Below are 52,217 nucleotides of genomic sequence, written 5' to 3'. Positions count from 1 at the left end.
GCCCGCGGCGTCTGTCGGCCGGTGCGGTGCGCGGTCTTGCCGAGCGAGAGCAGGCCGCGGACGGGGGCGAACGTGTCGTTGCCGACCCGGCCGTCCCACACCAGGCCCCACAGCGCGGCCAGCACCGCGGGGCCGCGGGCCAGGTCGGCCGGGTCGCGGTGCGGGTCGGGGCCGACCGCCCGGCCTGCGCCACCCGCGTCGCCGCCCGCCGCCTGCACCGCCCGCACCCGCTCCACGAGCTGGGGGAAGAACCAGGCCCCGCCGCCGGCGAGCACCTCGAGCACGGCCGCGCGCAGGGCGGCGTCGGCCGGCGTCTCCTCCGCGGGCTCGGGCAGGCGCAGCGTGAGGTCCACGGCGTCGGCGGGGTGCAGGGCCACCCAGCCGTCGTTGCCGGTGGCCTCCCCGACGCCCGACCACACGTACTCGCCCGTGGCCAGCAGCTCGTCGAGCAGGGCGGGGGCGTAGTCCCGCACGCGGGCGGGCAGCACGAGGGATTCCCACGCGCTCGCGGGCAGGGGCGTGCCGGCCAGCTGGTCCAGGACGGTGGCCACCCCGTCCACGCCCTCGAGCGTGGCCGGCGGCCGCCAGGCCCCGTCGCGCCCCGTCCGCGGCCGCAGGTGCTGCCAGTCGGCGAGGAACCGGGCGTAGGCGGCCTGGTCCACCGGCTCGACCTCGGCGCGCAGCGCGGCGAGGGAGCGCATGCGGATCCGCCGCAGCACCTCGGCGTCGCACCACTCGGCGTCCAGGCCGGTGGCTCCGGGGGTGCCCTCCGGCCGGAACGCGCCCGTGCTCACGCGGCGCTCGGTGGCCAGGCGCTGCAGCACCGAGAGCACGACGGCGCCCCCCAGCCCCAGCGCAGCCCCCGCCTCGGCGGCGGTGAAGGGGCCGTGGGTGCGGGCGTAGCGGCCCACGAGGTCCCCGAGCGGGTCGTCGACCGGGTCGAGGAATGCGGTGGGCACTCCGTGCGGGATCGGCGTGCCGAGCGCGTCCCGCAGGCGGGCGGCGTCCTCGACGGCGGCGAACCGCTCGACCCCGTCCTGGCGCAGGCGGAACGCGCGGCCGGCGCGCTCGAGCTCCGCCAGCATCCCGGCGACGGCGTCCTCGTCCGCGGCCTCCTCCGCCTCCCCCTCGGCCCGTGTGCGCCGCGCGGCCTCGGCGACGGACAGCGGTCCCAGCAGGCGCAGCAGGTCCGCCACGCCCTCGACCCCGCGGGCGCGCCGGTCGGGCGCGAGCCGCTGCAGCTGGGCCTCGACCTCCGCGATGACCTCGGCGTCGAGCAGCTCGCGCAGCTCCTCCGTGCCCAGCAGCTCGGACAGCAGCGCGGGGTCGAGGGAGAGCGCGGCGGCGCGGCGCTCGGCCAGCGGGGAGTCGCCCTCGTAGATGAACTGGGCGATGTAGCCGAACAGGATGGACTGGCTGAACGGCGAGGGTGCCGTCGTCGTGACCTCCACGAGCCGGACGGCCCGTGAGGACACCCGCCCCGCGAGCTCCTTGAGCGCCGAGAGGTCGTAGACGTCCTGGAGCACCTCGCGCACGGTCTCCAGGATCACGGGGAACCGCGGGTGCTTCCGTGCCACGTCCAGCAGCTGCGCGGACCGCTGCCGCTGCTGCCACAGGGGGGTCCGCCGCCCGGGGTCACGGCGCGGCAGCAGCAGGGACCGGGCCGCGTTCTCCCGGAACCGGGCGGCGAACAGCGCGGACCCGCCGACCTCCGCCGTGACGATCTCGTCCAGCTCCTCGGCCGTGAACTCGAACAGCTCCGCGCCCGGCGGCTCCGCGTCCATCAGGGGGATGCGCAGCACGATCCCGTCGTCGGCCGCCATCGCCGCGCCCGAGCCGGTATCCAGCCCGTACCGCTGCGCCAGCCGCGCCCCCACCGCGAGCGCCCACGGGGCGTGCACCGCCATGCCGTAGGGGGAGTGCAGCACCACGCGCCAGTCGCCGAGCTCGTCCGTGAACCGCTCCACCACGAGCGTCTGCTCGGTGGGCAGCACCCCGGTGGCCTCGCGCTGGTCCTTCAGGTAGGCCAGGAGGTTGTCCTGCGCCCACGGGTCCAGGCCTGCGGCGGCCAGGCGGGTGCGGCCGGCCTCGGGGTCCGCGTCCAGCTCGCGGCGGAAGCGCCCGACGGCGTCGCCCAGCTCCGCCGGCCGGCCCGCGGCGTCGCCCCGCCAGAACGGGAGCTTGCCGGGCTGCCCGTAGGCGGGCAGCACCAGGACGCGGTCCGCGGTGATGTCCACGATGCGCCAGCTCGTGGCGCCCAGCAGGATGACGTCCCCCACGCGGGACTCGTAGACCATCTCCTCGTCGAGCTCGCCGACCCGGCGCCCGCCGGAGCGGGCCGAGCCCGCGGACGCGGTGCCCGCCGACTCGGCCGTGTCCCCGGCCGCCGCGCCGCCGGGGGTGCCGTCCGCGCCGCCGTCGGAGGCCAGGAACACCCCGAACAGGCCGCGGTCCGGGATGGTGCCGCCCGAGGTGACCGCCAGGCGCTGGGCGCCGGGGCGGGCGGCGAGCGTGCCGTTCTCCCGGTCCCACAGGATGCGCGGGCGCAGCTCGGCGAACTCGTCCGAGGGGTAGCGGCCGGCCAGCAGGTCGAGCACGGACTCGTAGGCGGAGAACGGCAGCGTGGCGAACGGCGCGGACCGGCGCACGAGGTCGAACCACCCCTGTGCGTCCAGGTCCGCGACGGCGACGGCGGCCACGGTCTGCTGGGCGAGGATGTCCAGCGGGTTGGCGGGGATCCGCAGCGACTCGATGCGCCCGGCCGTCATGCGCTCGGCCACGACGGCGGTGTCCACGAGGTCGCCCCGGTGCTTGGGGAAGAACACGCCCCGGGAGACCTCGCCCACCTGGTGGCCGGCACGGCCCACGCGCTGCAGACCGGAGGCCACCGAGGGCGGCGACTCCACCTGGATCACCTGGTCCACCGCGCCCATGTCGATGCCCAGCTCGAGCGAGCTCGTGGCCACGACGCAGCGGATCTGGCCGGTCTTCAGCGCCTCCTCGACGATGGCGCGCTGCTCCTTGGACACGGAGCCGTGGTGGGCGCGGGCGAAGTCGGAGACGGTGCCCGATCCGGTGCCGGTCTGCCCGGCCACCTGGGCGGGGCCGTGGAAGCCGGTCGGGTCCGGTGTGCGGAAGCCGGGGACGGCGTCCGGGTGCTCGGCCGCGGCGGCCGCCTCGGCGCGGGCCTCCCAGATCTCGTTGAGCCGACCGGTGAGGCGCTCGGCCAGGCGCCGGGAGTTGGCGAACACGAGCGTGGAACGCCGCTCGGCCACCAGGTCCACGATCCGCTCCTCGACGTGCGGCCAGATGGACCCGCCCGTCACCGCGCCCTCGTCGCCGAGCCCGCCCGTCGAGGAGCCGGGCCCCAGGTCGTGGGCTGCGGCGGGGGAGGAGAGGTCCGTCAGGTCCGGCACCGGCACCGTGACCGTCAGGTCCCAGCGCTTGGCCGAGGCGGGCCGCACCACCGTCACCGGCTGCGTGCCGCCGAGGAACCGGGCCACCTCGGCGGCCGGCTCGACCGTGGCGGACAGGCCGATCCGCTGCACCGGCGTGTCCAGCAGGGCGTCCAGGCGCTCGAGGGAGACGGCCAGGTGGGCGCCGCGCTTGGTCCCGGCCACGGCGTGCACCTCGTCCACGATCACCGTGCGGACCCCGGCCAGCGCCGCTCGGGCCTGCGAGGTGAGCATGAGGTACAGCGACTCGGGCGTGGTGATGAGGATGTCCGGCGGATCCTGCTGCAGGCGCCGCCGCTCGGCCGCCGGGGTGTCCCCGGAGCGCACACCCACCCGCACGCGCGGCACGGGCCTGCCCTGGTGCGCGGCGGTCTGCGTGATGCCCACCAGCGGGGCCCGCAGGTTCCGCTCCACATCCACGCCGAGCGCCTTCAGCGGCGAGACGTAGAGGACGCGGGTGGCCGCCGTCCCCTCGGTGGCGGGCTCGCGCACGAACGAGTCGAGCGCCCAGAGGAAGGAGGAGAGGGTCTTGCCCGAGCCGGTCGGCGCGATCACCAGCGCGTGCCGCCCCGAGGAGATCGCGTCCCACGCGCCGAGCTGGGCCGGCGTCGGGGCCTCGAACGCGCCCGTGAACCAGGCGCGCGTGGGCTCGGTGAACCGGCCCAGGACGACGTCGGCCGCGGGCGTGGCCGAGCCCGCTGCGGTCTCCGCGGGCCCGCTCATGCGTGGTGGTACGGTCGGCCGGCGGAGATCTCCTGGGCTCGGTAGACCTGCTCCGCCAGGATCAGCCGCACGAGCTGGTGCGGGAAGACGAGCGGGGACAGGGACCAGACGCGGTCCGCGCGGGCGTGGACCCGGGCGTCCACCCCGTACGCGCCTCCGATCACCATCGTCACCGGGGCGCCGACGTCGAACCGGCTCTGCAGGTGCCGCGCCAGACCCGGCGAGTCGAACGCCGTCCCCCGCTCGTCCAGCAGGATCAGGTGCTCGTCCGCGCCGACCGCGCCCAGGATCCGGTCCGACTCCTCCGTGCGCGCCGCCTCCTCCTGCCGCGCGGAGTGCGGCAGCAGACGCCACGAGAGGTCGTAGGGCTTCTTGAGGCGCCGCTCGTAGCGGTCGATCCCGTCGACGACCCACGCCTCATGCTTCTTGCCGATGGCCAGCACCCGAACAGACATGGCCCCATGATCGCACCGGCCGCGGACACGGTACGGGGGTCGGCCCCCGCCGCTCGGTTACGCTCGCCGGGGCGGGGTGCCTGGCTCCGCACCGGAAGGGGGCCCATGACGTCGACCGCACGGTCCCCGCGGGTGTCCCGCCGCGCCGCGCTCGGCCTCGGGGTCGGCGCCCTCGCGGTGGGCGGGGTGGCCGTCGTCACCGACCTGGCCGGCGCGACCGCCGGGCCGCTGGGCGCCAACGCGCCGGCCCTATACGGCATGCGCAGCTCCACCGGGCACACGTACGCGGCCCTGCCCGGGCGCGCCGGACGCATCGACGTGCACCGGCCGCCGGGCCAGGGCCCGTTCCCGGTCCTCGTGTGGAACGCGGGCTCCGGCTGGCGCAGCGATCGCGGCTACAGCGACGGTGTCGACGTCGCCCGCGGCCTGGTCCCGCACGGCTACGCCGTCGCCGCGTTCTCGGTGCGCAGCTCCAAACAGGGCACGTTCCCCGCCCAGGTGGAGGACGCGACGGCGGCGGTCCGCTGGGTGCGGCGCAACGCCCCGGGCCTGCAGCTGGACGCGGGGCGGGTGGCCGTGGCCGGCTCGTCGTCGGGCGGCTGGAACGCCCTCATGGCCGGCCTCACGGGCGGACAGGACCTGGACCGCGAGCAGGTGCCGCTGCCCGGCCGGGAGGTGCCCGACGGCGGCCACGCGATCCCGGAGGAGGACCGCGTCCACGCGATCGTGGACTTCTTCGGCCCCACGGACTTCCTGACGATGAACCGCCAGATGCTCCCGGGCGCGTGCGCGGACTACAACCGCGCGAACCGGCTGAAGCACTGCCACCTCGACGACCGCAGCACCAAGTCGGACATGCTGGGGGTGCCGGTCCTGGCCTCGGGCGGCCTGACCCGGCTGGCCTCCCCGATCGCGCACCTGCGCCCGGACTCGCCGCCCCTGCTGGTCGTCCACGGGCGCAAGGACGTCACGGTGCCGTGGGGGCAGAGCCTCGAGCTGTACCGGGCCGCCGAGGCCGCCGGACTGCGCACCGCGTTCTACTCGGTGGCCGAGGGTGGCCACGACCTGGGCATGATGACCGCGAAGACCCGCAGCGCGGAGGTGCTCCGCAACGGTGTGCCGGCCAGCGCCGTGCACGCCTCCATCTCGTGGTCCGCGGTGGCCTCGTTCCTGGACGCCGTCCTGCCGCGCTGAGGCGGCGGCCGGACCCGCCCCGGCATGGCGAAAGCCCGGGAGCGCAGGGCTCCCGGGCTTCACATCTGGCGGTGACGGTGGGATTTGAACCCACGGTACGGGGTTACCGTACACAGCATTTCGAGTGCTGCACCTTCGGCCGCTCGGACACGTCACCAGACCAGAACACCCTACCCGAGCCGTGGCGGCGCGCCCAAACCGGCCGCCCGCCGTCGTCGGGCACGGGCGCGTTCAGTCGCGCTGGGCGGCGAAGAACCCCCGCAGCAGCGCCGCGCTCTCCTCGGAACGGACGCCGGCGCGGACCTGCACCTGGTGGTTGAAGCGGGGGTCGCGGACCACGTCCAGCACCGAGCCGCACGCGCCCGCCTTCGGGTCCCACGCCCCGAATACGACGCGCGGGATGCGGGCCAGCAGCAGCGCACCGGCGCACATGGGGCAGGGCTCGAGGGTCACCACGAGGGTGCAGTCCGTCAGGCGCCAGCCGTCGCCCGCCCCGGCGGCGGCCCGCAGCTCCGCCCCGCGGCGCAGAGCGAGGACCTCGGCGTGGGCGGTGGGGTCGTGGTGCTGCTCGCGCTCGTTCCCGACGACGGCCAGGACGGTCCCGTCGCCGGCCACGAGGGCGGCACCGATCGGCACGTCGCCGGCCGCTCCGGCCGCGCGGGCGGCCCGGAGGGCCAGGCCCATCCACACGTGCTCCTGCTCGGCCGTGGGCGCGGGGGAGGGGACGGGGGCGGACACGCGGCCAGCCTAGCGGCGGTGTCGGCGCCCCCGCGGGCACGGGGACGGGCGGAGGGGCACGCGTGGGCGGTACCGTGGGCGCCATGCGCGTCCACATCGTCGACCACCCGCTCGTGGCCCACAAGCTCAGCGTCCTGCGGGACAAGAAGACCCCGTCCATGATCTTCCGGCAGCTCACGGAGGAGCTCGTGATGCTGCTCGCCTACGAGGCGACGCGCGACGTGGCCATGGAGGAGGTGCGGATCGAGACCCCGGTGACCGCGACCACCGGCTTCCGCCTGGCCCGCCCGCGTCCGCTGGTCGTGCCGATCCTGCGCGCGGGACTCGGGATGCTGGAGGGGATGACCAAGATGGCGCCGTCCGCCGAGGTCGGGTTCCTCGGCATGGCCCGCAACGAGGAGACGCTGGACATCGTCACCTACGCGGAGCGGCTGCCGGCCGACCTGTCCGGGCGTCACGTGTTCGTCCTGGACCCCATGCTGGCCACGGGAGGCACGCTGATCGAGGCCATCCGCTTCCTCTACCAGCGCGGCGCGGCGCGGGTCACCTGCCTCTGCCTGCTCGGAGCGCCCGAGGGCATCGAGCGGTTGGAGGCCTCGCTGGGCGACGTCGAGGTGGACCTGTACCTGGCCGCCGTCGACGAGCGCCTGGACGAGCGGTCCTACATCGTCCCCGGCCTCGGTGACGCCGGCGACCGGCTCTACGGCCTGGCGGAATGACCTGATCGGACCTCCGCGTCCGCCGCGAGACGACCACGGTCCCCGCCCCCACCGGGCGGGGACCGTGGTCGTCTCACGGGAGCGTCTCCGGCGGGGACGTCAAGCGGAGCCGCGAATGTGTCGTCCATTTAGTGGACGTCATGGCCCGCTGTGACCCGTCATCATCGCGTCATATGGAATGCCTGGAAGTCGCCTGCATAAATATTCCGCATAATCACTCGTCCTGTGGCGCGTCCTGCCGTGTTGAACAATGAAAGAGTCACGCGGGCGAGCCGACCGTCCTCGCGACGCTATTCCGATCCGCGAATAGTGATGTTGAGCACATTCAGGACTCTTCTTCTCAAATAATGAGACAAAAGTGCGAACGTTACTTGCCAGTCCCCTCGGTGAAGTCACATTCTTGTCATGTGACGCCTCGTCCGCCGCACCGACCGAGCGGTGGAGGGGCCATGAGCCGAAAGAGGAGTGGTGGCCATGGGTCAGTCCGCCGGATACGTGCACATCTCCGTCCGCAACGCGCAGCGCCGGGCCGACGGCATGTCCCGCCGAGGCCAGGCCCGCGCAGGCCTGCGCCTGGCCGGTGGCACCGACGCCCCCGACTCCCAGACGGCGCCGACGCCGGTCCTGGCGCCGAACGGCATCCCGGGTCCCCAGGCGGTGGCCCGGGAGAACGAGGCCCGTGGGTTCGTCATCTACGTGGGCATGGACGAGCTGGCCGCCTCGGCCGCCGGCACCTCCCTCACGCGGCTGGCCAATGAGCTGCGCCACTACGTGGAGTCCCTCGTCCCCGGGGCGGAGTCGCACGCCGCCGTCGCCCTGGCCCCCGCCGGCGCGGAGGGCCGCGACATCGAGGTCGTGCGCCAGGTGCTCGGCGACCCGACCGTGCAGGGCGGCACCCGTCCCGACCTGGCGCAGGCGCCGGCCCCCGTGTCCACGCGCCAGCCCGGTGTGCTGATCGACCTGTCCCGGCGCGAGGTGCAGCTGGACGGTGAGTCGCTGAACCTCACCTTCAAGGAGTTCGAGCTCCTGAACTACCTCGTGGAGAACGGCGAGCGCACCGTCGGCCGCGAGGAGCTGCTCGACGCCCTGTGGCGCAACGCCGACGAGGTGCCCAACGAGCGCACCATCGACGTGCACATCCGCCGCCTGCGCGCCAAGCTCGGCCGCCTCGCGAACACCGTGCGCACCGTGCGCGGCCAGGGCTACCGCTTCTACCGCCACCCCGAGGTGGTCGTGTGGGCGGCGCCGGAGTACAGCATCTGACCCGCGCCCGCCCGTGTCCGACGACGGCCCCCGCTCACCCGAGCGGGGGCCGTCGCCGTAGCCTGGCCGCATGAGCACCGCCGACGCGAAGACCCTGATCGTCCTCCGGCACGCCAAGGCCGGCTGGCCCGACGCGGCCGACGACCATGCCCGCCCGCTCGCCGAGCGAGGCCACGCCCAGGCGCCCGCCGCCGGCGACTGGCTCCGCGAGCACGACCTCGTCCCGGACGCCGTCGTGTGCTCCGATGCGCTGCGCACCCGTCAGACGTGCGTGTGGGTGTGCGAGCGCCTGGGCGAGCTGGCACCCACGCCCTACCTGGACCCGCGGCTCTACGGCGCCGACGCGGCGCGGGCCCTGGCCGTCGTCAACGAGACGGAGGAGACCACGCGACGGCTGCTGGTGGTGGGCCACATGCCGTGGGTGCAGGAGCTGGGCATGCGGCTGATGAGCCTGGACTCGGACCAGGACGCGGCGCTGCGCATGAGCGAGCACTACCCGACGCTCGGGATGCAGGTGTTCCGGGTGGAGAAGCCGTGGGCCGAGCTCGACGGCCGCGACGCCGCCCTGACGCACTTCGTGGTTCCGGGGCGCTGACCTCCGCGGCGGCGCGCGTGGCAGAGGCGCGCCGACATGACGAAGGCCCCGCTCCAGCAGGAGCGGGGCCTTCCGATCGTGCGCCCAAAGGGATTCGAACCCCTGACCTTCTGTTCCGTAGACAGACGCTCTATCCAGCTGAGCTATGGGCGCATCATCCGATCCGCCGGAGCGGCTCGAACTCGTAGAACACTACAGGACCTCTCCGGCGAAGTGCAAATCGACGGTCTGCGGTGGTCTGAGTCGGGGGTGTGGCGGGGGCGCGGCCATGATAGCCGGGCTCGGGTACCATGGCAGGACCGTGCGGCCACAACGATGTGGTGCGCGCTTCGGCGGTGCACGCATCGGAGTGGACGGGACGGAACGGCCCCGGACCCCAATGGGAGGACTCTCCACCATGGCTGACAACGCCACCACCTCGTTCGCGGATCGCGCCCTGGCGGACGCGCCCACGGACTACGCCCAGCTGCGCGAGTGGGTCGCTCAGATCGCAGAGCTGACGCAGCCGGACTCCGTCCAGTGGGTCGACGGCTCCGAGGAGGAGCGCGACCGTCTCGCGGACGAGCTCGTGGCGGCGGGCACCCTGACCCGCCTGGCCGAGGACAAGTTCCCCCACTCCTTCGCCGCGTTCTCCGATCCCGCCGACGTCGCCCGTGTGGAGGACCGCACCTTCATCTGCTCCGAGAAGGAGGAGGACGCCGGCTTCACCAACAACTGGATGGACCCGGCGAAGATGCACGGGATCCTCGACGACGCGTTCACCGGCGCCATGCGCGGCCGCACCATGTACGTGATCCCGTTCGTGATGGGCCACCTCGACGCCGAGGACCCGAAGTACGGCGTGGAGATCACCGACTCCGCCTACGTGGTCCTGTCGATGCGCATCATGGCCCGCATCGGCCAGGACGTGCTGGACAAGATGTCCCGCGAGCAGGCCTTCTACGTGCCGGCCGTGCACTCCGTGGGCGCCCCGCTGGAGCCGGGCGAGCAGGACGTGCCGTGGCCGTGCAACGAGACCAAGTGGATCGTGCACTTCCCCGAGGAGCGCTCCATCTGGTCCTTCGGCTCCGGCTACGGCGGCAACGCCCTGCTCGGCAAGAAGTGCTACGCGCTGCGCATCGCCTCCGTGATGGCCCGGGACGAGGCCTGGCTCGCCGAGCACATGCTGATCCTCAAGCTGACCAACCCCGAGGGCCGGTCCTACCACATCACCGGCGCCTTCCCCTCGGCCTGCGGCAAGACCAACCTCGCCCTCATCGACCCCACGATCGAGGGCTGGAAGGCCGAGACCCTGGGCGACGACATCACCTGGATCCGCGCCGGCAAGGACGGCGAGTTCCGCGTGATCAACCCGGAGACCGGCTACTTCGGCGTCGCCCCCGGCACCGGCTGGTCCACCAACCCGAACGCCATGCGCGCGATCTCCAAGGGCAACTCCATCTTCACCAACGTCGCCCTCACCGACGACGGCGGCGTGTGGTGGGAGGGCATGACGGACGAGGTCCCCGAGCACCTCACCGACTGGCGCGGCAACGACTGGACGCCCGAGTCCGGCACCCCGGCCGCCCACCCGAACTCCCGGTTCTGCACGCCCATCGAGCAGACGGACATGCTGGCCGACGAGTACCGCGACCCGCGGGGCGTGAAGCTGGACGCCATCCTGTTCGGCGGCCGCCGCAAGACCACCGTGCCGCTGGTGACCGAGGCCTTCGACTGGGAGGACGGCATCCTCAAGGGCGCCACCCTCTCCTCGGAGACCACCGCGGCCGCCGCCGGTGCCGTGGGCGTCGTGCGCCGCGACCCGATGGCCATGCTGCCGTTCCTCGGCTACGACGCCGGTGACTACCTGGCCCACTGGGTCAGGGAGTCCGGCAAGGCCGACCCGGAGAAGCTGCCGCGCATCTACCTGGTCAACTGGTTCCGCCGCAACCGCGACGGCGGCTTCGCCTGGCCCGGCTTCGGCGAGAACTCCCGCGTCCTGAAGTGGGTCGTGGAGCGCCTCGAGGGCAAGGCCGAGGCCGAGGAGACCCCGATCGGCCTCGTGCCGGCCGCGGGCTCGCTCGACCTGTCCGGCATCGAGGTGTCGGCCGAGGACCTCGAGGACGCCCTCAAGGTCGACGCCGCGGAATGGGCCGAGGAGAACGAGCTCATCGAGCAGTGGCTCGGCCGGTTCGGCGAGTCCCTGCCGCAGGCCATCCGCGACCGCTTCGAGGCGCAGAAGCAGCGCTTCGCGCAGGCCTGAGCCCCGCCGGAACGCGGAACGGCCCGCACCCCGTGAGGGGTGCGGGCCGTTCCGCGTTCCGGGGCCGGATCAGGCGGCGAGCCAGAGGTCCGGGCCGAAGATCTCGTAGCGGATGGACGTCGCGGGCACGCCGGCGTCGATCAGCTTCGAGCGGGTGGACTGCATGAACGCGAGCGGGCCGCACAGGATGTAGTGCCCGTCGCGGGGCAGTTCGACGTCGTCGAAGTGCATCACACCCTCGACGGTCGTGACGCCCTCGGGGTCCTGCTCGGGTCGCACCCCGAGGAAGAGGCGGGCGTCGCCGTGCGGCAGCGCCGCCAGGGACTCCGTCACCTGTTCGCGCAGGGCCACCGCCTCCCAGGACGCGTCGCCGTGGAAGAAGAGGACCTGGCGGTCCGAGCCCTGCTGGGCGAGCGCGTCCAGGATCGCGGCGGCCGGGGTGATGCCGATGCCGGCGGTCGCCAGGACCAGGGGAGCGGAGGAGTCCTCGTCCTCGAGGGTGATGTCGCCGTAGGGGTTGGACAGCTCGATGACGTCGCCGACCTCCACGTTCTGGATGAGCATGGGCGAGACCTCGCCGCCCTCGTCCAGCTTCACGGTGATGACACGTTCGGTGGTGGACTCGGCCTTCTCGGAGAGGGAGTACTGGCGGCACTGGCGCATGCCGTCCTCGACCTTCAGGCGCACGGACACGTAGCCACCGGCCCTGCCGCGGGACTGCGGGGTGTCGTCGGCCGGCTCGAAGCGGAAGGTGACGGCCGCGTTGCCGGTGGGCTCCTTCGCGACGACCCTCCAGTCCGTCCACATCCTGTCGTTGGCCTGCTGGGAGTAGAGGCCCTTCTCGATCTTGATGAGGGCGTCGGCCATGAGCCAGTAGACCTCGGTCCAGGCGTCGGCCACCGCGGGCGTGACGGCGTCGCCGAGCACCTCGCCGATGGCCCAGAAGAGGTTCTCGTAGACGATCGGGTACTGCTCCTCGACGATGCCGAGGGCGGTGTGCTTGTGGGCGATGCGGGACAGGACGGCCTCGGGCAGGGTGCCCGGGTTCTCGAGCAGGTGCACCGCGAACTTCACGATCGAGCCGGCGAGGGCCTGGGCCTGCTCGCCGTTGCGCTGGTTGGCGCGGGAGAAGACGCCGTCGAGGAGCTCGGGGTGGGCCTCGAACATGTGGGCGTAGAACAGGGGCGTGATCTCCGGCATGTGCTCGGCGACGACGGCGGCGGTGGCCTCGATGACGGGGCGGGACTTCTCGGACAGCACGGGGGTCTCCGTCTCCTCGGTGGGGAATCTTGCGCTGATTTTGCCAGATTACACCCGGCCGTCGCCGTCGGGAACTCGCCCCCCGGCCCGTTCCGTCAGTGCGCCACGGGGATCTCCGGCAGGCCCAGCAGCACGGGCCCGCCGACAGGCCCAGCGCTCACCAGATCCCGGATCCGCACGGTGTCGAGCTCGGCGAGGAAGGCCTCGCGTGCGCGGTGCAGGGCGCCGCGCAGGCGGCAGTCGCCGGCGTAGGGGCACGCCACCCCGGAGTCGCGCCCGGCGCAGTCGATCACCTCGTCGCGGCTGCTCAGCGAGCGCACGAGCTCGCCCACACGCTGGTCCAGACCGGCCGCGGCGATCATGGCCCCGCCGTGCCGACCGCGCAGCACCTCGATGGTCCCGCGGCGACGCAGCTCGGCGACCGCCTTGATCACGTGGTTGTAGGGCACCTGGATCCGGTCCGCGATCTGCTGGCTGGTGAGCCGTTCCCCCTCGGCCGCCGCGAGCGTCATCAGCACGCGCAGGCAGACGTCGGTGTAGGTGCTCAGCTTCATTCCTCCATCATCCCACCGGTGCACGGCGCCGCCGCGCCTGCGGTGTCCGGGCCGGTTGGCATACTGACGCCATGGACGCCACCTCGCACCCCGACGCCGCCCCCCGCCTCCCCGAGACCTCCGCGCCGGGGGGCGACGCCGCGCTGCACGAGGAGGCCCTGGCCGTCCTGCGTCGGCTCGTGGACCGGCCGGACGCGCGATTCAAGGACGGGCAGTTCGAGGCGATCGAGGCGCTCGTGGCCCACCGCCGCCGCGCCCTGGTGGTGCAGCGCACCGGCTGGGGCAAGTCCGCCGTGTACTTCGTGGCCTCCCTCCTGCTGCGCGCCCGCGGCGCAGGGCCCACGCTGATCGTCTCCCCGCTGCTCGCGCTCATGCGGGACCAGGTCGCAGCCGCCGCCCGGGCGGGCGTGCGCGCGGTGTCCGTGAGCTCGGCGAACGCCACGGAGTGGGACGAGGTCCGGGCCCGGCTCGCGGCGGACGAGGTGGACGTGCTGCTGATCTCGCCCGAGCGCCTCACGAACCCCCGGTTCCGGGACGAGCAGCTGCCGGACCTCGTGGCGCGCATGGGCCTGCTCGTGGTGGACGAGGCCCACTGCATCTCCGACTGGGGCCACGACTTCCGGCCGGACTACCGCCGCATCCGGGACCTGATCGGGCTGCTTCCCGCCGAGGGGAGGCGCGCGGTGCCCGTGCTGGCCACCACCGCCACGGCCAACGCCCGTGTGGTGGCGGATGTGGTGGAGCAGCTCGGCGTCGCCTCCGAGCGGGACGTGTTCGTTCTCCGCGGCCCCCTGGCCCGCGCCTCGCTGCGCCTGGGCGTGCTGCGCATGCCCAGCCCGGCCGCGCGCCTGGCCTGGCTCATCGACCACCTCGGGGACCTGCCGGGCTCCGGGATCGTCTACGCCCTCACCGTCTCCGCCGCCGAGGACACGGCGCGCGCCCTGCGCGAGGCGGGGCACGAGGTGGTCGCCTACACGGGCCGCACGGACCCGGAGCGGCGCGCCGAGATCGAGGAGGACCTCAAGGCCAACCGGGTGAAGGCCGTCGTGGCCACCTCGGCGCTCGGCATGGGCTTCGACAAGCCGGACCTGACGTTCGTGGTGCACTTCGGTGCGCCGGGCTCGCCCGTGGCGTACTACCAGCAGGTCGGCCGCGCCGGCCGCGGGACGGACCACGCGGACGTGCTCCTGCTGCCCGGGCCCGAGGACCGTCGCATCTGGGAGTACTTCGCCACCGCCTCCATGCCGGACGAGGAGCAGGCGCGCGCCGTGCTGGGGGCGCTCGCGGACCACGGCGGGGCCCTCTCCGTGGCGGCGCTCGAGCCGGCCGTGCGGATCAAGCGCACCACCCTGGAGCTGCTGCTCAAGGTCCTCGCCGTGGACGGGGCGGTCGAGCGGGTGGGCGGCGGCTGGCGCGCCACCGGGCGGGAATGGACGTACGACGCCGAGCGGTACGCCCGCGTGGCCGAGGCCCGCCGGGCCGAGGAGCGGCTCATGCTCGACTACCAGACCACGGACCGGTGCCGCATGGAGTTCCTGGCCCGCACCCTGGACGACCCCACCGCCGCGCCGTGCGGCCGCTGCGACGTCTGTGCCGGCCCCTGGTACCCGACGGGATCGGACGGGGCGGCGCGGGAGCGCGCGGAGGCCGCCCTGCGCCGCACCGGCGTGCCGATCGAGCCCCGTCGCATGTGGCCCTCGGGCATGGACCGGCTGGGCGTGCCCGTGAAGGGGCGCATCGCGCCCGAGTCACAGGCCGAGGAGGGTCGCGCGCTCGCCCGCCTGACGGACCTCGGGTGGGGCACCGTCCTGCGGGACCTGCTGGACCGGGAGGACGCCCCGGTGCCGGAGGATGTCCTGCGGGGCGCCGTCGACGTCCTGGCCGGCTGGGGGTGGCGGACGCGGCCGATCGCCGTCGTCGCGATGCCCTCGCGCACCCGCCCGCAGCTGGTGGGGTCGTTCGCCGAGGGGATCGCCCGGATCGGCCGGCTGCCGTTCCTCGGCTCGCTCGAGCACGCGCGCGGCGGCCCCACGGCCGGGCCGGGCGGCAACAGCGCCTACCGGCTCGGGTCCGTGTACGGCCGGTTCGCCGTCCCCGAGGCGATGGCGCAGATGCTGCGCACCGCCCCGGACGCCGGCCGCCACGGCCCCGTGCTGCTGGTCGACGACCTCGTCGACTCGCGGTGGTCGCTCGCCGAGGCTGCGCGGGTGCTGCGCGAGGCCGGCGCCCAGGGGGTGCTGCCGCTCGTCCTGGCCCAGGCCGGATGAGCCGCCGAGGTCAGCGCTCCGCGCGGACGATCGCCAGCACGGCGTCTCGGAGCGCCTCCATGGTGGCGGCCGTGCGGGCCTCGCCGTTGTAGCGCAGGAACGGCTCCGTGTTGGACGGGCGGAGGTTGAACCACCACGTGCCGTCCTGGGCGGCGACCGTGGTGCCGTCCATGCGGGTCACCGTGGTGGCCACCCCGGCGAAGTCCTCGTGCACGGCCTGGCCCTCGCCGACGCCCTCGCCCACGGCGGGGGCGAACTGCGCCACCACCGCGGCCACGGCGGCGTCCTTGTCCGCGACCTGCGAGTTGATCTCTCCGGAGGCCACGTACGGCTCGTACTCCTCGGCCAGCTCGGACAGCGGCTGCTCCTGGCCGCCCAGGGCCGCCAGCACGTGCATGGCCGCGAGCATGCCGGTGTCCGCGTTGAAGAAGTCGCGGAAGTAGTAGTGCGCGGAGTGTTCGCCGCCGAAGACGGCGGACTCGGCGGCCATGACCGCCTTGATGAAGGAGTGGCCCACGCGGGTCTCCACGGCCCGGCCCCCGTCGGCCGCCACGAGCTCGGGGACGGCGCGGGAGGTGATCAGGTTGTGGATGACCACGGGGGTCTGCTCGCCGTCGGCCTTCGCGCGGGCGATCTCGCGGCGGGCCACCAGGGCGGTGACCGCGGAGGGGGAGACCGGGGCGCCCTGCTCGTCGATCACGAAGCAGCGGTCGGCGTCGCCGTCGAAGGCCAGGCCGATGTCCGCGCCGTGCTCCACGACGGCGGCCTGCAGGTCCCGCAGGTTCTCCGGTTCCAGCGGGTTGGCCGGGTGGTTCGGGAAGGTGCCGTCCAGCTCGAAGTAGAGCGGCTCGATCTCCAGCGGCAGGGCGGCCAGCTCGGCGTCGCCGAGGACGGCCGGGGTGGTCTTGCCCGCCATGCCGTTGCCCGCGTCCACCACGACCTTCAGGCGGCGCACCCCCGTCAGGTCCACGAGCGAGCGCAGGTATGCGGCGTAGCCGGGGAGGATGTCCTCCTCCGTCACGGTGCCGGCGGTCTCGGCGGCGGGGATCTCACCGGCGTCGAGGTAGGCCTGGGCCGCGTCGCGGATCTCGAACAGCCCGGTGTCCGAGGAGACCGGCACGGCGCCGGCCTGGGCCATCTTCATGCCGTTGTACTCGGCCGGGTTGTGCGAGGCGGTGAACACCACGCCCGCGGCCTGCTTCACGCCCGCCGCGTAGTAGAGCATGTCCGTGGAGATCAGCCCCAGGGTGACGACGTCGGCGCCGCGGCGCGTGGCACCCTCGGCGAAGGCCGTCATGAACGCGGGCGAGGAGGGGCGCATGTCCCCGCCGACCAGCACGGTGTGACCGGCCAGGCCCAGCACGTCCACGAAGGCCGCGCCCACCGCGCGGACGCTCTCCGCCGTGATGGACTCGCCCACGATGCCGCGGACGTCGTACGCCTTGAAGGAGTCGTGCAGGTCGAGGGAGGGGGTCGAGGTAGTCACCCGACCGATCGTAGTGGACAGCCTGGATACAGTGAGGGCGTGCCCCCGACCACTCCGCCCCCGAGCGCGGGGCCCCCGGCCGTCCCGCCGTCGGGACCCGCGCCGGCCGCTCCCGGGGAGCCCGCGTACCGCAGGCTGCTGATCGGGCTGTTCCTGGCGGGGGTGGCCACGTTCGCCCAGCTCTACTCCCCGCAGGGCCTGCTGCCGCTGGTCAGCGACGACCTGGGCGTCCCCGCGGACCGTGCCGCCCTGCTCGTCTCCGCCAGCACACTCGGCCTCGCCCTGTCGGTGGTGCCGTGGTCCGTGGCCGGGGACCGGTGGGGCCGCCGACGCGCCATGGTGGTCTCGATGGTCTCCGCCAGTGCGTGCGCGCTCACGGGCGTCCTCGCACCCACGTTCGAGGCCATGCTGGGCCTGCGCCTGCTCGAGGGCATGGCGCACGGGGGCGTCGCGGGACTCGCCGTGGCGCTGCTGGCGGAGGAGGTGGTCCCGCACGCGGTCGCGGCTGCCGCCGGCACCTACATCGCCGGCACCACCCTCGGCGGGCTCTCCGGCCGGCTCCTCGCCCTGCCCGTCGCGGAGGCGTCCTCGTGGCGCGGCGGGATGCTGGCCGTCACCGTGGTCGGGGTGCTGTGCACCGTTGGGTTCCTGGCGATCACGCCGCGCGCCCGACGTTTCACGCCGTCGCCCACCTCCCCGGCGACGCTCGTGCGCATCGTGCGCGGCCACCTGCGCTCGCCGGAGCTCGTCGCCGTCTACCTGCAGGGGGCGCTGCTGATGGGTGGGTTCGTGGCGCTGTACAACTTCGTGGGGTACCGCCTGCTCGACCCGCCGTTCTCCTGGACGCCGACGGCGGCCGGCCTCGTCTTCCTCGCCTATCTCGCGGGCACGTGGTCGTCGCCGCGCGCGGGTCGGCTGGCCGCGCGGGTGGGCCGGCTGCCCGTCCTGGCCGGTGCGACGGCGGCCATGGCGGCAGGCGTCGCCCTCACGTCGGTCCCGCATCCGGCGGTGCTGGTGCCCGCCCTCGTGCTCGTGACGGGCGCGTTCTTCGCCGCCCACGCCGTGGCCTCCGCGTGGTCTGGGACGGCCGCCCCCACGGGCCGCGCCCAGTCGACCTCCCTGTACAACTTCGCGTACTACGCCGGCTCGAGTCTCTTCGGCTGGCTGGGCGGCGTGTTCCACGAGTCCCACGGGTGGCCGGGGACGGTGCTGATGGTCCTGGCCCTGGTGCTGACCGCCCTGGCGAGCGCCGTCGTCGTGCTGCGCGGGCGCGGGACGGCCCCGGCGCGCTGAGCCGGGGCCGTCGTGGGGGCGGGTGTCAGCGGGCCGACCCGCGGGTCACCAGCCGAGGGCCTCGGCATCCGTGCCGGTGGCGGACCGGGCCTGGTCGCGCCAGGCGGCGAGGACCTCCGGGTCCTGCAGCTCGAGCCACGCGATCATCTGCTGGTAGGTCACGCAGTAGGTGTCCTCCTCGACGCAGACCTCGCGCATGACCTTCTCCACAGCCGGGTTGAACGCGTTGAGACCCCAGTCGTTGAAGTGGTTGCCGAAGACCAGCGGGGCGCGGTTGCCCGCGAACGCCGAGTCGTACATGTAGCGGTAGGTGCGGTACTGGAAGTCGGTGAGTCGGGCGACGTCCTCCGGGATGTCCTTGCCGCCGTTGCCGGAGATCCAGAAGTTGTAGTCCATCGCCATCACGAACGGGCTGGCCGCGTCCTTCTCGGCGAGCACGGGGGACCAGGTCATCGGCATCTCGAACTCCCAGATCCCGTCCTCCTGGTAGGGCCAGGCGACGCCGGAGGCGGCCGCGGCACGCGACGTGTCGTACTCGAGTCCGTTGTCCTTCCACATCGGGACGAGCTGGTCCCACTCCCCGTCGAGGCAGGGCAGACGTCCTCCCTTGACGTCCTCGGGGGTGACCTCCAGCGCCGGCAGGGAGCTGCCCGGGTTGTAGGTGCCGGGGTCGGAGAGGATGTCCGTGAACGAGCCGTACTCCTGCTCCCATTCGGCCGTGGACCACTGGTCTGCGCCGTACCTCGTGGGCGCGCACAGGTGGCCCGCGTAGTGGGTGCCGATCTCGTGGCCGGCGGCGTGGGCCGTGTTGATGTTCTCGATGCGCTGCGCCACCTCGGCCTCGTCGCCGCCGAACTCCGTGCCCACGTAGCCGGGCTCGTTGCCGGGCGCCGTGTAGTTCTCCCGATTGGCGGTCTCGATGAGGTTGATCGCGGACTGGAACACCGTGAACTTCGCGTCGGAGTCCGCGGCCGCGTCCAGGAAGGTCTTCCAGCGCGCGTCCTGACGGCCGCCGTCGAAGGAGAAGAGGACGAACTGCGGCGGGCGTTCCTCCGCCGTGAAGGCCCGCATCGGCACGCCCTCATGGGAGCGGGCGGACGGGCGGGGGAAGGACATGCGGTCTCCTGGCTCGGTCGAGTGGCGGGCGGAGTGTCTCCTCCATGGCCGCCGTGTCCAGACACGGAGGACTCCGCATTCCACCGTAGGCGAGGCCCTCGGTGGCTCTGGGGCCCTGGCAGAACTGTGACTAGGTTGTGATGTGGCGCCGCGGCCGTCGGCATGGCCCTCGCGGGCCACACCTAGACTGGAGGCATGGAATATCTCGTCCCTGTCCTCGCGGTGGTCGTCATCGGCGCCCTCGCGTTCGCCGCCGCCCGGTGGATGTCGGCCGGTCGAGCGCGTCAGGCGGCGGATCAGCGCACGCCGTCCGGTCGCGGGCTGGACATCGGACCGGAGCGGGCGCGTGTGGCGGCGGGGCTGCTGGACGAGGACGCCCATCGGCGCGTGTACGGGCACATCGCCCAGAGCCGCGTGATGGAGGCCGTGCGCGACTACCGCGCCCACACGGGACGCGGCCTGAAGGACGCCGTCATGGACGTGCAGTCCCTCGCCGTGCATCCGCAGGTCTACTCCGAGCCGGTGCAGGAACCGGACGCCACGTCCGCCGGAGTCGCGGGGCCCGTTCCCGACGACCATGGAGAGCCCCACCGGGACGACGCGGTCCCGGCCGAGACCCCCGGGCCGAAGCGGCCCGGACAGGATTTGAGCGGGCGGAGGGAGCCGGACGCCCAGACGACCGAACGCGAGACCTCTGACGCTGTGGCCGAGGACGACGCCCAGCAGGACACCGACCACGCCTCAGCTGCGCCGCGTCCGACGGCGACGCCCGCCGATGAGCTGACCACCCTGACCGTCCCGGCCGAGTGGACCGCCGCCCCCGCCGAGGAGGAGCTCCCCTTCGAGGTCGAGGTGATGCGGGGGACGGACTCCGTCCGCCTCTCCTCGCAGGACCTGCCGCCGTGGCTGCGCGACCAGCTCTCCGCCATGGTGCGGGACGGCAACCTCGAGTCCGCCGCCGTCCAGCTGTCCAGCCACTCGGAGCTCTCCGTCCCGGAGGCGTACGAGCTGCTGCGCCGCATGCGGGAGCGCCGCGGGGAGGGCTAGTCACCGGCCGGTCGGCATGTCAGGTCGCCGCGCGCAGACGCGAAGAGGGCCGGAATCGCGTGGATTCCGGCCCTCTCTCGCGGAGACGGGGGGATTTGAACCCCCGGCCCAACTTTCGTCGAGCCCTTCATTAGCAGTGAAGTCCATTCGGCCGCTCTGGCACGTCTCCTCCATCCGGCGCGCCTCGCACGGGGCGACGCGCGGTCAGACCGGTTCAGTTTAGCGCGCCAGGCCAGGGCAGGGCAAAGGAGCGGCGTGCTCACGGACGGATCACCATCGCGCACGAGCGGGGCCCCGGATCCATGGATCCGGGGCCCCGCGTGATCTGTCAGCCGTCCGGCCTGAGGCCGACGCGTCCGTTCAGATCAGATGCGATCCTTGCGGTCGTTGCGGCCGTCGAGGTCGCGATCGGTGGCGTCGCCGTCGACCTTGACGTCCTCGTGGCGGACCTCCTCGGTCACCGTCTCGGTGTCCTGCACCTGGCGCTTGCCCAGGGAGACCTTCTCGGCGTCCACGGTCTTGTTGACGACCGGGGTCTCCTCGTAGGTGGTGACCTCGACGTCGCCGTCGCGGCCGGCGGTGCGGGCCTCGGCGGAGTTCGGGTCGACGGACTCGCGCTCCACCACGACCTCCTCGCGGGTGACGGGCACCTCGACGGTCTCGGTGGTGGTGTAGGCCTGCTTGCGCAGACGGACGCGGCCGGAGGCGCGGCGCTCGGTGCCGACGTTCAGGTGCTCGTCCTTGACGACGACGGAGTCGGCGTCGGTCACCTCGCGGCGGTCACGATCGGCCACGTCGCGGCGGTCGCCGTCCACGACGGCCTCGTCGCGGCGGTCGGCCACGCCGGCCACACCCGCGGTGCCGGCCACGCCGGCGGCGCCGGCGTCGGTGCGCACGTCGTCACGACGCACGTCGCCGTCGTGATCCGCGGCGGAGTACTCCATGGAGTAGTACTCGTAGATGCGCTGCTCCTCCTCGGGGGTCAGCGAGCCGTCCGCGTCCACGTTCGGGGCGTCCTTCACGAAGGACTTCTCGAAGGGCACCGTGATGCCGTCGGTGGTGGTCTGGGCCTGCTGCAGCGGCACGAAGGTCTCGCGGGCGCCGAACAGGCCGGTCTTCACCGTGACGAAGGTGGGCTCGTTGGTGACGTCGTCGAGGTAGACCTGACCGACGGAGCCGATCTTGTCGCCGTCGGTGGCGAAGACGGTGGAGTTCTGCAGCTGGTCGAGAGCGTTGCGGTCCATGAGGAATTCTCCTTCTGAATTGGTGTTTTGTTGCCTTACGCTCATTCACAATTCCCCATGGGCCCGAGTGGCGTCAACCATCGGCCCCCCAGATTCCCAATTCCCAGACTTCTCCCAGAATCTCGGTGTGATCCGCATGATTCCGCGGATTCTTCGTCCGGGCCTGCTGTGGATCCTGGGGGATCGGTGGGAGTGTGGCGCATGCGGTCCGCGACCCTTGACGGCCACCGATATTGTGTGGAATACGCGCGCCGCAGGCGTGAAAACGATCCCGAGGAGAGTGGAGGCCCCATGTCCGAGCCCCTGGTGGCCGAGCGCCGCCTCGCAGTGGTGGGAGCCGGCCCCCGCGGCGTCATGCTGCTGGAGCGGATCCTCGCCCGACTCGAGGGCGCGGCCCCGGACGCACACCCCCGGCGGCTGCGCATCGACGTCGTGGACCCCTATCCGCCCGGGCCAGGGCGGGTGTGGCGCACGGACCAGTCCGAGCTGTACCTCATGAACACCCCCGCGTTCTTCCCGACCGCGTGCGCCGCCGACAACCCCGGTCTGCGCCCCTCCACCGCCGCCCAGACCTTCGACCAGTGGCGTCGCGTGCACCCGGAGGCCAGCCTCGGCGTGCGCCGCCACCAGTACCCGGCCCGAGCGGTCTACGGGCGCTACCTCCGGCACCTGTACAAGGACGTCGTCGCGGGGCTGCGCGCCCGCCCCGAGGTCGTCGAGGTCGTCGAGCACCGCGCGGAGGCCACCGCCCTGCACCCCCGGCCCGACGGCGGCGCCCGCCTGGAGCTGCGGGACGCCGACGGTGCGGTCTCCGCGCTCGACGCGGACGCCGTCGTGCTCTGCCTGGGCCATCAGCCGGCGGAGCTCAGCCCCGGCCAGAACCGGATGGCCGCCGCCGCGCGGGGCAGGGACGAGCTGCACTACCAGGGCCCGCAGATCCCCTCGGACGTGGACTGGGAGACCGTGGAGGCCGGGGCGGACGTCCTCGTGCGGGGCATGGGCCTGAACGCGTTCGACCTGCTGGCCCAGCTCACCCAGGGCCGGGGCGGGGTGTACCGCCGCACCGGCGACGGACCCGGCCGGGCCCTGCGGTACGAGCCGTCGGGGGACGAGCCGCGCCTGCACCTGATGTCCCGCCGCGGCATCCCGTACCTGCCCAAGGCCGAGGTGGACGCCTTCGTGCCCCGCGGCGTCACCCTCAGCTACCTCTCCGACGCCGCCGTGGACGCCCTCGCCGCCCGGCACGGGGCCCTGGACCTCGCCGAGCACCTCTGGCCGCTGCTGCACCGCGACGTGGTCCGGCACTACTACGCCACGCTCGTCCGGGCCCAGCCCGAGATCCTCGGCGGCCCCGTCGAGGCGCGCCGATTCCTCGGGGAGCTCGTCGGCCAGCTCGAGGAGGCCGGCCGCGGCGCCCCCGTGACCTCCGCGCACGCCGAGGAGCTCCTCCAGCGGTACGCCCCCGGCCGCCGCTTCCTGGACATCCTGGCCTATGGATCCCCGTTCGAGGACGCCGTGTTCGCCTCCCATGAGGACTATCAGCGGGCCGTCGCGGACCTCATGGAGCAGGCCTGCGTGGAGGCCGCCCTCGGGGAGGAGTCCCCGTTCATGATGGCCGTCGGCGCGCTCCATGCCGGCCGACTGCGGATCAAGGCGTGGATCGCCGAGGGTCGGATCGCCGAGGCCTCCCGCATCCGGGACGTCCAGGGCTGGTTCGAGCCGCTGGTCGAGGGCCTCGCCTCCGGCCCGCCCCTGTGGCGCGTCGAGCAGATGCTGGCGGTGCACCGGGCCGGCCTGCTCACCTGGGCCGGCCCCGCGCCCGTGGTCGAGGCCGAGGACCACGGGTTCACCGCCCACAGCCCCCAGGTGGGAGCGCAGGACTCGCTGGGGCCCGCCGTCGTCGAGGGGGCCTGGCTGGTGGAGGCGATGATGCCGCCCAACCGCGTGCAGGCCGCCGCCTCCCCGCTGGTCCGTCAGATGCTGGCGGACGGCGTCGCCGCGGCCGGGACGTGGGAGGACGAGGAGGGCGTGCGCGTGCCCGCCACCGGCTTCGACGTCACGGCCCGCCCGTACCGGCTGCGGGCCGCGGACGGCACGGCCCACGCGGACGTGTTCGTGCTGGGCCTGCAGCTCTCGGGCGTGCAGTGGGGCACCGCGATCGCGGCCGAGGCCGGGGCCGATCCGGCCGGACGAGCCCTCTTCCTCGCCGACGCCGACGCCGCCGCGGCGGCCGTGCTCGCCGGCTGAGCCCCCACGACGACGGCGGGGCCGCCCGGGTGGATCCCGGACGGCCCCGCCGTCGTCATGCCGGGTGCGGCGCCCCGCGTCCCGTCAGGGACGGACCGGCCCGCGGCCCTTGCCGGGGTGCTCCGGGCCGTGGCCCTTGCCCGGGTGGTCGCCGCCGTGACCCGGGGTCGCGCCGACGCAGCGCAGCCACTCGCGCACGGAGTTCGCGGGCTTGCCCGGCACGCCGCGCGGATCGGTCACGCCGTCGCAGGTCTCGCCCGGGGAGGGCTCCGGCTCCGGGGTCGGCTCGGTCACGGGCGCGTCGAGCTGGAGGCCCACCAGGATCGGGTTGTGGTCCGAGGACCGCCACTGGTCCGCGGAGTACAGGTCCTCGGCCACGTAGTTGTGGCGCGAGTACTCCAGTGCCACGGATTCGTTCGCGTTGATCATCCAGATGTCCTGGCCGGTGATCGCCGTCGCCGCCGACGGCGAGGCGTAGATCCCGTCCAGGCTGCCGACGGCGCCGCCGAACGCGTACGAGTACTCGCCCGTGAGCGCGCCCTGCGAGAGGTACCCGGCCGCCTCGAGCACGCGGATCGGGTCCTCCTTCTCGTAGGCGTTGAAGTCGCCCATCAGCAGGACGCGGTCGGTGCCGGTCTCGGCCTTCATGCGCTCGGCGAAGGCCACGAGGGCCTCGGCCTGGCCCACGCGGTCCGCGTTGTACGCGCCCTGGCCGTCGCCCGCGTCCACGTTGTCCCCGGTCGCACCCGAGCCGCCCTTGGACTTGAAGTGGTTGGTGATCGCCACGAAGTCGGTGCCGGCCGCCCCCTCGGACGTGCCGTCGGCGGCGCGGAACAGCTGGGCCATCGGCTCGCGGGCGTTGTCGAAGTTCGTCTGGTCGTCCAGGATCACCGACTCGCCCACCGGGGTGACCTCGGCCGGCTGGTAGATGAACGCGGAGCGGATGACGTCCTCGTCCGCGAGCGCGGGACGGGTGGCCGGGGAGGCCACGTAGGCCCAGCGCTGCTCGCCGGCCTGCGCGTTGAGGGCCTCCACGAGGTGGGCCAGCGCGTGGTCCCGGTCGAGGCCGAACTTCTCGGAGTTCTCGATCTCCTCGAGCGCGACCACCGAGGTGCCGAGGCCGTTGATCGCGGCCGCGATCTTCTCCTGCTGGCGGGCGAACGCCTCGGAGGTGTAGGCGCCGCGCGGCAGGCAGCCGTTCGTGGTGACGGGGGTGCCGGCGCGGTCGCGGTAGGCGCTGCAGCCGGCCACGTCCTGACCCAGGGTCGTGAAGTAGTTGAGCACGTTGAAGCTGCCGACGGTGACGTTGCCGCCGACCGCCTCGGGGGCGGCCTCGGCCGGGCGGGTGTCCTCGATCGTCACGGGCTGGACGGCGGCCGCCGTGGCGTCGGTGAGGTGGCCCAGCGGCTGGAAGGACCACGCGTCGAAGCGCCAGTCGAGGATGACTCCGGTGGTGAACTCCAGGCCCGCGCCCACGCGCACCGGCTGGTCTGCGTCCAGGTACGGCAACGGGTTCTGGTTGCCCGGCGAGCGCATGAAGTTCGTGGTGGCCCCGTCGTCGAGCACGATCAGCTGCTGCGCGTTGGCGGCCGCGACGGCCTGGGCCTCGGCGCCGGGCCGAGCCACGGACGTCGGGTTGTCCAGCGGCGTGGTGCCGGGGACGATGCCGAGGGAGCCGTACTGGTTGAGGGAGTAGTTGTCCGTGACCGTCCAGTCGCCCTGCGGGGCGAGGACCATGCCCTCGAGCGCCTCACGGTCGGCCTCCTCCAGCGGGAACTCCACCGGCGTGGGGGCCACGGCGCCGGGCTCGGCGACCGGCAGCACGCCGCCGGCGGCGACCTTGATCTGCGTGAGGCCGTAGTGCTCGGCCGCTTCGCCCGTGACCTGGACGTGGTCGCCGAGCGTCACGGAGCCGACCGTGTCCGGCGAGTACACGAACACGCCGTCGGAGGCGCCCGGGGTGGCGTCGGGGGTGTCGCCGCCGGTGCCGGCGGTCTGGATGTAGTAGCCGTCGTAGCCGCCCGTGGAGTACACGGCGGTGACGACGCCGGTGGTGGTCACCTGGCGCCCGGCGTACGGGGTGGCCGTGCCGGTGCCCTGGAGCTGGGCGATGGTGATCCGCTCGGCCGGGGTCGGCTGCGGCTCGGGCTCCGGGGTCGGCTCGCCGCCGGTGGCGGCGGCGTTGGTCGGGGTGACCTGGTCGGTGACGGTGAAGTCGGCGCTGTTGTCGTCCGTGTCCACGCCGTTCGTGCGGGTGAGGGACTTCGGGTCCGAGTTGGCCGAGGGGGCGCCGGCAGCCGCTGTTTCGAAGGTGTTCGTGGCTCCGTAGCCGAGCACGTCCGCGACGCCCGGCACCTGGCCGGTCACCACGGAGCCGACCGGCAGGTCCGTCACGGTGCCCGCCTGGCGCGCGAGCACGATCGTGCCCTTGGTGCCCGCGGGGTTGAACGCCCCGCCGGCCACGAGGTCTGCCTGCGGCAGGGCCGCGCCCGCGGTGCCGTTGGAGCCGCCGGAGACCAGGAAGTGGCCCTTCGCGTGCACCGTGCCGGACAGCGCGACCGTGCCCTGGGTCGCGGCCGTGCCGGCGGCGGAGCGGTACTGCAGGGACCAGCCGTCGAGGTTGATCGGCTGGTCGGTGGGGTTGTAGAGCTCCACGAACTTGTGGGTGTACACGGCGTTCGCGGAGCCGCCGTTGGTGTATGCCTCGTTGATGACGAGGGAGTCGCCGGCCGGGCAGGCCTGGGAGGGCAGGGCCACGGCGGGGGCGAGCAGGGCCAGGGCGGCGGTGGTCACCGCGGTGCGCGCGGCGAAGCGGGGCAGGGGGGTCATGTCGTCCTCGGTCTCGTTCTCGATGGGTCAGCGCGGCAGGCCCGCGGCGGTCAGCCAGGCATGGGCGGAGAAGACGGGGTGCGTGGCGGCGCCGCGCTGCACGCCGCGGCCCTTGCCCGGGTGGTCCTCGCCCTTCACGCGGCCCTTGCCCGGGTGGTCGGCGCCCTTGTCATGGCCCTTGCCATGACCCTTGCCCGGGTGGGTCGGGGCGGGCTGCTCCGGCTCGGTGGGGGACGGGGCCGCGGTGACCTCGAGGGCATGGCGCACCACGGTCGTGCTGCCGTCGGCGTAGCGCACGGTCATCACGAGCTCGCCCGTGCCCGCCGCGGCGGGGGCGGTGATCCCGGAGAGCGTGACGGTCTCGGAGCCCGCGGGGACGGCCACGGTGCCCAGGGCGGTCTCGGTGCCGTCGGCCGTGCGGAAGGCGACGTCGACCGCGGTCGCCGCGGGGGCGCCGTCGGAGTCCACCACGAGGTCCCCGAGGGTCAGGCCGACGGCCTGCCCGGCCTCGACCGAGGCGGGGGCGTCGGTGACCGGCACGCCGTTCTTGCCGAAGTCCGGGGCGACGGCGCCGTGGGCCGCGTCCTGGGCGCGGGCGTAGTCCGTGATCGCCTGGGAGTCCAACAGGCCCATGTTCACGAAGTTCTGGCGGCCGGTCGCGAAGGCGGTGTAGCCGTCGGGGGCCTTGGTCGGGTCCCCGAGCGTCGTCCAGGTGTCGTCGGCCAGGAACGACTGGCTGGCCACCGTGTACATGCGGTCCGCCTGGAGCGGCTCGCCGTCGATCCACACGCCGGTCACCTTGTCCCCCTGCGGGCGGGACTCGTCGTAGGTCCAGGTCAGCTCCTCGGACCAGCCGAGGGTGAACTTGCGCACGTCGTTCCGCCAGTTCTCCTCGAGGGCCAGCTTGATGGAGGAGCCCGGGATGTCGAAGTAGGTGATGGTGTTGCCGAACGGCGCCATGTCGAGCAGCTCGCCCAGGGTGAGGCGACCGACGAGGTCGGCCGGCTTGGCCGGGAACGCGCCGCCGTCGGTGAAGCGGTCCGTCAGCAGCTCGGAGCGCAGGCCGCCGGGGTTGGTCACGCCGAGGTCCACCTCGGGGTTCGCCTGCTCGGCGGCGTGCTTGACGGCGTCGCCCACCCAGGTGCCCAGGGTGGTCTCGGCGGCGCGCGTGCCGCCGGCCTTCCAGGAGCCGCCGGCGTCGATGAGCTTCTGGTAGTCGGTGGTGATGGAGGCGGACAGGTCGGCCACGACCTCGCCCTGCAGGTCCTCGAAGACCGCGACGGCCTCCTGCTCGATCGCGTACACCTGGGCGGTGACGGGGGATTCCGCGGCGGCCTCGGCGGGGGCCTGCGTGGACCGGGCCAGCAGGCGCGGGGTGAGCCCGGTGACCTCGCCGTCGGCGCCCACGGTCAGCTCGACGGCGGCCAGGTGGCTGCCGGAGGCGCCCGCCTGGATCACGGGGCGGTGGGCGCCGCCGGCCGTGGTGTCGTACTGGTAGAGCTGGTGGGTGTGGGCGTTGAAGATGACGTCCACGGCGGAGGAGGTCTCGCCGACGATGCGGTCGAACTCGGCCCGGGCCGCCCGCTCGGCGGCCAGCTCGCCCGCCCCGGCGGCGCCGTCGTGGTACGAGGCCACGATCACGTCGGCGGCGTCCTGGGCCTCCAGCTCGTCCGCGACCGCGTTCACGGCGGCGACCTCGTCGAGGACCTCGTTGCCCTTCAGGCCCGCGCCGGTGGTGGTCGCGTACAGCTCGTTGGGGGAGGCGCCGATGACCGCGACGCGCACGCCGTCGACGTCGAAGACGGCGTGCGAGGTGAGGACGGGCTCCTTGCTCGTCGGGTCCACCAGGTTGGCGGAGAGCACCGGGAACTGGGCCCGGGACTCCACACGGCCCTGCAGGTCGTCCAGGCCCTTGTCGAACTCGTGGTTGCCGGCGGTCAGCGAGGCCAGGCCGAGCGCGTTCATCACGTCGATCGTCGGGTTGTCCTGCTGCACGTTGGACACGGACTTCGAGCCACCGATCAGGTCGCCGGCGCTGGTCAGCAGCGTGGAGCCGGCGCCGTGCTCGGCCTCGAACGCGGTGCGGTAGTCCTCCACGGTGTCCGCGAACTGCGTGCCGATGTAGTCCGCGGACAGCGCGCCGTGGAAGTCGTTGAAGGACAGGATCGAGATGGTGGTCTCGTCCGCGGCGGCCGTCTCGACGGCCAGGGCGGGCGCCGCGCTCGCGGGCGCGAGGACGAGGACGGTGCAGGCGGCCGTGGTGACGGCACGGCGGCGGAACAGGCTGGGCATGGCTCTCCCCGGGATGCGTGATGACAGAGGTGCGCCGCCGGTGGACGGCGGGGTGACGCGGGGAGTCCATCACATCCAGGTGGCCTCCAGGTGAACGAGAGGCGGCGGGCCGTCCGGCCCGCCGCCTCTCGTCGTGTGCACGCGGATGGTGAGGGATTCGAACCCTCGGCACGGGGTCACCGCGCACCGGTTTTCAAGACCGGCTCCTTCGGCCGCTCGGACAACCATCCCGGGCCTGACCGCGACGGTGTGGGCCGCCGCGTCGAGGACCCACTCTAGCCCGTGGCCCGGCGGGCGGCCGGTGGCGAGTCCGGCCCCCGCGCGCGAGGATGGACCCTCGACCCCCGACCAGAGGAGGAGACCCCCATGGACGTCCCCGCACAGATGCGCGCCGTGCGATTCACCGGTGCCGGCGACAACGGCGTCGTCCGCGTGGGCCACGAGCCCGTGCCGGACCCCGGCCCGGGCGAGGTGCTGGTGCACGTGGCCGCCGCGGGTCTCAACCGCGCGGACATCGCGCAGCGCGAGGGCCGCTATCCGCCGCCGCGCGGCGCCTCCGAGATCCCCGGGCTCGAGGTCTCCGGCACCGTGGCGGCGCTGGGACCCGAGGCCGGGATGCCGGGGGAGGGGCGCTTCGCCGTCGGTGACCGGGTGTGCGCTCTCCTGGCCGGCGGGGGCTTCGCCGAGTACGTCGCCGTGCCGACGGGCCAGCTCATGGCCGTCCCCGACGGCGTCGGCCTCGTCGAGGCGGCGGCCCTGCCGGAGGTCGCCTGCACGGTGCACTCGGCGCTCGTGGGCCGTGCGGGCGTGCAGGCCGGGGACCGGGTGCTCGTGCACGGCGCCACCGGCGGCATCGGCTCCTTCGCCGTCCAGTTCCTCGCCGCGCTCGGTGCACGGGTGCTGGGCACCGCCGGCGGCCCGGAGAAGGTGGCGCTCGGTCGGCGGCTGGGCGCCGAGCACATGTTCGACCACCGCGCCGCCGAGTCCGGTGCCTTCGCCCCGTGGGTCAAGGAGGTCACGGACGGCCACGGCGCGGACGTCATCCTCGACGTCGTCGGCGCCCCGTACCTGGCGCCCAACGTGTCCGCGCTCGCCCCCGAGGGACGCATCGTGACGCTCGCGGTCCAGGGCGGCGCCGTCCCGGAGGACTTCAACATCATGAAGCTGGTGGTCAAGCGCGGCTGGCTCACGGGGGCGACGCTCCGCTCCCGCTCGGTCGTGGACAAGGCCGGGATCGTGGCCGCGGCCGAACGTGCCGTGTGGCCCCTGGTGGCGGCGGGCCGCATCGACGCGAGCGTCGGGGCGTGCTTCCCGCTCGCCGAGGCCGCCGAGGCGTTCGACTGGTTCGACTCCGCCACCCGCACGGGCAAGGTCGTGCTCGTCACCGACCCCGCCGACGCGCGCCGGCCGTCCGGCGACCGCGCATGAGGGGGCCCTTCGCACGCTTCCGTCAGGAGCGTGCCGACGACCGCGAGCTCGGCACGGGGCTGTGGCGCCGTGCCCACGACCGACTCAGCCGGGCCCTGGACCGCTACTGGCAGGTGCTGGAGGGCCAGCGGGGCACGGACGTGCTGAGCCCCGAGGAGCGCAACGGCGTGGTCCACGCCGGCAACGTCCTCACGGAACGGCTCCCCGCGGTCCGTGCCCTGTGCGTCCGCCTGCACCGGGACCACGAGGGCGACGGCGAGCACATCCCGGCCGAGGCCGCCGACGTCCACCGTGAGCTCTCCCGCGCCGCGCACGAGCTGGCCGCCACCGCCCAGGCCCTCGCCCTGTACCGGCTCGGTCAGGGTTCGGCGGAGTCGGTCGGCCGGCACGCCGAACGCACCCTCGGCCACCTGGACCGGGCGGAGGAGCTGGGAGCCGGGCTCTGACGGCGGCGCGCCCCGGACGGCCGGCCCGAAGACGAGAGGACCCCGCCGCGTGATCACGCGGCGGGGTCCGGGGGAGCCCCCTGCCGGATTCGAACCGGCGACCTGCTCTTTACGAGGGAGCTGCTCTGGCCAGCTGAGCTAAGGAGGCACGTGACCGTGAACGGCCACGGCTGACGAGCATACCGGTTTCGCGGCCCCGATTCCACCGCGCGGCCGGGCGCGCGGGCCACCGACTGTGGCCCGCGCCTTCCGCAGGCGTTCACCCCCAGGCCACGCCGCGGCCAGACGGGGACGGTTCCCTGGTGGGCACACACCGTCGACGGGAGACGCATGAGCCTGCCCCACGCCCCTCGCACCCCGGCACCCCCCGCCGCGGCCTCGTCAGCCGCGCCCCTCCGCCTGGCCGTGGTGGACATGTCCGGCACGTCCATCGTGGAGCACGGGCTCCAGGACACGGCGTTCGCCCGCACGTTGGACCAGCACGGCGTCCCGGCGGGCACGCCGGAGCACGACGACGCCGCTCGGCGGTTCCGCGCGCTCCGGCCCACCTCGCGCACGGCCGTGTTCCCCCGCGTGTTCGCCGACCGGGCGGTGGCCGCGGCGGCGACCCGCACGTTCGAGGCGGCCTTCGACGCGCTGCTGGCCGAGCACGGCGTCCAGGCCGTCCCGGGCGCGGAGGAGGCGCTCGTCCGCCTGCGCGCCCTCGGCCTCCACGTGTGCCTCTGCACCGGCTACGCCCGCCACACCCAGAACATGATCCTCGAGTCGCTGGGGTGGATGGGCCTGGCGGATCTGAGCCTCTCCCCGGACGACGCCGGCCGCGGCGTCCCCTACCCGGACATGATCCTCACCGCCCTGCTCGGTCTCGACCTCGACGACGTCCGCAGCGTCCTGGTGGTCGGGGACACCGCGGAGGACATGACGGCCGGGCGCCGCGCGGGGGCCGGACTCGTGGTCGGCGTGCGCACGGGTCGCGACGCGGACGACGTCCTGCTGGCGGCGGGCGCGGACCGGGTGGTGCCGGGCCTGGCCGACGTGCCGGACCTGGTGGTCCGCACCCGCTGAGCCGGCGCCGGCCCGCCCCGCGCGGCCGCTCAGCGACGTCGCGGGGTGCGCACCCGGCGGGGCAGCAGCGCCAGCATCATGGCTTCGAGGGCCAGCTGCTCCGGCACGTTGGCGGCGATGCGCTCCCGGGCCGTGGTGACGGCGTCGATCCGGGCGAGCACCTCGGCCGAGTCGCCGGCGGCGCCGCGGGCGTACGCCTCGATCTCGTCCCGACGGTGCTCGTTGATGAGCTCGCCGTCGGCCCCCAGCTGCACGCGCAGCACGTCCCGGAACAGGCCCATGACGTCGATCATGGCCCGGTCCAGCGAGTCCCGGACGGCGCGGCGCCGCCGGCGGGTCTGGTCCTCCTCGAGCCGTTTGACGTGGTGGCGGAGCTTGGGCGGGACGGGCTCGCCGGGCTCGAGGCCCAGGGAGCGGCGCAGCGCCTCGAGCTCCTCGGCGTCCCGGGCTTCGGCGGCGGACTCGGCCTCGGCCTTGGACACCTCGGCCAACGTGGCGGCCAGGGCCATCGCGTCGGAGACGGCGGTGGCCTGGAGCGGCAGGGAGAGGATGCGCTCGCGGCGTTCGAGGGCCTCAGGGTCCCGCGCGAGGCGGCGGGCCATGCCCACGTGCGACTGGGAGATCCGGGCGGTGGTGAGCGCCGTCTCGCGGTCCAGCCCGTCGCGGCGGTGCAGCAGCTCCGCCACCTGCTCCACGGCGGGGATGCTCAGCGTGATCAGCCGGCAGCGGGAGCGGACGGTGGGGAGCACGTCCGCGGGGGACGGGGCGCACAGCATCCAGATCGTGCGGGCCGGCGGCTCCTCGATGGCCTTGAGCAGCACGTTCGTGGCGCGCTCCGTCATGCGGTCCGCGTCCTCCATGAGGAAGATCCGCCAGCGCCCGGTGGCGGGGGTGGACTGGCCGGCCTCCACGAGGGCGCGGACGTCCTCGATCCGATAGCTCACCGCCTCGGTGGCCAGCACGGTCACGTCCGGGTGGGTGCCGCCGAGGACGGTGCGGCACGCGTGGCACTCGCCGCAGCCGCGCGCCGCCGGGTCTGCGACCTCGCACTGCAGGGCCGCGGCGAACGCACGCGCCGCCGTCGACCGGCCGGAGCCGGGCGGGCCCGTGAACATCCAGGCGTGGGTGGGACGGTCCTCGGCCGCGGCGCGGCGCAGCTGGGCCACCGCGGCCTCCTGGCCCGCGAGGTCCGCGAACACGGCGGGGGCGGGGGCCGTCATCGGTCGGCCGCCTGGGCGGTGACGCGGGCCAGCGCGCGGGCGGTGAGCTCCTGCGGCGGCAGCGCGCCGTCGAGCACGAGGTACCGCTCGGGCGCGGCCGCCGCGCGCGCGAGGAAGGCGGCGCGCAGGGCCTCGTGCCGGTCCGCCGTCTCCCGCTCCATGCGGTCGGGGGTGCCCTCGCCCTCCGCCGCGCGGCGGTCACGCCGGTCCGCGGCGGTGGCCGCGTCCACGTCGATCAGCACCGTCAGATCGGGGACGAGGCCGTCCGTGGCCCACTCGTTCAGGGCGGCGATCCGCGCCTCGCCCAGCCCGCGCGCCGCGCCCTGGTAGGCCACGGACGAGTCCACATACCGGTCCGTGACGACGACGGCGCCCCGGGCCAGCGCGGGGCGCAGCGTGCGGACGGCATGGGCGGACCGGGCCGCGGCGAACAGCAGCGCCTCGGTGCGGGGGTCCACGGGGGCGTGCCCGGGGTCCAGCAGCAGCTCCCGCAGCGTCTCGCCCAGGTCCGAGCCGCCGGGCTCGCGCGTGAGCACCACCTCGTGGCCCGCGGCGCGCAGGGCCTCGGTCAGGGCGCGGGCCTGGGTGGACTTGCCGGATCCGTCCGGTCCCTCGACGGCGACGAACAGGCCGCGATGCTCGGTCTGGGTGCTCACGCCTCGAGCCTAGACGCCGCCCCGGACGGGGAGGGAACCCGGCCGGGCCGACCGCCTAGACTGACCGGCATGAGCGCCCCCATGCACTTCGCCCTGCTCGTCGACCACTGGCTGTTCCGCGTCCTGGCGATCGCCGCGCTCGGGCTCGAGGTCTGGGCGCTGGTGGACGTCGTCCGGCGCCGCCCCGACGACTTCGCCCGCATCGGGGGCCGGGACAGGAGCTTCTGGCTGATCCTCACCGGCGTCGCCGCCGTCGTCGGGCTCCTCGGCGTGCTCGCCGGCGGCGGGATGGGCATGTTCGGCCTCGTGGCCGCGTGCGTGGCGTGCGTCTACCTCGCCGGCCCCCGCCAGGACATGGGCCCGGCCCTGCGCCGCTGAGGGTCCCGCGCCGTCGGCGCCGCCCTCATGACGACGGCGCCACCGCCGCCCAGCGCACGCTCAGCTCCCCGCGCCGCCACTGGTGCGGGCCGCCCAGCACGGGCCAGCCCGCCGCGCGGAGCGTGCCGACCGTCGCCAGCCACCGCTGCCGCGTCCCGTAGGCCGCGAGCGGGGCGTGCGCGGCCCACGCGGCGTCGGCCTCCGCCAGGAGCCGATGGACGGGCTCGCCGGGCACGTGCCGGTGGATGAGGACCTTCGGCAGGCGCGCCGCCACGTCCGAGGGGCGGGCGAAGGACCCCAGCCGGAGGGCCACGGTCAGGCTCGCGGGCCCGTCCCGACGCAGGTCCACCCAGGCCGCCCGCCGGCCGTCCTCGGAGCAGGTGCCCTCCACGAGGACGCCGTCGTCGGCGAGCCCCGCGCACAGCAGGGACCAGATCGCGGGCACGTCCTCCTCCCGGTACTGGCGCAGCACGTTGAACGCGCGCACCACGGTGGGCGGCCGCGGCACGGGCAGCTCGAAGCCGCCGACCGCCCAGGTGACCCCCGGCAGGCCGCCGGCCCGCTCCCGCGCCCGGGCCACCCGAGCGGGGTCGATCTCGAGGCCCACCAGCTCGAGGGCCGGGTTCTGCACGCGCAGCCGCTGGGCCATCTCGACGGCGGTCACCGGCTCCGCGCCGAAGCCCAGGTCCACGGCCAGCGGGCGGGGAGTGCGCCGCAGCAGGGGGCCGTGCACGTCCGTGAGCCAGCGGTCCACCCGGCGCATCCGCTGCGCCGCCGTCGTGCCGCGGGTGATGTGGCCCTGCGGGCCCCGTGCCGGGACTGGGCCGGGCGTCGTGCGCGCGCGCAGCCGCCGGGCCTTCTCCACCATGGGCTCCAGCGTAGGGGAGCGGCGGGACGGGTCCGCCTAGGATGGTGACATGGCGAACACCACGTACACGCTGGTCCTGCTGCGGCACGGTCAGAGCGAATGGAACGAGAAGAACCTGTTCACCGGCTGGGTGGACGTCCCGCTGACCGAGAAGGGGCGCGCCGAGGCCGCCCGCGGCGGTGAGCTGCTGGAGGCGGAGGGCATCCGCCCGGACGTGGTCCACACGTCCCTGCTCAAGCGCGCCATCACCACGGCCAACCTGGCCCTCGAGGCCGCGGACCGCCAGTGGATCCCGGTCAAGCGCAGCTGGCGCCTGAACGAGCGCCACTACGGCGCCCTGCAGGGCAAGGACAAGGCCCAGGTGAAGGAGGAGTTCGGCGAGGAGCAGTTCATGGTCTGGCGCCGGTCCTTCGACACCCCGCCGCCCGCCCTGGACGACGACTCCGAGTTCTCCCAGATCGGCGACGAGCGCTACGCGGACCTGGGCAAGGACGCCCCCCGCACCGAGGCCCTCAAGCAGGTCATCGACCGCCTGCTGCCCTACTGGGAGGAGCAGATCCTGCCCGACCTCAAGGCCGGCAAGACCGTGCTGATCGCCGCGCACGGCAACTCGCTGCGCGCCCTGGTCAAGCACCTGGACGGCATCTCGGACGAGGACATCGCGGGCCTGAACATCCCGACGGGCATCCCGCTGGTCTACGAGCTGGACCAGAACTGCAAGCCGATCACCGCGAACGGCCGCTACCTCGACCCGGAGGCCGCCGCCGCCGGCGCCGCCGCCGTGGCCGCCCAGGGCTCCGCGCACTGACGCGTCCGACGACGACGGGCCGGGACCCCGCCGGGGGCCCGGCCCGTGGCGTCGGGGACGGTCAGGAGCCGGTGGCGTCCGGGCGGTGGGTCGCCCACTCGCCCGTGACGAGGTAGCGCACCTTGGCGGCCACGGACAGGCCGTGGTCCGTGAACCGCTCGAGGTAGCGCGAGGCCAGCGTGACGTCCGTGGTGGTGGCCGGCGTCGCGCTCCAGTCCGGGGCGGCGATCGCGCGGAAGACGGACAGGTGCAGCGCGTTGACGTCCTCGTTGAGGGCGTCGATCCGGTCCCCGTGCGCCAGGTCCTGGGTCTCGAGCAGCAGGACGACCTCCTCGGCCACCTCCACGGCGGCGTCGCACATCGCGGTGATCACGGTCCGGACCTGTTCCGGGATGACGTGCTCGGGGTAGCGCAGCCGGGTCAGCTGGGCCACGTGGCGGGCGAGGTCGCCCATGCGCTCGAGCGAGGAGCTCATCCGCAGCGTGGCGACGACGGTGCGCAGGTCCGTGGCCACGGGCGCCTGCAGCGCCAGGATGCGCACGGCCTGCTCGTCGAGGGACTCCTGCAGCTGGTCGATCCGCGCGTCCTCCGAGATGACCCGTTCGGCGCCGTGCACGTCGGCCGCCTCGAGGGCGGCCTGCGCGTCCATCATGGCGCGGTGCACGAGGCGGGCGATCTCGGTCAGGTCGCGGCCCAGCCGTTCGAGGTCGGCTCGGTAGAGCTCGCGCATGGTCTCCTCTCCCCGGCGACGCCCGTGCGCCGCCGACCCCGACTCCCCGGGGCAACGGTCCACCCTGGCAGGGCAAGATGAACGGCCCATGAACGCCGATCGTCCGGCGTCTGGCGGGGCCGGGGCAGCCCGTCTCCGGGCCGCCAGAGGCTAGTCTGGTGCCGTGGATCCCGTCATCATCGGCCTGCTGTGCGGAGCGGTCGGACTGTTCACCGGAGTGGCCTCCATGCTGGCCTTCCGGGCGTCCGAGCGCTCGCGGACGGTGGACCTGACGGTCGGCGAACCCACCCTGGCGCCGGGCGCCGCCGAGGTCCTCTCCGTGGTCGGCCGCGCGTACGCGGTGGTGGACGACGTCGACGGCGTGGTGCGCGCGAACCCCGCGGCCTACGCCCTGGGCCTGGTGCGGGGGCACTCGCTCGTCCAGGACCAGCTGCGGGAGCTCACGCGGACCGTGCGGGCCGACGGCGTCATCGTCGAGCGCCGCATGGAGCTGCCCCGAGGACCCCTCGGGCAGTCGAGCCTCGTCGTCGAGCTGCGCGTGGCCCCGCTGGACGAGGAGTACATCCTGATCCTCGCCGACGACCGCACGGACGTGACCCGCACCGAGGCCATGCGCCACGACTTCGTCGTCAACGTCTCGCACGAGCTCAAGACGCCGGTGGGCGCCATCTCCCTGCTCTCCGAGGCCATCGGCGACGCCGCGGAGGACGAGGAGGCGGTGCGTCGCTTCGCCGCACGGCTGGGCGTCGAGTCCCGCCGGCTCACGGCCCTCGTGCAGGACATCATCGAGTTCTCCCGGCTGCAGGCCAAGGACGTGGTCCAGGACGGAGGGCCCGTGGACCTCAACGCCGTCGTCGCGGACGCCGTGGACCGCCTGCGCCTGACCGCCGAGGACCGCGGCATCGCGCTGCGCGTGGGCGGCCGCGTGGACGCGGTGGTGCACGGGGACCAGGACCAGCTGATGACCGCGGTGCGCAACCTGGTGGACAACGCGGTGCGCTACTCCCCGGAGGGCACCACGGTGGGCATCGGCCTGAGCTCCGTGGACGGGCTCGCGCAGGTCACCGTCACGGACCAGGGCATCGGCATCAGCCCGGAGGAGCAGGAGCGGGTCTTCGAACGCTTCTACCGCGTGGACGCGGCGCGGTCGCGTCAGACGGGCGGCACGGGCCTGGGGCTGAGCATCGTCAAGCACGTCGTCATCAACCACGGAGGGGAGGTCACCCTCTGGTCCCAGCCGGGCCGCGGGTCGACCTTCACCATCCGCCTGCCCGAGTGGGGGGACGGTGTCGCCGTCGACGGCGCGCCGGGTGCCGCCCACGTCACCGAGCGGCGCGGTCACCGGGTGACCGCCTCGGCCGCACCCCCGACCCGGAAGGAGACGAGCGCATGAGCCGCATTCTGATCGTGGAGGACGAGGAGTCGTTCAGCGACCCCCTGTCCTACCTCCTGGAGAAGGAGGGGTTCGAGGTCACCGTCGCCGCCGACGGCAACGAGGCGCTGAGCGTCTTCGAGCGCGACAGCGCGGACCTGATCCTCCTGGACCTGATGCTCCCGGGGATGTCCGGCACCGAGGTGTGTCGTCAGGTGCGCCAGCGCTCCAACGTCCCCGTGATCATGCTGACCGCGAAGGACTCGGAGATCGACAAGGTCGTCGGCCTCGAGCTCGGGGCGGACGACTACGTGACCAAGCCGTACTCCTCGCGTGAGCTGGTGGCCCGCGTCCGCGCCGTGCTGCGCCGTCAGGGGGAGCAGGAGGAGCCGATGTCGGCGACCATCAGCGCCGGCCCCGTGCGCATGGACGTCGAGCGGCACGTCGTCTCCGTGGACGGCGAGCAGGTGTCCCTGCCGCTCAAGGAGTTCGAGCTGCTGGAGATGCTGCTGCGCAACGCCGGGCGCGTGCTCACCCGCGGCCAGCTGATCGACCGCGTGTGGGGCTCCGACTACGTGGGGGACACCAAGACCCTCGACGTGCACGTGAAGCGCCTGCGCTCCAAGATCGAGCCCGATCCCTCGAGCCCCCGCTACCTCGTCACGGTGCGCGGCCTGGGCTACAAGTTCGAGGCCTGACCGGCGCGCTGCACCCGGGACGACGACGGCCCCGGCTCCACCTCGCGGTGGGGCCGGGGCCGTGGCGTGCCGGGCGCAGGCCCGGCGGAGGTCAGTGCTCCTCGCCGTAGTGGTGGGTCTCCTCGTGGAGGTGCCCGACGAGATCCTCCTCCGAGGGCTCGACTCCCTCGGGGAGCAGGTCACGGTACTGCTCCTGGGTGGCGCTCAGCAGCGGGACGGCCAGGTCGGCGGTGCCGCCGTTGCCGGAGACGGTCACGGGCAGGTTCTCGCCGACCCACACGCCCTCGCGCTCCAGGACGGTTGTGTTCGCCTCGTCTTCGAGCTTGCGGCTCTCGCCGGCGGGGACCTTCAGGGTCGCGGAGCCGCCGCCCTCGGCCTGGAAGGTGTAGGTCTGATCCTGGCCGGAGGTGTTCTCCACGGTGCCGATCAGGCGGGCGGGGCCCGACTCGCCGTCGCCGACGAGGGCGAGGTTGCGGTAGCTCAGGAAGTCCTGCTCCTGGCCGTTGATGCCGTCCGAGGGGGAGTACTGGATGGCGGTGGCGATCGGGCTCACGGCGGAGCAGCCGGTGGCGCCCAGCAGGGCGACCGCGGCCAGCGCACCTGCGGCGAGGTGGCGCCGGGCGGGCCGGGATGCGTTCTTCACAGAGGTCTCCTCAGGTGCGATGACGTGCTCAGGAGCCCCGAGGCAGGGGTCCTGCCAGGTCAGGCTACCGCATCCCGGGACGCCGGCCGGCCCGTGGCGCCGGGTCGTCCACTATCACATCCGGAGGCCGACGATGTGACGGCGCGCGCGGCATGACGAGGCCGCATGATAGAATGAGACGACTGAAAGGGGCACAACAACATGGTTTTTGAGGTCGGAGAGACCGTCGTCTACCCCCATCACGGTGCTGCGCGGATCGAGGAGATCAAGATGCGCACCATCAAGGGGGAGGAGAAGATGTACCTCAAGCTCAAGGTGGCGCAGGGAGACCTGACCATCGAGGTCCCTGCGGAGAACGTCGACCTCGTCGGCGTGCGTGACGTCGTGGATGCGGAGGGGCTCGAGCACGTCATGGAGGTCCTGCGCGCCGAGCACGTGGAGGAGCCCACCAACTGGTCCCGCCGCTACAAGGCGAACCTGGAGAAGCTCGCCAGCGGCGACGTCAACAAGGTGGCCGAGGTCGTCCGTGACCTGTGGCGCCGCGACCAGGACCGCGGCCTGTCCGCCGGCGAGAAGCGCATGCTCGCGAAGGCCCGCCAGGTGCTCGTGTCCGAGCTGGCGCTGGCCAAGAAGGTCACCGAGGAGGAGGCCGAGGGCCGCCTGGACAAGGTGCTCGAGGGCTGACGAGCAGCACACGACAGGGGAGGGGCCCGCGTCCACGACGCGGGCCCCTCCCCTGTCTCGTCCCCGGCCACGGCCGTCGCCGCCATGGGGGTCCCGGGCCACGGACCCCGGCGCGCTCCCTAGGATGAGGCCATGCCCACCGCCCTCGTGATCGCCGCCGCCGGCGCCGGCACCCGCCTCGGCGCCGGGCTGCCCAAGGCCCTCGCCCCCCTCGCGGACGGCCGCACCCTCCTGCACCACTGCCTGGAGTCCGTCGCCGCCGCGCGCGCCGCCGGGCTCGCCCTGGACGCCGTCGTGGTGCTCACCCCGCCGGTGGAGGCCGATGCCGGCCGCGTGGCCGCCGAGGTCGACGCCGGCCCGCGCCTGGACGTGCCCGTGCACTGCGTGCCCGGCGGCGCCGAGCGCGCGGACTCGGTCCGCGCCGGACTCGCCGCGGCCTCCCGTGCTCTGGCCGACCTCGCCCCGGCGGGGGCGCCCCGCCGCGTCCTCGTCCACGACGCGGCCCGCGCGCTGACCCCGCCGAGCGTGTTCGGGGCCGTGACGGCGGCGCTCGGGACCGGCGCGGTCGCCGCGGTCCCGGGCCTGCCGCTGACGGACACCGTCAAGCAGGTCACCCCCGGACGGGGCGGCGTCGACGTCGTCGCGGCCACGCCGGCCCGCGCCGGACTGCGCGCGATCCAGACGCCGCAGGGCTTCGACCTGGACACCCTGCTGGCGGCCCACGAGGCCGTGCGCACGGACCCCACGCTCGACGCCGCGGCGCTCACCGACGATGCGATGGTCATGGAGGCCGCGGGGCACGAGGTCGTGGTGGTGCCCGGCGACCCGGCCGCGTTCAAGGTCACCGCCCCCGCCGACCTCGACCTCGCCCGCCTCGAGCTCGCCCGCCGCGCCCCCCAGGGGGCCTCCATGCGCCAGCCCACCCGCCCCGCCGTCGCGGCCGCCCCCCTGCCGCGCGTGGGGATCGGCACCGACGTGCACGCGTGGGCACCCGAGGATGCCCCCCGGCCCCTGTGGCTCGGCGGCATCCACTGGCCCGGCGAGCGGGGGGTGGCCGCGACCTCGGACGGGGACGTGGCCGCCCACGCGGCGTGCAACGCCCTGCTCTCCGCCGCCGGCCTCGGCGATCTCGGGGCCGTGTTCGGCGTCGACCGGCCCGAGATGGCGGACGCGTCCGGCGCGGACATGCTCCGCGAGGTGCTGCGCCTGCTGACGGAGGCGGGCCTCGCCGTCGGGAACGTGGCGGTCCAGGTGGTCGCCCCCCGGCCCAAGGTGGGCGCGCGCCGCGCGGAGATGGAGGCCGCCCTGTCCGCCGCCCTCGGCGGGGCCCCCGTGTCCGTCTCCGCCGCCACCACGGACCGGCTGGGGTTCATCGGGCGCAAGGAGGGGCTGGTCGGGATCGCGACCGCGCTCGTCATCCCTGCGGCCTGAGTCCGCGCCGGCGCACCGACTAGGCTGGCAGAGCCCCGTCAGGACCCCGCCCCTCCGGAAGGACCGCGCCCCATGGCCCAGCGCTTCTACGACACCCGCACCGCGCAGGTCCGGGACTTCGAGCCCCTCGTGCCCGGCGAGGCGTCGGTGTACTACTGCGGGGCCACGGTGCAGGGCATGCCGCACGTGGGCCACGTGCGCAGCGCGATCGTGTTCGACATCCTCATCCGCTGGCTCGAGGCCACCGGGCTGCGCGTCACCTCGGTGCGGAACGTGACGGACATCGACGACAAGATCCTCGAGCGCTCGGCCGCCTCCCACGAGGCCGGCTTCGAGGCCTCGGACCTCTACCCGGCCCGCGAGCCGTGGTGGGCCCTGGCCTATCGGTTCGAGAAGGCGTTCGACGCCGCCTACCTCGCCCTCGGCGTCCGCCGTCCCACCTACGAGCCGCGCGCCACCGGCCACGTGCCCGAGATGTTCGCGCTCATCGAGCGCCTGATGGAGCGCGGCCACGCCTACCCCGCGCAGGACGGCTCGGGCGACGTCTACTTCGACGTCCGGTCGTGGGAGCGCTACGGCGAGCTCACCCGCCAGCGCGTGGAGGACATGCAGGACGCGCCCGACGCCGACCCGCGCGGCAAGCGCGACCCCCGCGACTTCGCCCTGTGGAAGGGCGCCAAGCCCGGCGAACCCGCCACCGCCGTGTGGGAGTCGCCCTGGGGGGCCGGCCGCCCCGGATGGCATCTGGAGTGCTCGGCCATGTCCACGAAGTACCTCGGCACCGAGTTCGACATCCACGGCGGCGGCCTGGATCTGCGGTTCCCGCACCACGAGAACGAGCTGGCCCAGTCTGCGGCCGCCGGTGACGGCTTCGCCCGCTTCTGGCTGCACAACGGGCTCGTCACCTACGGCGGGGAGAAGATGTCCAAGTCCGTGGGCAACACGATCTCCCCCGAGGAGATGCTCGGCATGGCCCGCCCGACGGCGGTGCGCTACTTCCTGGGGCAGGCCCACTACCGCTCCCAGCTCGACTACCGGCCCGGCGCCCTCGACGAGGCCGAGGCCGCCGTCGAGCGCATCGAGGGCTTCACGGCCCGCGCCCGGGCCGCGGGTGCCGTCCCGCCCGCCCCCGACGGGGCGCTCGCGGACCGCGTGCCCGCCGCCTTCCGCGCCGCCATGGAGGACGACCTCAACGTGCCCCAGGCGCTCGCGGCCCTGCACGAGGCCGTGCGCGCCGGCAACTCGGCGCTGGCCGGGCAGGACCTCGACGCCGCGGCCGCCCGCCTGGCCGAGGTGGAGGCCATGACCGCGGTGCTGGGCCTGGACGACGTGCCCGAGGGCGACGACGCCGCGGCCGGCCCGGTGTCGGACGCCCTCGACTCGCTCGTCCGGTCGCAGATCGAGGCGCGGGCGCAGGCCCGCGCGGACAAGGACTGGGCCACCGCGGACCGCATCCGCGACGCGTTGGCCGCGGCCGGCGTCGTGGTGGAGGACGGCGCCGACGGCGCCACATGGCGCCTGGCGGACTGACACCTAGACTGGAGGGCGATCCGGCGGCGCCCCGCGTGCCGCCGCCCCCGTCCCCGGCACGCAGGAGTCCCGCCATGTCCACCGCACCCCGCTCCGGCGGATCCCGCAAGCCCAAGGGCAAGAAGGGCCCCATGAAGGGCACCGGCGGCCACGGTCGCAAGGCGCTCGAGGGCCGCGGACCCACCCCCAAGGCCGAGGACCGGGTCTACCACAAGGCGCACCGCGCCAAGCAGCTGGCCGAGCGCTCGGCCGCCAAGCGCGGTCCCGTGAAGGACCAGGTCCGCGGCCGCGTGAAGCTCACGGATGAGACGGTCTCCGGTCGCAATCCCGTGCTCGAGGCGCTGCGCGCGGGCATCCCGGCCAAGGCGCTGCACGTGGCCGTGCGCATCGAGATGGACGACCGCGTCAAGGAGGCCCTGCGCCTCTGCCTCGAGCAGGGCGTGCCGGTCCTGGAGAACACCAAGCCGGAGCTGGACCGCCTCTCCGGCGAGGCCGTGCACCAGGGCATCGTGCTGCAGATCCCGCCCTATGAGTACGCGGACGCCACGGCCCTGGCCCTCGACGCGCTCGCGAAGCACGAGAAGGGGCACCTGCGGACCCCGCCGCTGCTGATCGCGCTCGACGGCATCACCGACCCCCGCAACCTCGGCGCCATCATCCGGGCCGGCTCCGCGTTCGACGCGGACGGCGTGATCGTGCCCGAGCGCCGCTCCGTCGGCGTGACCGCCACCGCCTGGCGCACCTCGGCCGGCGCGGCCGCGCGGGTGCCCGTGGCCCAGGCCGGCAACCTGAACACCACCCTCGTCGACCTGCACAAGGCCGGCTACTTCGTGCTGGGCCTCGACGGCGGCGGGGACGTCTCGCTGCCCGGGCTCGCCCTGGCCACGGAGCCGCTCGTGCTCGTGGTGGGGGCCGAGGGCAAGGGTCTGTCCCGCATGGTGCGGGAGCACTGCCAGCAGATCGTGTCCATCCCGATCGACTCGACGATGGAGTCCCTCAACGCCTCGATGGCGGTGGGCATCTCCCTGTACGAGATCTCGGTGCAGCGCGCCGGCGGGCGCTGACCTCCACGGCGCCCCCGCCCGGGATGACGGCCAGGCGGGGACGCGGGTGTCGCACACGGCGCCGACGCGGGCAGAGTGTCTACAGTGACGTCGATCACATGGCAGGATGTCGCGTGGATACGCGCACGTCTTGCCTGTGATGCGTGTCACCGCGCACAGTGTCTGCACTGTGTCCGACGGGCCCCCGTCGGCGAGCGCATCCCGCACCGCACCATCAGAACGAGGTCCGTCTCATGAAGCACCGCTCCCTCTCCCTCACCGCCGCCCTCGCCGTCGCCGCCCTCGGGCTCACGGCGTGCGGTGACTCCGGCTCCGGCGGCTCCGGCTCGTCCTCCGCCGCCGGCGGCGACGGCTCCTACACCGTGGGCATCAACCAGCTCGTCTCCCACCCGGCGCTCGACGGCGCGGCCGAGGGCTTCAAGGAGGCGTTCAAGGACGCCGGCCTGGACGTGACGTTCGAGGAGCAGAACGCCCAGGGCGAGCAGGCCACCGTCACCTCGATCGCCTCCACCTTCGCCAACGACGGGGACGTGGACCTCGTGGCCGCGATCGCGACCCCCGCCGCACAGGGCACCGTCTCGGCCGTGAAGGACAAGCCGGTCGTGTTCATGGCGGTCACCGACCCGAAGGGCGCTGAGCTCGTGGCCTCGGACGAGGCCCCGGGCGGCAACGTCACCGGCGTCTCGGACCGCAACCCGGTCAAGGAGCAGCTGCAGCTGCTCAAGGACGTGAAGCCGGACGCCACGACCGTCGGCATCGTCTACAACTCCGGCGAGGCCAACTCCAAGGTCCAGGTGGACCAGGCCAAGGAGGCCGGCAAGGAGCTGGGCCTCGAGGTCAAGGAGGCCACCATCACCAACTCGTCCGAGGTCCAGCAGGGCGTGCAGTCCCTGTCCGGCGTGGACGGCATCTACGTGCCCACGGACAACGCCGTCGTCTCGGCGTTGGAGACCGTGGTCGGCTACGGCAAGGAGCAGCGCATCCCCGTCATCTCGGCGGACATCGACTCCGTCGAGCGCGGCGCCCTGGGCACGTACGGCATCGACTACACGGCGCACGGCAAGCAGGCCGGCGAGATGGCTGTGAAGATCCTCAAGGACGGCGCGAAGCCGGCCGAGCTGCCCGTGGGCTACGCCGACCCGGCCAACCTGCAGCTCGTGCTGAACCCGCAGGCCGCCGAGGCCTACGGCGTCGAGATCCCCGCCGAGCTCAAGGACAGGGCCGACCAGCTCGTCGAGGGCTGATCCCGCGCCTGCCCGCCTCCGCGGCGGCCCGGACCACGGGGTCCGAGCCGCCGCGGAGCACGTCGGCGGCCGGCCCACCCCGTCCCGCCGTCGTCCGTCCCCCTCGCCCCGCCCGAAAGGCACCCACCCCATGCTGACCGCAGTGGAACTGGGTCTGATCTACGCCGTCGTCGCGCTCGGCGTGTACCTGACCTTCCGCATCCTCGACTTCCCCGACCTCACGGTGGACGGCTCGTTCACCACCGGCGCCGCCACGGCCGCCGTGCTCATCACGGGCGGCACGCCGGTGCCCCTGGCCATGCTCGCCGCCTTCGTGGCGGGCGCGCTCGCGGGCCTCGTCACCGGCCTGCTGCACACCAAGGGCCGGATCGACGGCCTGCTCGCCGGCATCCTCACGATGATCGCGCTCTACTCGATCAACCTGCGGATCATGGGCAAGGCCAACATCCCCCTGCTCGGCCAGGACACCCTGTTCACGTGGCTCGACGACCTGGGCCTGGCCCGGAACTGGGGCTCGATCCTCGTGCTCTTCCTCGGCGTGTTCGTGGTGAAGCTGATCCTCGACTGGTTCCTGCACACGGACCTGGGCCTCGCCCTGCAGGCGACCGGTGACAACGAGGAGATGATCCGCTCGTACGGCGTCTCCACGGACCGGATGAAGATCCTCGGCCTCATGATCTCCAACGGCCTCGTGGCCCTCGGCGGCTCCCTGCTGGCCATGTACCAGGGCTTCGCGGACATCTCCATGGGCATCGGCCTCATCCTCGTGGGCCTGGCGTCCGTGATCGTGGGCCAGGCCGTGTTCGGCCAGCGCACGGTCTTCTGGGCGACGCTCGCCGTGATCGTCGGCGCCGTGCTCTACCGCCTGATCATCCAGTTCGCCCTCAACGCGGGCCTGAGCCCGAACGACATGAAGCTGATCTCCGCGGCTCTCGTCGTCGTGGCCCTGCTGCTGCCGCGCTTCGGCTTCGCCAAGCGCCTGAGCCTGCGCACTCGGGGCACGGCCGCGACCCCGGGGCCGGCCGCCGCCGCTCCGGCCACCGCCGGCATGCCTTTGACCGGCGAGCCGGGCGGCGCCGCCCCCGCCGCATCCGTCCCCGAGGAGGCCCCCCGTGCTTGAGATCTCGCAGGTCTCCAAGACCTTCTTCCCGAACACCGTCAACGAGCGGCGCGCCCTGCAGGGCATCGACCTGCACCTGGCCGAGGGCGACTTCGTCACCGTGATCGGCTCCAACGGCGCCGGCAAGTCCACGATCCTGAACACGATCGCCGGCAAGCTGCTCCCGGACACCGGCACCGTGGCCGTGGGCGGCAAGGACGTCACCCGCATGCCGGACCACCGCCGCGCGGCCTCGATCGGCCGGGTGTTCCAGGACCCGACGGCGGGCACGGCACCGAACCTCACGATCGAGGAGAACATGGCCCTGGCCTGGCGACGCGGGCACGCCCGCGGGCTCTCGCGGGGCGTCTCCCGCGCCCGGCGCGCGATGTTCCGCGACGAGCTCACGAAGCTCGAACTCGGCCTGGAGAACCGCCTCACCGCCAAGGTCGGGCTGCTCTCCGGCGGCCAGCGTCAGGCGCTCAGCCTGCTCATGGCCACGTTCTCCGGACCGAAGATCCTGCTGCTGGACGAGCACACCGCCGCCCTGGACCCGTCCCGGGCGGAGCTGGTGACCCGCCTGACCCGGCAGGTGGTGGCCGAGCACCGCCTCACCACGCTGATGGTCACGCACAACATGTCCCAGGCCCTCGAGGTCGGCAACCGGCTGATCATGATGCACGACGGCCGGATCATCCTCGAGCTGGACGAGCAGGAGAAGGCCGGGCGCACCCCGGCGGACCTGCTGGCCGAGTTCGGCAAGATCAAGGGTGCCGTCGTGGACGACAAGACCATGCTGTCCTGAGCGTCCCGTCCGGCGCCCCCGTGTCCCCGGCCCGCCCCTCCGCCCCACGGCGGGCGGGCGGGCCGGCCGTTCTCACCGGCGCGGCCGCGGGGTAGCGTCGTGGCGTGAGCACCGTGAAGCCCGACACCCAGAGCGCCACCGCAGCCGATGTCCGCCTCCAGACCGTCACGGGGCGCATCCCGGTGACGGACGTGCAGCCCGTCGTGCTGGACGGCCGGTTCCCGGCGAAGGCCGTGGTCGGCGAGGACATCCCCGTCCGCGCCACCGTGTTCCGCGAGGGCCACGACTCCGTGCGCGCCACCGTCCGTCTGCTCGACCCGGCCGGCGCCGAGGTGCAGCGCGTGCAGATGCGTCCGGGCCGGCCCGGGCTGGACGAGGTCGTGGCCACGCTGCGGCCCGCCGAGCCGGGCCTGCACCAGTTCGTGGTCGAGGGCTGGGACGACCCGGTGGGCACGTGGAAGCACGCGGCCACCGTCAAGATCGCCGCCGGCATCGACGTGGAGCTGATGCTCGCCGAGGGCGCCGCCCTGTTCCGCCGGGCCGCCGAGGACGCGGAGCGCTCGGCCGAGGACCGCGCCGTGTTCGAGGAGGTCGTTCGCGGCCTCGAGGACGAGTCCCTCATCCCGGCCCAGCGCCTGGCCTCCGCCGAGTCGGCGGAGGTGTCCGCCGTCCTCCACGCCCGCCCCGTGCGGGAGCACCTCACGAGCTCCGAGCTCTACCCGCTGGACGTGCAGCGCGAGCTCGCCGGCCGCGGCGCCTGGTACGAGTTCTTCCCCCGCTCCGAGGGCGCCCGCTTCGACGAGGCCTCCGGCACGTGGTCCTCCGGCACCTTCGGGACGGCGGCCGACCGGCTCCCGGCGGTCGCCCGGATGGGCTTCCAGGTGGTCTACCTGCCGCCGATCCACCCGATCGGCACCACGCACCGCAAGGGTCCGAACAACACGCTGACGGCCGGGCCGCAGGACCCGGGCTCGCCGTGGGCGATCGGTGGGCCCGAGGGCGGACACGACGCCGTGCACCCGGACCTGGGCACCGTCGAGGACTTCGAGGCGTTCGTGGCCGCGGCCGCGGACGAGGGCCTCGAAGTGGCCCTGGACCTGGCCCTGCAGTGCTCCCCGGACCACCCGTGGGTCACCGCACACCCGGAGTGGTTCACCACCCGCGTGGACGGCACCATCGCGTATGCGGAGAACCCGCCGAAGAAGTACCAGGACATCTACCCGCTGAACTTCGACAACGACCCGGACGGCCTCGCCCAGGCGGTGCTGGACGTGGTGCGGGGCTGGGTGGCCCGCGGCGTGCACATCTTCCGCGTGGACAACCCGCACACCAAGCCCCTGTGGTTCTGGGAGTGGCTGATCGCGAAGGTCCGCGCCGAGGAGCCGCGCGTCGTGTTCCTCGCCGAGGCCTTCACCCGTCCCGCGATGATGCACGCCCTGGGCAAGGTCGGGTTCCAGCAGTCCTACGGGTACTTCACCTGGCGGAACACGGCCGAGGAGCTTGCGGAGTACCTCCAGGAGATCTCGCACGAGACGCCGGCGTTCTATCGCCCCAACCTCTTCGTCAACACGCCGGACATCCTCACGGAGTACCTGCAGCACGGCGGCCCGGGCGCGTTCCGGATCCGCGCCGTCGTCGCCGCCACGGCCAGCCCGCTGTGGGGCGTCTACGCCGGGTTCGAGCTGTTCGAGCACGTGGCCCGGCCGGGCGCGGAGGAGTACATCGACAACGAGAAGTACGAGTACCGCCCCCGGGACTGGGAGGGCGCGGAGGCCGCGGGTGCCTCGCTCGCCCCGTACCTCACCCGGCTCAATGAGATCCGCGCGGCGCACCCGGCGCTGGGCGACCTGCAGAACCTGACCCTGCACGCCTCGACGCACCCTGACCTGCTCGTGTTCTCGAAGACGCGCTCGGCCCGGCCCGAGGGTGCGCACCGGGACGCCGAGGCGGTCACCGACGCCGGTCCCGCGGAGGACACCCTGATCGTCGTCGTCACCACGAACCCGCACGCCGTCGTCGAGGCGACCCTGGACCTGGACCTCGAGGCGCTGCGTCTGCGCCCCGAGGACCGCGACGCGTCCGGGGCCGTCGAGGTGGAGGACCTGCTCACCGGCCAGCGCTGGCGGTGGGGCCGCACCCCGTACGTCCGCCTGGACCCGAACGTCGAGCCCGCCCATGTCCTGCGGGTCGTCCGGAACGGCTGAGCCGCTCCCGACGCCCGCCGTCCCCAGAACAGGAATCGCCATGACCCCGTCCGCCGCCCCCCGTCCCGCCGTCGCCCCGCTCGCCGTGGACCCGGAGGTGCTGGCCGCCGTCGCGCAGGGCCGGCACCACGATCCGCACACCGTGCTGGGCGCCCACCCGCATCCCGACGGCGCGGCGGTCACCTACCGCGTGCTGCGCCCGCTGGCGCGCACGGTCACGGTGGTCCGCGCCGGCGACGGGCAACGGGTGGAGCTGACGCACGAGCACGACGGCGTGTTCGCGGGCGTGGCCCCGACGCCCCGCGTGGCCGGGGCCGCCGCGGGCGACTACCGCGTCGAGGTGGCATACGAGACCGAGGACGGCACGACCGGCCCCGTCCAGGAGCAGGACGACGCGTACCGGCACCTGCCCACGCTCGGCGAGCTGGACCTGCACCTGATCGGGGAGGGCCGGCACGAACGGCTGTGGGAGGTGCTCGGCGCCCGCGTGGTCCGCACCTCCGCGGGCGAGGCCGTCGGCACGGCCTTCGCGGTCTGGGCGCCGAACGCGCGGGCCGTGCGCGTGGTGGGCGACCACAACGGCTGGGACGGCCGGACCCATGCCATGCGGTCCCTCGGCTCCTCCGGCGTGTGGGAGCTGCTGGTGCCTGGCGTCGGTCACGGCGACCGCTACAAGTTCGAGATCCTCGGCCGGGACGGGCTCTGGCGGCAGAAGGCGGACCCGATGGCCCGCTGGACGGAGGTCCCGCCGGCCACGGCCTCGCGTGTGCTCGAGTCCGACTACGCCTTCGGGGACCGCACCTGGATGGAGCGCCGCCGTCTCACGGACCCGCACGAGCGCCCGCTGAGCATCTACGAGGTGCACCTGGGCTCGTGGCGGCCCGGGCTGGACTACCGCGAGCTGGCCGAGCAGCTCGTGGAGTACGTGCAGTGGCTCGGGTTCACGCACGTGGAGTTCCTGCCGGTCGCGGAGCATCCGTTCGGCGGGTCCTGGGGCTACCAGGTGACCGGCTACTACGCCCCCACCTCCCGGTTCGGCTCCCCGGACGAGTTCAAGCACCTGGTGGACGCGCTCCACCGGGCGGGGATCGGCGTCATCGTGGACTGGGTGCCGGCGCACTTCCCGAAGGACGAGTGGGCGCTCGCGCGCTTCGACGGGACCGCCCTGTACGAGCACCCGGACCCGCGGCGGGGCGAGCATCCGGACTGGGGCACCCTCGTGTTCGACTTCGGCCGCACCGAGGTCCGCAACTTCCTCGTGGCCAACGCGCTCTACTGGCTCGGCGAGTTCCACATCGACGGGCTGCGCGTGGACGCCGTCGCCTCGATGCTCTACCTGGACTACTCGCGCGAGGACGGGCAGTGGGAGCCCAACGTGCACGGCGGCAACCACAACCTCGAGGCCATCGACTTCCTGCGCGAGGTCAACATGACCGTGTACCGCCTGCACCCCGGCGTCCACATGATCGCGGAGGAGTCCACGGCCTTCTCCGGGGTGACCGCTCCCGTGGACGCGGGCGGTCTCGGCTTCGGCAAGAAGTGGAACATGGGCTGGATGCACGACACCCTGGCCTACCTGTCCCAGGACCCGGTCAACCGCCGGTGGCACCACGGGCAGTGGACGTTCTCCATGGTGTACGCCTACTCGGAGAACTACGTGCTGCCGCTGTCCCACGATGAGGTCGTCCACGGCAAGGGCTCCCTGCTGAGCCGCATCCCGGGCGACCGCCGGCAGCAGCTGGCCACCCTGCGCGCCTACTACGGGTACATGTGGGCGCACCCCGGCAAGCAGCTGCTGTTCATGGGCGGGGAGTACGCGCAGCCGAGCGAGTGGTCCGAGGGCGACGGCCTGGACTGGCCCGTCTCGTGGGACGAGGCGCACCGCGGGGTCCAGCTGACGATCCGGGAGCTCAACGCGCTCTACCGCAGCAAGCCGGCGCTGTGGTCGCTGGACCACAGCCCGGAGGGATTCGCGTGGGTGGACGGCGGCGACGCCGACGGCAACACGCTCGTGTTCCTCCGCATGCCCGCGGTGCAGGTGGTGCCGGAGACACGGATCGACGACGACGGCGCCGCGGTCCCGGCCGCCGAACCGGGCGGCGCCCCGCTGCTGTGCATCACCAACCTCTCGGGGTCGCCGCGTCAGGGGCTGCGCGTGGGGGTGCCGTCCGCGGGGGAGTGGACGGTGGTGCTGGACACGGACTCAACCGACTTCCACGGTGACGGCTGGCGGGAGCAGACCGGCCAGTCCGAGGTGATCGCTGCCCATGAGGGCCAGTGGCAGGGCCAGCCTGCCCACGTCACGGTGAACGTGCCGGCGCTGACCACCCTGTGGCTCCAGCCGCACCCGGACTCGACGGTCACGCCCTGACGCGTGGTGCACGTCACGATCGACGGTCTTGGCGCGGGAGTGCCAAACCGAGTCGGACGCCATCGAGGAATCCGCGAGAACACGCGGAAGCCGACCGTCCGCCCGGGGCTGCACGCCGGGTGTCACCCCTGATTTTGTGTTCGGTGGGGTTCGTGTGTAGAGTTCCATCTCGTGCTCAAGACGCCGACCGGGTGACCGGGAGGCGGGGTGAAGAACACAGAATCCGCGGATTCGTGCCGAGAATGGCAGGTCCAGGGCGGGTGGTGCTCACCGGGTGCGCGGCTGGCAGTGATGCGGGTCGGGATTCCTGAAGAAGATGATCTGGTTTGACAGCCGGGAATCATGTGGTAAGCTTTTCAAGGCCTTCCACGTGGATGGTCCGGTGAGTGTCTGGCCCTGCGGAAGCGGAGTTGACATTGTCGGATCGCGTGGTAAGGTTTTCTAGCCCGACCAT

40 protein-coding genes and 5 tRNA genes are annotated in these 52,217 nt (G+C 73.7%); 25 read left to right on the top strand and 20 right to left on the bottom strand.

Annotation, left to right across the window (positions count from 1 at the left end):
* Together ACZ1IK_RS08555 and ACZ1IK_RS08550 are read right to left on the bottom strand one after the other, a co-directional pair.
* Positions 1-4,178: ATP-dependent helicase (locus ACZ1IK_RS08555; protein ID WP_465098462.1), on the bottom strand; the 4,178-nt coding region annotated here is incomplete at its 3' end.
* On the bottom strand, positions 4,175-4,633 hold the full coding sequence (locus ACZ1IK_RS08550) for a 23S rRNA (pseudouridine(1915)-N(3))-methyltransferase RlmH (protein ID WP_174232859.1): 459 nt from the start codon (positions 4,631-4,633) through the stop codon (positions 4,175-4,177). The genes ACZ1IK_RS08555 and ACZ1IK_RS08550, both read right to left, overlap by 4 nt.
* Positions 4,634-4,738: 105 nt before the next feature.
* Here ACZ1IK_RS08550 and ACZ1IK_RS08545 point away from each other — a divergent pair, with 105 nt between their 5' ends.
* The gene (locus ACZ1IK_RS08545) at positions 4,739-5,827 is read left to right on the top strand and encodes an alpha/beta hydrolase (protein WP_102708780.1); all 1,089 of its coding nucleotides are present in this window, start codon (positions 4,739-4,741) and stop codon (positions 5,825-5,827) included.
* Positions 5,828-5,893: 66 nt separating this feature from the next.
* On the opposite strand, the gene ACZ1IK_RS08540 is transcribed toward ACZ1IK_RS08545, so the two are convergent.
* Positions 5,894-5,984 (bottom strand) — tRNA-Ser (locus ACZ1IK_RS08540).
* Positions 5,985-6,058: 74 nt separating this feature from the next.
* Complete coding sequence (locus tag ACZ1IK_RS08535) at positions 6,059-6,565, bottom strand: nucleoside deaminase (RefSeq protein WP_044659043.1); 507 nt, start codon at positions 6,563-6,565, stop codon at positions 6,059-6,061.
* An 83-nt stretch (positions 6,566-6,648) separates the two neighbouring features.
* On the opposite strand from ACZ1IK_RS08535, the gene upp reads away from it, so the two are divergent.
* The 3 genes from upp to ACZ1IK_RS08520 all read left to right on the top strand — a co-directional run bounded on the left by upp (position 6,649) and on the right by ACZ1IK_RS08520 (position 9,142).
* Complete coding sequence (gene upp / locus ACZ1IK_RS08530; RefSeq protein ID WP_069941749.1) at positions 6,649-7,284, top strand: uracil phosphoribosyltransferase; 636 nt, start codon at positions 6,649-6,651, stop codon at positions 7,282-7,284.
* 474 nt (positions 7,285-7,758) lie between these two features.
* A complete protein-coding gene (locus ACZ1IK_RS08525) occupies positions 7,759-8,547 on the top strand; it encodes a winged helix-turn-helix domain-containing protein (RefSeq protein ID WP_036316068.1) in 789 nt (262 codons plus the stop codon).
* Between the two features lie 70 nt (positions 8,548-8,617).
* Positions 8,618-9,142 carry a SixA phosphatase family protein gene (locus ACZ1IK_RS08520; protein ID WP_002854135.1) on the top strand — a complete coding sequence of 175 codons (525 nt, stop codon included), beginning with the start codon at positions 8,618-8,620 and terminating at the stop codon, positions 9,140-9,142.
* Between the two features lie 79 nt (positions 9,143-9,221).
* Here the strand turns inward: ACZ1IK_RS08520 and ACZ1IK_RS08515 are convergent.
* A tRNA-Arg gene (locus tag ACZ1IK_RS08515) sits at positions 9,222-9,295 on the bottom strand.
* A 244-nt stretch (positions 9,296-9,539) separates the two neighbouring features.
* On the opposite strand from ACZ1IK_RS08515, the gene ACZ1IK_RS08510 reads away from it, so the two are divergent.
* On the top strand, positions 9,540-11,384 hold the full coding sequence (locus tag ACZ1IK_RS08510) for a phosphoenolpyruvate carboxykinase (GTP) (RefSeq protein ID WP_102708781.1): 1,845 nt from the start codon (positions 9,540-9,542) through the stop codon (positions 11,382-11,384).
* 69 nt (positions 11,385-11,453) lie between these two features.
* Here ACZ1IK_RS08510 and ACZ1IK_RS08505 read toward each other — a convergent pair whose 3' ends face one another.
* Together ACZ1IK_RS08505 and ACZ1IK_RS08500 are read right to left on the bottom strand one after the other, a co-directional pair.
* Positions 11,454-12,644 (bottom strand): globin domain-containing protein, encoded by a 1,191-nt coding sequence (locus tag ACZ1IK_RS08505; RefSeq protein ID WP_102708782.1) that lies wholly within the window; start codon positions 12,642-12,644, stop codon positions 11,454-11,456.
* Positions 12,645-12,739: 95 nt separating this feature from the next.
* The gene (locus ACZ1IK_RS08500) at positions 12,740-13,198 is read right to left on the bottom strand and encodes an RrF2 family transcriptional regulator (RefSeq protein WP_102708783.1); all 459 of its coding nucleotides are present in this window, start codon (positions 13,196-13,198) and stop codon (positions 12,740-12,742) included.
* Between the two features lie 71 nt (positions 13,199-13,269).
* Here ACZ1IK_RS08500 and ACZ1IK_RS08495 point away from each other — a divergent pair, with 71 nt between their 5' ends.
* Positions 13,270-15,465: a RecQ family ATP-dependent DNA helicase gene (locus tag ACZ1IK_RS08495; RefSeq protein WP_102708784.1), complete on the top strand. Its 2,196-nt coding sequence runs from the start codon at positions 13,270-13,272 to the stop codon at positions 15,463-15,465.
* Positions 15,466-15,475: 10 nt separating this feature from the next.
* Here ACZ1IK_RS08495 and ACZ1IK_RS08490 read toward each other — a convergent pair whose 3' ends face one another.
* The gene (locus ACZ1IK_RS08490; RefSeq protein WP_063189907.1) at positions 15,476-16,951 is read right to left on the bottom strand and encodes a phosphomannomutase/phosphoglucomutase; all 1,476 of its coding nucleotides are present in this window, start codon (positions 16,949-16,951) and stop codon (positions 15,476-15,478) included.
* Positions 16,952-17,092: 141 nt separating this feature from the next.
* On the opposite strand from ACZ1IK_RS08490, the gene ACZ1IK_RS08485 reads away from it, so the two are divergent.
* The gene (locus ACZ1IK_RS08485) at positions 17,093-18,244 is read left to right on the top strand and encodes an MFS transporter (RefSeq protein ID WP_256748653.1); all 1,152 of its coding nucleotides are present in this window, start codon (positions 17,093-17,095) and stop codon (positions 18,242-18,244) included.
* A 45-nt stretch (positions 18,245-18,289) separates the two neighbouring features.
* On the opposite strand, the gene ACZ1IK_RS08480 is transcribed toward ACZ1IK_RS08485, so the two are convergent.
* Complete coding sequence (locus ACZ1IK_RS08480) at positions 18,290-19,360, bottom strand: polysaccharide deacetylase family protein (protein WP_254184226.1); 1,071 nt, start codon at positions 19,358-19,360, stop codon at positions 18,290-18,292.
* Positions 19,361-19,555: 195 nt separating this feature from the next.
* Here ACZ1IK_RS08480 and ACZ1IK_RS08475 point away from each other — a divergent pair, with 195 nt between their 5' ends.
* Positions 19,556-20,407, top strand: a complete 852-nt coding sequence (locus ACZ1IK_RS08475) for a hypothetical protein (protein ID WP_102708785.1) — start codon at positions 19,556-19,558, stop codon at positions 20,405-20,407.
* Positions 20,408-20,487: 80 nt separating this feature from the next.
* Here ACZ1IK_RS08475 and ACZ1IK_RS08470 read toward each other — a convergent pair.
* Together ACZ1IK_RS08470 and ACZ1IK_RS08465 are read right to left on the bottom strand one after the other, a co-directional pair.
* Positions 20,488-20,576 (bottom strand) — tRNA-Ser (locus ACZ1IK_RS08470).
* A gap of 196 nt (positions 20,577-20,772) precedes the next feature.
* Positions 20,773-21,651: a PRC and DUF2382 domain-containing protein gene (locus ACZ1IK_RS08465; RefSeq protein ID WP_069941541.1), complete on the bottom strand. Its 879-nt coding sequence runs from the start codon at positions 21,649-21,651 to the stop codon at positions 20,773-20,775.
* 291 nt (positions 21,652-21,942) lie between these two features.
* Here ACZ1IK_RS08465 and ACZ1IK_RS08460 point away from each other — a divergent pair, with 291 nt between their 5' ends.
* Positions 21,943-23,898, top strand: a complete 1,956-nt coding sequence (locus ACZ1IK_RS08460) for an FAD/NAD(P)-binding protein (RefSeq protein WP_101966089.1) — start codon at positions 21,943-21,945, stop codon at positions 23,896-23,898.
* A gap of 84 nt (positions 23,899-23,982) precedes the next feature.
* Here ACZ1IK_RS08460 and ACZ1IK_RS08455 read toward each other — a convergent pair whose 3' ends face one another.
* The 3 genes from ACZ1IK_RS08455 to ACZ1IK_RS08445 form a co-directional block, all read right to left on the bottom strand.
* Positions 23,983-26,727 (bottom strand): ExeM/NucH family extracellular endonuclease, encoded by a 2,745-nt coding sequence (locus tag ACZ1IK_RS08455; RefSeq protein ID WP_216880345.1) that lies wholly within the window; start codon positions 26,725-26,727, stop codon positions 23,983-23,985.
* A 27-nt stretch (positions 26,728-26,754) separates the two neighbouring features.
* Positions 26,755-29,019: a bifunctional metallophosphatase/5'-nucleotidase gene (locus ACZ1IK_RS08450; protein ID WP_122053856.1), complete on the bottom strand. Its 2,265-nt coding sequence runs from the start codon at positions 29,017-29,019 to the stop codon at positions 26,755-26,757.
* A 142-nt stretch (positions 29,020-29,161) separates the two neighbouring features.
* Positions 29,162-29,249, bottom strand: a tRNA-Ser gene (locus tag ACZ1IK_RS08445).
* Between the two features lie 136 nt (positions 29,250-29,385).
* Between ACZ1IK_RS08445 and ACZ1IK_RS08440 the strand changes: the two genes are divergently transcribed.
* Positions 29,386-30,447, top strand: coding sequence for an NAD(P)H-quinone oxidoreductase (locus ACZ1IK_RS08440; RefSeq protein WP_129867362.1), 1,062 nt, complete (start codon positions 29,386-29,388; stop codon positions 30,445-30,447).
* Positions 30,444-30,893: a hypothetical protein gene (locus ACZ1IK_RS08435; protein ID WP_063189344.1), complete on the top strand. Its 450-nt coding sequence runs from the start codon at positions 30,444-30,446 to the stop codon at positions 30,891-30,893. Before ACZ1IK_RS08440 ends, ACZ1IK_RS08435 begins: the two co-directional genes overlap by 4 nt.
* 74 nt (positions 30,894-30,967) lie before the next feature.
* On the opposite strand, the gene ACZ1IK_RS08430 is transcribed toward ACZ1IK_RS08435, so the two are convergent.
* A tRNA-Thr gene (locus tag ACZ1IK_RS08430) sits at positions 30,968-31,041 on the bottom strand.
* A 182-nt stretch (positions 31,042-31,223) separates the two neighbouring features.
* Between ACZ1IK_RS08430 and ACZ1IK_RS08425 the strand changes: the two genes are divergently transcribed.
* On the top strand, positions 31,224-31,958 hold the full coding sequence (locus ACZ1IK_RS08425) for an HAD family hydrolase (protein WP_041104709.1): 735 nt from the start codon (positions 31,224-31,226) through the stop codon (positions 31,956-31,958).
* 29 nt (positions 31,959-31,987) lie between these two features.
* Here the strand turns inward: ACZ1IK_RS08425 and ACZ1IK_RS08420 are convergent, their stop codons facing one another.
* Together ACZ1IK_RS08420 and tmk are read right to left on the bottom strand one after the other, a co-directional pair.
* The gene (locus ACZ1IK_RS08420) at positions 31,988-33,178 is read right to left on the bottom strand and encodes a DNA polymerase III subunit delta' (RefSeq protein ID WP_063189346.1); all 1,191 of its coding nucleotides are present in this window, start codon (positions 33,176-33,178) and stop codon (positions 31,988-31,990) included.
* Positions 33,175-33,834: a dTMP kinase gene (gene tmk, locus ACZ1IK_RS08415; protein ID WP_036316043.1), complete on the bottom strand. Its 660-nt coding sequence runs from the start codon at positions 33,832-33,834 to the stop codon at positions 33,175-33,177. The genes ACZ1IK_RS08420 and tmk overlap by 4 nt, the downstream gene beginning before the upstream one ends.
* A gap of 81 nt (positions 33,835-33,915) precedes the next feature.
* Here tmk and ACZ1IK_RS08410 point away from each other — a divergent pair, with 81 nt between their 5' ends.
* Positions 33,916-34,212 (top strand): DUF2516 family protein, encoded by a 297-nt coding sequence (locus ACZ1IK_RS08410; RefSeq protein WP_036384680.1) that lies wholly within the window; start codon positions 33,916-33,918, stop codon positions 34,210-34,212.
* A 25-nt stretch (positions 34,213-34,237) separates the two neighbouring features.
* On the opposite strand, the gene ACZ1IK_RS08405 is transcribed toward ACZ1IK_RS08410, so the two are convergent.
* Positions 34,238-35,080 (bottom strand): hypothetical protein, encoded by an 843-nt coding sequence (locus ACZ1IK_RS08405; RefSeq protein ID WP_060974309.1) that lies wholly within the window; start codon positions 35,078-35,080, stop codon positions 34,238-34,240.
* A gap of 49 nt (positions 35,081-35,129) precedes the next feature.
* Here ACZ1IK_RS08405 and ACZ1IK_RS08400 point away from each other — a divergent pair, with 49 nt between their 5' ends.
* Positions 35,130-35,888 carry a phosphoglyceromutase gene (locus ACZ1IK_RS08400; RefSeq protein ID WP_036384685.1) on the top strand — a complete coding sequence of 253 codons (759 nt, stop codon included), beginning with the start codon at positions 35,130-35,132 and terminating at the stop codon, positions 35,886-35,888.
* 61 nt (positions 35,889-35,949) lie between these two features.
* On the opposite strand, the gene phoU is transcribed toward ACZ1IK_RS08400, so the two are convergent.
* The gene (gene phoU / locus ACZ1IK_RS08395) at positions 35,950-36,618 is read right to left on the bottom strand and encodes a phosphate signaling complex protein PhoU (protein ID WP_036316039.1); all 669 of its coding nucleotides are present in this window, start codon (positions 36,616-36,618) and stop codon (positions 35,950-35,952) included.
* Positions 36,619-36,781: 163 nt separating this feature from the next.
* Between phoU and ACZ1IK_RS08390 the strand changes: the two genes are divergently transcribed.
* Entirely contained in the window at positions 36,782-38,011 is a 1,230-nt protein-coding gene (locus ACZ1IK_RS08390) for a sensor histidine kinase (protein ID WP_036316036.1), read from the top strand.
* Entirely contained in the window at positions 38,008-38,688 is a 681-nt protein-coding gene (locus ACZ1IK_RS08385) for a response regulator transcription factor (RefSeq protein ID WP_002858071.1), read from the top strand. The genes ACZ1IK_RS08390 and ACZ1IK_RS08385 overlap by 4 nt, the downstream gene beginning before the upstream one ends.
* Positions 38,689-38,779: 91 nt before the next feature.
* Here the strand turns inward: ACZ1IK_RS08385 and ACZ1IK_RS08380 are convergent, their stop codons facing one another.
* A complete protein-coding gene (locus ACZ1IK_RS08380; protein WP_036384688.1) occupies positions 38,780-39,331 on the bottom strand; it encodes a hypothetical protein in 552 nt (183 codons plus the stop codon).
* A 201-nt stretch (positions 39,332-39,532) separates the two neighbouring features.
* On the opposite strand from ACZ1IK_RS08380, the gene ACZ1IK_RS08375 reads away from it, so the two are divergent.
* From ACZ1IK_RS08375 to glgB, 9 genes are all read left to right on the top strand, one after another.
* Positions 39,533-40,015 carry a CarD family transcriptional regulator gene (locus ACZ1IK_RS08375; protein ID WP_036384689.1) on the top strand — a complete coding sequence of 161 codons (483 nt, stop codon included), beginning with the start codon at positions 39,533-39,535 and terminating at the stop codon, positions 40,013-40,015.
* Between the two features lie 132 nt (positions 40,016-40,147).
* Positions 40,148-41,446, top strand: a complete 1,299-nt coding sequence (gene ispF, locus ACZ1IK_RS08370; protein WP_144786605.1) for a 2-C-methyl-D-erythritol 2,4-cyclodiphosphate synthase — start codon at positions 40,148-40,150, stop codon at positions 41,444-41,446.
* 72 nt (positions 41,447-41,518) lie between these two features.
* Positions 41,519-42,976, top strand: a complete 1,458-nt coding sequence (cysS, locus tag ACZ1IK_RS08365) for a cysteine--tRNA ligase (RefSeq protein ID WP_135019832.1) — start codon at positions 41,519-41,521, stop codon at positions 42,974-42,976.
* A gap of 74 nt (positions 42,977-43,050) precedes the next feature.
* Complete coding sequence (gene rlmB, locus ACZ1IK_RS08360; protein ID WP_036382443.1) at positions 43,051-44,040, top strand: 23S rRNA (guanosine(2251)-2'-O)-methyltransferase RlmB; 990 nt, start codon at positions 43,051-43,053, stop codon at positions 44,038-44,040.
* A gap of 233 nt (positions 44,041-44,273) precedes the next feature.
* On the top strand, positions 44,274-45,284 hold the full coding sequence (locus ACZ1IK_RS08355) for an ABC transporter substrate-binding protein (protein ID WP_135019831.1): 1,011 nt from the start codon (positions 44,274-44,276) through the stop codon (positions 45,282-45,284).
* Positions 45,285-45,414: 130 nt separating this feature from the next.
* Entirely contained in the window at positions 45,415-46,404 is a 990-nt protein-coding gene (locus ACZ1IK_RS08350; RefSeq protein ID WP_036341456.1) for an ABC transporter permease, read from the top strand.
* Positions 46,397-47,188 (top strand): ABC transporter ATP-binding protein, encoded by a 792-nt coding sequence (locus ACZ1IK_RS08345; RefSeq protein ID WP_036382449.1) that lies wholly within the window; start codon positions 46,397-46,399, stop codon positions 47,186-47,188. Before ACZ1IK_RS08350 ends, ACZ1IK_RS08345 begins: the two co-directional genes overlap by 8 nt.
* Positions 47,189-47,292: 104 nt before the next feature.
* Positions 47,293-49,392, top strand: coding sequence for an alpha-1,4-glucan--maltose-1-phosphate maltosyltransferase (locus tag ACZ1IK_RS08340; protein WP_465098461.1), 2,100 nt, complete (start codon positions 47,293-47,295; stop codon positions 49,390-49,392).
* A gap of 40 nt (positions 49,393-49,432) precedes the next feature.
* The gene (gene glgB / locus ACZ1IK_RS08335) at positions 49,433-51,763 is read left to right on the top strand and encodes a 1,4-alpha-glucan branching protein GlgB (protein ID WP_465098460.1); all 2,331 of its coding nucleotides are present in this window, start codon (positions 49,433-49,435) and stop codon (positions 51,761-51,763) included.
* Positions 51,764-52,217 lie beyond the last annotated feature (454 nt).

The sequence above is a fragment of the Micrococcus sp. CS26 genome (assembly GCF_055522295.1).
Note: the sequence above shows the minus strand (reverse complement) of the source record. Positions and strands in the feature narration are given on the sequence as shown.

Coding starts and splice junctions, on each gene's coding strand:
- ACZ1IK_RS08350 (WP_036341456.1), top strand. CDS start 45,415: ATGCTGACCGCAGTGGAACTGGGTCTGATCTACGCCGTCGTCGCGCTC.
- ACZ1IK_RS08460 (WP_101966089.1), top strand. CDS start 21,943: ATGTCCGAGCCCCTGGTGGCCGAGCGCCGCCTCGCAGTGGTGGGAGCC.
- ACZ1IK_RS08375 (WP_036384689.1), top strand. CDS start 39,533: ATGGTTTTTGAGGTCGGAGAGACCGTCGTCTACCCCCATCACGGTGCT.
- ACZ1IK_RS08450 (WP_122053856.1), bottom strand. CDS start 29,019: ATGCCCAGCCTGTTCCGCCGCCGTGCCGTCACCACGGCCGCCTGCACC.
- ACZ1IK_RS08480 (WP_254184226.1), bottom strand. CDS start 19,360: ATGTCCTTCCCCCGCCCGTCCGCCCGCTCCCATGAGGGCGTGCCGATG.
- ACZ1IK_RS08495 (WP_102708784.1), top strand. CDS start 13,270: ATGGACGCCACCTCGCACCCCGACGCCGCCCCCCGCCTCCCCGAGACC.
- ACZ1IK_RS08425 (WP_041104709.1), top strand. CDS start 31,224: ATGAGCCTGCCCCACGCCCCTCGCACCCCGGCACCCCCCGCCGCGGCC.
- ACZ1IK_RS08420 (WP_063189346.1), bottom strand. CDS start 33,178: ATGACGGCCCCCGCCCCCGCCGTGTTCGCGGACCTCGCGGGCCAGGAG.
- ACZ1IK_RS08465 (WP_069941541.1), bottom strand. CDS start 21,651: ATGGACCGCAACGCTCTCGACCAGCTGCAGAACTCCACCGTCTTCGCC.
- phoU (WP_036316039.1), bottom strand. CDS start 36,618: ATGCGCGAGCTCTACCGAGCCGACCTCGAACGGCTGGGCCGCGACCTG.
- ACZ1IK_RS08355 (WP_135019831.1), top strand. CDS start 44,274: ATGAAGCACCGCTCCCTCTCCCTCACCGCCGCCCTCGCCGTCGCCGCC.
- ACZ1IK_RS08500 (WP_102708783.1), bottom strand. CDS start 13,198: ATGAAGCTGAGCACCTACACCGACGTCTGCCTGCGCGTGCTGATGACG.
- ACZ1IK_RS08455 (WP_216880345.1), bottom strand. CDS start 26,727: ATGACCCCCCTGCCCCGCTTCGCCGCGCGCACCGCGGTGACCACCGCC.
- ACZ1IK_RS08475 (WP_102708785.1), top strand. CDS start 19,556: ATGGAATATCTCGTCCCTGTCCTCGCGGTGGTCGTCATCGGCGCCCTC.
- ACZ1IK_RS08510 (WP_102708781.1), top strand. CDS start 9,540: ATGGCTGACAACGCCACCACCTCGTTCGCGGATCGCGCCCTGGCGGAC.
- ispF (WP_144786605.1), top strand. CDS start 40,148: ATGCCCACCGCCCTCGTGATCGCCGCCGCCGGCGCCGGCACCCGCCTC.
- ACZ1IK_RS08545 (WP_102708780.1), top strand. CDS start 4,739: ATGACGTCGACCGCACGGTCCCCGCGGGTGTCCCGCCGCGCCGCGCTC.
- glgB (WP_465098460.1), top strand. CDS start 49,433: ATGACCCCGTCCGCCGCCCCCCGTCCCGCCGTCGCCCCGCTCGCCGTG.
- ACZ1IK_RS08440 (WP_129867362.1), top strand. CDS start 29,386: ATGGACGTCCCCGCACAGATGCGCGCCGTGCGATTCACCGGTGCCGGC.
- ACZ1IK_RS08385 (WP_002858071.1), top strand. CDS start 38,008: ATGAGCCGCATTCTGATCGTGGAGGACGAGGAGTCGTTCAGCGACCCC.
- ACZ1IK_RS08525 (WP_036316068.1), top strand. CDS start 7,759: ATGGGTCAGTCCGCCGGATACGTGCACATCTCCGTCCGCAACGCGCAG.
- ACZ1IK_RS08410 (WP_036384680.1), top strand. CDS start 33,916: ATGCACTTCGCCCTGCTCGTCGACCACTGGCTGTTCCGCGTCCTGGCG.
- ACZ1IK_RS08400 (WP_036384685.1), top strand. CDS start 35,130: ATGGCGAACACCACGTACACGCTGGTCCTGCTGCGGCACGGTCAGAGC.
- ACZ1IK_RS08435 (WP_063189344.1), top strand. CDS start 30,444: ATGAGGGGGCCCTTCGCACGCTTCCGTCAGGAGCGTGCCGACGACCGC.
- rlmB (WP_036382443.1), top strand. CDS start 43,051: ATGTCCACCGCACCCCGCTCCGGCGGATCCCGCAAGCCCAAGGGCAAG.
- ACZ1IK_RS08520 (WP_002854135.1), top strand. CDS start 8,618: ATGAGCACCGCCGACGCGAAGACCCTGATCGTCCTCCGGCACGCCAAG.
- ACZ1IK_RS08405 (WP_060974309.1), bottom strand. CDS start 35,080: ATGGTGGAGAAGGCCCGGCGGCTGCGCGCGCGCACGACGCCCGGCCCA.
- cysS (WP_135019832.1), top strand. CDS start 41,519: ATGGCCCAGCGCTTCTACGACACCCGCACCGCGCAGGTCCGGGACTTC.
- ACZ1IK_RS08550 (WP_174232859.1), bottom strand. CDS start 4,633: ATGTCTGTTCGGGTGCTGGCCATCGGCAAGAAGCATGAGGCGTGGGTC.
- upp (WP_069941749.1), top strand. CDS start 6,649: ATGCGCGTCCACATCGTCGACCACCCGCTCGTGGCCCACAAGCTCAGC.